Source organism: Salinispora goodfellowii, assembly GCF_059570675.1.
Map to the genome: position 1 here is coordinate 453,041 of NZ_JCANTD010000002.1, position 52,592 is coordinate 505,632.

The window sequence follows — 52,592 nt, forward strand, 5'->3', positions numbered from 1 at the left end:
CCGGAGTGGGGAAACGAGCTTGATGGATTCCGGATGTGTGAGCCGGACGAGTTGCCGGACGGCTTCGCCACCGGGTGGCGCTACACGGCTCCGCTGGTCGACATGCCGGTCTACCTTGGCTACCTGCGAGAGCGGCTCCGGAAAGCTGGCGGCGAGATCGCGATCCGCCGGGTCGACTCACTCGATGAGACCGTTGATGTCGCCCCAGTGGTCGTCAACTGCACCGGGATAGGCGCCCACGACCTCGTACCCGACCCCGACCTGGCCCCGATCCGCGGGCAGCTCGTCGTGGTCGAGAACCCGGGCATCACCGAGTTTTTCTCCGAAGACACCGGGCTCTCACCGGACCTGCTGCACTTCTATCCGCAGGGCGAGACACTGGTCCTCGGCGGCACCGCCCAACCCGACGCGTGGAACCCACGGCCCGATCCGGAGATCGCCGCGGCGATCGTCGCACGCTGTGCCGAGATCGAACCGCGCCTTTGTAGGGCCCGGGTCATCGAGCACCGAGTCGGCTTAAGGCCTACCCGACCATTCGTCCGCGTCGAAGAGCGCCGAATCGACGGCACCAAGGTGATCCACAACTACGGACATGGCGGAGCCGGCGTCACCCTCTCCTGGGGGTGTGCCCTGGAAGTTGCCTCCTCTCTGGTCAGGGTTTCTGGCTGATCTCATCGATGAACGACGCCGAACCCGGGAATTCACCCGGGACTGCCCCTGTAGTCGGCGCTGACCCACCAGATGGCCACCCGACGCACCGACCGGCCAAAGAGAATGCCGATGCCGGAGCGCACCGGGTGCGCATCCGTGTGCTCGGCCCACCGACCATCCTCGGGGTCCCCGCCGGCCAACACCTCCGCCCCCAGGCCCTGGAGTTCCTCGTCTACCTCATCGTCCAAGGAGGCACGGCCCACCAAAACGAGGTCCTCGACGACCTCCTACCCGAGCCACCGCACCGCCTGGCCATACAGCGGCTGCACACCTACACCTACAACCTGCGCCAGGTCTTTCGCTCAGTCGGCGGGAGCGCCGCATACCTGCAGCTAAAGCGACACCGCTACACCCTCAACCGCGACGCCTTCGACGTAGACCTGTGGACCATGCGCGACGCCGTCACCGCCGCGAAAAGGGTCTCCGAACCCGTAGCCAACACCGCCGCCCTTCACCACGCGGTCACCACCTACTGCGGACCCCTCGCCGCCGACACTGGATACCCGTGGCTCACACGACACCAGGAAGCTGTCGCGCGTGAGTTCGTGGCCGCAGCCGTCACCCTCACCGAAGCGCTCGCTGACCAAGCTGCCGAAGCCAGAGCCGTCCTCGAACTTGCAGTCCACCACCATCCGGACGATGAATACCTCGCCTCAGCCGCCGCGGCGATCCGCGATCGGTGAGGTGACCGGCCATCGCAGCATGTTGCTCCCGCAACCAGAAGCGCCTGCACTACCAAACCGGCTCCTGTCAGATCTCGCGAACACCTTGCTTCGGGGTTCTTGAAGGAACTATCCGAATAGCTGAGGTGGATAGCAGGGCAAACACTCCTAAATCGGATATTGCGTCGCGCCGGAGGCATCCTGCCCCATAGCTGTGCCGCCGGTCGGGGTCGGTGGGCGACGCCGACGGCCGACGGCCGGCCCGGCTATCGCATACCCGACACTCATCCATGTTGAAGCCCTAGAGCACGGAGGATCTCTGCTGGGAGGCTTCCACAAGCGCGTGGATTTGGGGACCGAGACCACGCTGAGTCAAACGGGGGGCGATCCATGGATGACCCGCTTGCTTTTCCGGTGCTGGCCGGCGCCGTCCTGACCCAAGGCTTCGGCTTTTTGTATGGTCAGCTCCAAGCACTGCTAGAGCGCAGACGCGCCCAGCGAGAAGGCCGTCAGACGCCGGTGGTGGAACAGGCTGAGAGCCCAGCTGTGTTGGCTGGCTGTCTGGCCCCGTTACAGGTGGATGATCGACTACTGGCCGAAAAGGTGGAGGAGTTGACTCTGCTTCAGAGCCTCCTCACTCAGTACGCCGGACGGGCCGATCTCGACGGACGCGATCCGCAGCTGCGTACGATGCTGGGTCGTCTCCGAGCAACGCTGGAGCGGATCTACGGCCAGCGTCTGACGTTTCAGGGCGAGGACCGTCCGGCCACCGGCGTACGGATTGATCAGCTGGCCGTCGACGTAGAGGGCGAGATGGTTGGTCTTGATGTCGGGTCGGCGGGCGAGCGGGCTCGAGCCCGGGTTTCGCAGACCGTCAAGACGGTGCACGAGAACGGCACAGTAGTCGGCGGTCGGTTCGGCACCCTCGGCTGAGCTATGCCGTCTCTGCTGCCTGCCAGAGCAGTAAGGGCCACAGTGGACTCGGTTTGAACACGACGATACTGGGAGATCGCTATGCAGCCCGACGAGGAACCACAGGCGCCCCCGACGGGCCGTTCGTCCTCTTGGCGATCCGTACTCCTCGGCGGTCGGCTCCAGCCGCAGCGAGCGAAGGACGAGGGGCTTCGCCCGGATGATGGTGGTGGGCCCGAAGCCGTCCAGACAGCGGACGTGGGAGGCGGCGACACCGAGCCGTTAGGGGGGCGAGCAAACGAGGCGTTGTACGGGGAGGTCTTCGTCCCTGCTTTGCCGGCCGACTCTGAAGCTGGACCGTCTGTCGCGGCCGGCAATCCTGCCGAGTCAGGGTGGGACGATAGCGCTGAAAGCGTTACAACAACCGACAGCGGTGCACCGAACCCTGTTTCGTGGTGGTCTGTGGAGCCGCCCACCACCCTCGCTGACTCTATGTCCACCACGACGTCGCTGCATTCGGTGCCTATGGATCAGTCACCTATCGGGTACGCCGAGGAGCCGGCTGCCGATACCGCACGTCGAGCAAATCAAGAGGGCCTCGGCGAGGTGGTGAGCCAGGAGGAACACAGGATCGCTGAAGATCACGAAAACTTTGCGGGCGTCGAGATCCCAGCCGACCGCGAAAATCTGACGGCCACCGAGGGTATCGATATTCCGCCTGCAGACTGGCCAGATCGGCCGGATATCGAATGGTTACGGCGGCTTGTAAGAGACGTTGACGTTGCCGTAGACGTCGAGAATAACAGTGGGACAGTCATTGGACTTCAGCTGACGGCAAAGTTTGAGCGGATGCTCGAGCGCCAGCAGTTGAACGAAGACCTGCTAGAGATGATCCGTTCGGTGTTTCAACCGCCGAAGGTTCGGGACGGATCTACCTCGAAGGAGTATGAGGACCTTCTGGGTGCTCTCATCGATCCGGGTTCCATCGTTATAATAGGTGGCCGACCCGGAGGTGGTCGTACGATCACCGGACTTGCTCTGCTGGCACACCTGAGGGCGGCGACCGGTGCGACCGTTAGCACTTTGGGTTACGGCGGCGCAAGAGAGTTCTCTGTGCGGCGAGTACCGCACGACAAGCGGTGCGGTTACCTGTTGGAGCTACCCACGGACGACGCGGAATTTGCGGTGTCTTCCGATTTCGGTCGGACGCTGCACGCAGTGCGCGACCTTCTCCGGCGCACGTCGTCCCATCTCGTTGTGATCACGACGGACGAGCAATGGGACCGGGTGGGACATGGTGCGCCGGTCCGTTCCGTGGAAGTGACTCCAGCAGCCGCCCGGGAAATTGCCGCAGCCTGGTTGCGTATCTGGGCGCCCGATGTGCCGGTCGACCGCTGGATCGAGCACCCTGACATCGCTGATCTGCTGGAGCGGGAAACGCCACGCGGTGCAATGGATCTCGTCGGCCTGATTGCCAGGGCCGCGCACACCGCCAAGGACAGACTGCCGGCACTTGAGGCAACGGTCGATGGCGAAAATCCTGCGCATCCGCTCGCCAACGACGAGAAGGAGTTCCATCGTCGGGTGTCGAGCGTTGTGGCCGCCCGGAAGAGTTGGCGCCGACAGTTGCTGGACTGGCACCGGAAGCCGGGACGGACGAGCTTTGAGCGCAATTTCTTGTTGACTGCAGCGACGCTGCGGGAAGCTCCGGTGGGTGAGGTATATGCTGCGGCCGTTGCCCTCGCGCAACAGTTCCACGACGAGGTTCCGCCGGCGGGCCAGCAGGGGCCCGGCATCATCCAGCTTGCCGATGCAGTTGAGGCTGACCTGTCCGGTGACGACGACCGCCTCGAATTTCCCAGGCCGGGATGGGACGACGCGGTCCTGCACTACTTCTGGATCGACCGGCCCCTGAGCCGCCAGCAGTTCCTCACTTGGATCGCCCATGCGCCTCTAACGGCGACGAGAGAAATTCAGAAACTTTCCCCTGGCGGGTCAACCGTGGACCGGGCTTCTCGGGCGGAGCGGATGGCCTCGTTCGCGCTGCGCTGGGCTGCCCGGCAGAGGCGCCCCGACTATCTGGAGAAGATTGTCACCACCTGGCACGGCCAAAATGATCTCTGGCCCGCCGCTGTCGACGCACTTACCCGGGCCTGCTTCGATCCACTGATCGGACGGGAGACACACAACCTCCTGCTCAACTGGTCCAAAGGTCAAGCCCCCGCTCTGCTGGAGGCTGTAACCGCCGTGTGCGCGGGTGACTTCGGGCGGGCGTATCCGGGCAAGGCCCTGGTGCGCCTCGGTCACGCTGCGGGGTCTCGTTACGAGAAGGTGACCGAGGTGGTCCGTACGGCGGTGCAGACGCTTTGGCGGGAGCAGTCGGTGAGCAACGCCCTGATGACCGAGATCCTGAAGTGGTGTAGCGCCAGCGACGAGGTACGTCGGGCTGGCGGCCGACGTGCGTTCACTGCCCTAGCCGAGCTTCGGAGCGAGGACGAAGTTGCGTTCCCGGCGCTGCTGGCGCCAGGCGTCGGTGCCGAAGACCCACTGATGACCGAGCCTGACGTCCACTCACGCCTATGGATCGCGGACGTGGCCCGCGGATGGCGATCGATCCTGGAGTCGTCGGCAGCCCGGACGGAGGCGGTAGCGGCCGGCCGGCTCTGGTTTGACGCCTGTCTGGTCCGCCCAGAAGCAAGGAGCACGATCTTCCACGTCTTCCGTCTGGCAGTCGCTGAGCCGGGCGAAGACGGCGCCGGGCTTCAACACCAGCTCCTCGACCTGCTATATGAATGGCAGCCAGTCGACGATCAGACTACCGACCGCGTTGCCCTTCGGCGCGCCCTTACCGACCTACTGCTGCACGATCGCTCCCGTGCGCTGCTACCGTATGTTCCCCAGTCCGCCCAGGAGGGGCGAGAATGACGTGGTTCAAGCTGAGGAAAGCTGGCCCCCAGCCCGAGCCGCCAGCCGTTTGGACCTATCAGTTCCACGACTACCTGCCCAGTCGCGACGACCAATTAGCGTTCCTTGCGCAGTTTCGTCTCGACTGGTCGGTCGAGGATCCGGCCCGGGCTTCTGGAGTATCTGATCTCCTAGCCGCCCGGCATGTACGTCGCATCGTCCAGCAGGCCGCCGCCCATGCCAGCGTGCTAAGAATGTCGGCAGCAGAGCAGGACATTAACTTCGCCCTTGCCGCCAGTCTGCCCTGCTCGACAGACGGTGTATGCGTGCTTCGTGCCCAGGCAAGGTTGCAGGTAGACGAGGAGACCCTAGAAGCGGCACACCGCCTTAAGCGGGAACGCCAAGGCCAAGTCCACGATGCGCTGCAGCAAGAGCGGCTACGCGCTCGTATGGGTTTCATGCGTGCGGAGGCGCTCCGCGATCCCGCCGCGGCCCGGCTCTATTGGCTTCTTGAGCATCCAAACCACCCAGATCCGTTGGGGCAGGCGAAGGCGCTGGAAGAGCTCGTACAGCAAGTGGGTCTGTGGAGCAACGAGGATCGGTGGGTCACGATTGCTCAACTGCTTCACCGATTCATCGAGCGGCTACCTGAGAGTCGGCGCGATCGACTAGTCGACCAGTTGGGCAAGGTGTTCGTCGAGTACGGCCACAGCGACCTTGCCGGGAAGCTGCCCCAACCTCCGGCTGCACCGTCCCCGGCCTTAACCGTCACAGACGACCACCCCACTCCATGACTGAGTAGAACAGCACGTTCAGATTGCGTGGGCGAACTTCCAGAGCGACCGACAACCGCCTGCTTCCGCCGGGCCCACCTTACGGCGTCGCTACGTCACGGGTTCGGCGGAGCAGCTAAGCGAGCAGTCAAGCCAGCGAGGCGCGAGCCTTCGATCCCGGACTCGGACACCGCGTCCGGCGCAAGGCCGGGTAGTGGATCAGCGCCGGTGATTACCACTCCTAACGCGCAGATCAGCGGCCCACGAGAATGTGGTCGGTGGCGTACAGCTCGCGGGAGCCGTCGGCGTGGTCCTTTATACTATTCGAAGTGGTAGCGGCACGGCGCGATCTGCACTGTGTCGTCTGTGATCCGGTACGCGAGGCGGTGTTCCTGGTCGATGTCGACCAGAATCCGGCCCAGTTTCCGCGGAGTTGCTCCGGTTTGCCGATGCCTTGGTGGCCGTTGCGTCGGATGTCCTGGATCAGGGCGTTCACTCGTTTGAGCATCTGGCGATCTCGTTGCCAGGTCAGATAGTCTTCCCAGCCTCGGCCGGCGAACTGGACTTTCACGCTGCCGGTGCCTCGCCTGAGCTGGGGTCGGGGTCGGTCAGGTCGTGCGTCCCCGCCGTCGTTACGTAGCTCTTCGACGGCTTCATTTTGGCGGCGCGCGTTGGCGGGGCTGGCCATCAGGTAGGCCGTCTCCTTCAGCGACTCGTACTCGCGCAGTGAGATGATGACCGCGGCCTCCCGGCCGTGGCGAGTGACCACCACTTCCTCGGCGTCGTCCACGACACGGTCGAGCATGTACAAGCCTGCCCGTGCTGCTCGTCAGATGCTCCGATGTCTGACTTTGAACTGTTGATTAGGCTCAGGAGCGGCGTGGGCGTAGTGGGAGCGGATCGCCGGTGATCGTGGCGAAGTGGTTCGCATGGTGGTACCTCCGGCCCACCATCTTCCACCGCAGGTGGAAGGGTGGAATTCCTCGGCATAGGCCGATCTACCGTGATCATTGTGCACGCAGCTGTGCTCACAATGATCCGTTACGCTGACTCCCATGGCGCTCGGCTGTGAGCACGGGAGGAAAGATGGCGGTCCGCGATTCAGGTGTGGGGCTAGTTCCTGACGCCCTGCCGTACCCAAGGCGAAGCACCTCGGCGGTCCGACGCTCATCAACGATGAGTGGGGCCGCAGCGAGGTCAGACTTCCGTCTGTCTCTCCGGAACGCCTCTGCACGCCGCTTCTTCTGCGGTGCCTGCATGGGACAGCCTGCTCAGCCGTAGCGCTCCCGATAGCCCTGGCCGCTCACGATGAGCGCGGTGAGATCACCGTGCTCCGGACGCGCCGCCCTGGACGGGTGCACCGTGGACCTGCACGACTGAAGGCGCTGGTCGACCGCTTCCGGGTGGACACCACCGGGCACGACCTGCGGGTGAGGCCGTTGCTCACCCTCCGCCCGGCGGGGCCCGCGCTGGCCCGGCTGACGGCCCGCGTACCGGAGGACCTGCCCACCGCGCAATCGGTGTGACCGCCGGTTCCACCACCGGCAGGGGGCGTGCGGAACGCACGGTTGACCGATGCGGACGACACGGTTAGGCCATGACATCGCGGGGATTGGAACTGCCGCCGCTCACCGGCAGCCTGGGAACCATGGGTGACGTCGTGATTGAGGTTGACGGGCTGCGCCGCAGCTACGGTGATTTCGAGGCCGTCCGGGGCGTGTCGCTCCGGATCCCCCGGGGCGAGTTGTTCGCCCTCCTCGGCACCAATGGCGCAGGCAAGACCACCACCATCGAGGTGCTGGAGGGGCTGCAACCGGCCTCCTCTGGCCGGGTCCGGGTGCTCGGGCTGGACCCGATCAAGGACCGGGCCGCGCTACGCCCCCGGACCGGAGTGATGCTCCAGCACGGCGGGTTCACCGGCTCGCTCACCGTACGGGAGACGGTGGAGATCTGGCGGTCGCTCACCGTCCGGCCGCACACGACCCACGAGGTGCTGGAACTGGTTGAGCTGACCGACCGGTTGAACGTGGCGGTCGAGCAACTCTCCGGGGGCGAGGGCCGGCGGCTGGAACTGGCGCTGGCCGTACTCGGCCGGCCGGAACTGCTCTTCCTTGACGAGCCCACCACCGGCATGGACCCGGCTTCCCGACGCCGCACCTGGGACGTCGTCCGGGAACTCCAGCGGAACGGGACCACCGTCCTGCTCACCACGCACTACCTGGAGGAGGCGGAGGTGCTCGCCGACCGGGTGGCGATCATGCGGGCCGGGCACCTCGTGGCCACCGGGGCACCGGAGGACGTGGTCCGCACCCTGCCCGCCCGGATCAGCTTCCGGCTGGAGTCGCCAGCGGACCGGCTTCCCGACCTGCCGAACGCCACCCGCGCCGTCGAGGGCGACCGGGTGACGTACGCGTCCCGTCAGCTCCAGAGCGACCTGACCCAGCTGCTCGACTGGGCCAACGCCAGCGGCGTGCGGCTGGCCGCGCTCTCGGCGCGACCGGCCACCCTCGAGGACGTCTTCCTGGACATCGCCGCCCACCAGGACCTGACCGACCAGCGACCGGAGCCGGAGGCCGCCCGATGAGCGAGACGATGACCACGCAGAACCGCCCCGCCGCGTCCGGCGACCGGGCGACCCGGCCGTTCTGGCAGATGGTCGCGCTGCTGAAGATGGAGCTGACGGCGCTACGTCGCAACTGGACGGCCACCGCGCTGTCCGTGGTGACCCCGCTGGTGATCGCTGTCCTGCTCACCAGCGGCTACGGCGGTGAGGCGGTGTCCGGTGTACGCCGGGTGGTCAGCGTCACCAGTCTGCTCGTGGTCTTCGTGGTGCACCACCACCTGACCACCGTGTACGCCTCCCGCCGCCAGGAACTGGTGCTCAAGCGGCTGCGCGCCGGCCTCCCCTCGGACCGCACCATCCTGCTCGGCACCGCCAGCAGCACGGTGCTCACCTTCCTTCTCCAGGCCGTCATCCTGGTCCTGTACGCGCTCTGGGTGCTCGGCCTGCCGGTGCCGAAGAACCCACTGGTCATGCTGGTGTCGTTAGTGGTCGGTGCCGCCGTCATGGCGGCGTTCTCCGCGGTGCTCTCCGCGGTGACCCGCAGTTCCGAGGCGGCCATGCTGACCACGCTGCCGTCCATGGTGATCTTCCTGGCCACGCCGGGTGCGCTGCTGCCGCTCGATGCGCTGCCGGAATCACTGGAGCGGGTGCTGTGGTTCCTGCCCACCGGGCCGTTCACCGAGCTGCTCCGGATCGGCTGGCTCGGCCGAACCGACGAGGGCCGGACGCTGAGCCTCGCCGAGACCTTCACCGCGTCGTTGCCGTCCCTTGGGGTGCTGCTGGCCTGGCTGGTGGTGTCGCTACTGATGGCTCGCCGGCACTTCCGGTGGGAACCCCGGCACGGATGATCGGGGCCGGTACACCGAATAGCATCGGAACCGTGCAGACGGAACAGGCGCCGGTCGAGCGGGAGCTCGGCCTGCGCCGGCCGCGGATCGTCACGTTGAGCACGGTCGGCAGCGGAATGCTGGCGATGCTGCTGCTGTCTGCCGTGGGGTTGTGGCGGGAGCCGGAGCCCTGGTGGACGGTGTCCGGCACGGTCGGCATCGTCGCGTTCTTCGCCGCGCAGGGTGGCGCGCTGTACGGGGCGATCACCCCCTGGCTGGCCGAGTCGACGCGGCGCCGCCTGCTCACCGCGTTTGTCGTGACCGCCGTGCTCTCCGTGCCGCTGGTCGGTCCGGTGGGCCAGCCGGAGTGGGCCACCTGGGCCTTCCTCGGCGCGTCGATGATCGGCTCGGTCTCCCTGCTGCGGCGCTGGAAGGCCGCCGCCCCGGCGGTGCTGCTCACCGTGGCCGCGGCTGCCGGGGTGGCCGCCTGGAGCGGTGCCCCGGTCCGCGGACAGGTCACCATCGTGGTGGCCGTCGGGATCTCCGTCGCCGCGTGGAACGCCCTCCAGCTCTGGCTGTGGGGGCTGCTGGTCGAGGCGCAGCGGGGACGGGTCGCCCAGGGCCGGCTCGCCGCCACCGAGGAGCGGCTGCGGTTCGCCCGGGACGTGCACGACCTGCTCGGGCACAGCTTCTCCGTCATCGCGCTCAAGGCCGAGCTGGCCTCCCGGCTGGCACTCACCGACGGCGGGCGGGCCAGCCGAGAGGCGGCCGAGGTGCAGCGACTCGCCGCATCGGCGCTGGTCGAGCTGCGCGAGGTGGTACACGGCTACCGTGCGGTGGACCTCGGCGACCAGGTCGCCGCCGTGGAGCAGGTGCTGCGTTCCTCCGGTATCCGCTGCGCCGTGGCGCTGCCCCCCGACGAGGTGCCGCCGGAGATCGCCCGGCAGCTCGTCGCGGTGCTGCGCGAGGCCAGTACCAACGTGGTGCGGCACAGCCGGGCCGCCTGGTGCGCCATCGAGATCAGCCAGGACGAGGATGAGGTACGGATGACCATGAGCAACGACGGCGCCTCGGGGAAGGCCCCGGACCGGCACAGCTTCGGGCTGCGGGGGCTGTCCGAGCGGCTGGCCGAGGCCGGCGGGACGCTGCGCCACCGCCTCGACGGCGACGTGTTCCGCCTCGACGTGCAGGTACGGGCACCCCTGTGATCAGGGTGCTGCTCGCCGACGACGAGGACATGATCCGCGCGGCGCTGGCTGCCCTGCTCGGGTTGGAGACCGACCTGGAGGTGGTGACCGAGGCGTCCGACGGACGCGCCGCGGTGCACGCCGCCCTCGCCCACCGGCCGGACGTGGCCGTGGTGGACCTCCAGATGCCGGCCCTGGACGGGCTCGAGGTGACCACCGAACTCGCCCGCGTTCTGCCCGACTGCAAGGTGGTGATCCTGACCGGGCATGGCCGGCCACCGCACCTGCAACGGGCGTTGGCCGCCGGGGCCAAGGGCTTCCTGCCCAAGGGTGCACCGGGCGGAACGCTCGCCGACGTCATCCGCCGCGTGCACGCTGGCGGCCGGTACGTCGACCCGGCGCTGGCCGCGGACGCCCTCACCGCGCCGGAGTGCCCGCTCACCGCACGGGAACTGGACGTGCTCCGGCTGGCTGAGCACGATACCCCGGTGGCCGAGGTGGCCCGGCGTACGCATCTCTCCACCGGCACGGTCCGCAACCACCTGTCGGCCGCGGTGACCAAGCTCGGGGTGGCGAACCGGGCGGAGGCCTTCCGCACCGCCCGGAACAACGGCTGGCTCTGACGTCGCCGCCGCCGGTCGTAGCTACCTGGCGTTACTCGTTGGCAGGGTCCTCGCCGACGATAGGCATGTAGCAGCCGCTTGCCACGACCAATGCGATGCCGTCTCGGTTCGTGTTGGTAGCAAGGCTCATCGTGACCGCTGTTTCGGGATCACGCATTGAGACGTTGCCGCCGGTGCCGTCGTCAAACGTGCGGTCTCTGGTGACCTCGTAGCCTTGCTGCCGCCATATGTCTCGTATGCGGTGCAGTGTGGTGATTTGATCTGCTGGGGCGACTGGCATTCTGGCGAAGCCACTTAATTTCCAGCGGCCGTCGTCGGCGATTTCGCCGCCTTGTCCTACGCAGGGTGAGGTGTTGGTTCGCCAGTTGTCCAAGGGGGCGCCCACGGTGGTAGCGACGGCCTGAGCACGAGACTCGGTGAGAGCTTTCACCTCGGCAACAGCCTTGGTCTGCAACGGGTCGTCCTTTCGTGGTGAGGCATCGAGGCCGCTGCCGGTGCCGGTGCAGGAAGTGCCAGATTGACGGGGCAGATCGGTAAGTAGCGGGGAAACAGAGGGAGTCTCGTGCCCTTCAAGGTGGTCCGGGTCGTGCTGGGAGCAGCATAGAGGCGAGCCGTAACCAGGATGGCCCTACCCCGGCTCCAGCAGGTCCGTACACTCCGCCGTGGGAAGCGAAACCAGAACGCCGCCGACCTGCTTCCCGAGCTTGAGAACGCGCCCGCGCGTCAACCGGCCTGACACTACGGTCAAAACGATGATGCGCATCGGCGGAGGGCTCGGTCCTCTACCTCATTCGTGGTGGTAGCGGCACTGCGCGATCTGCACTGTGTCGTCCGTGATTCGGTATACGAGGCGGTGCTCCTGGTCGATGCGTCTCGACCAGAATTCCGCCCAGTTTCCGCGGAGCTGCTCCGGTTTGCCGATGCCGTGGTGGCCATTGCGTCGGATGTCCTCGATCAAGGCGTTTACTCGTCTGAGCATCTGGCGATCTCGTTGCCAGGTCAGATAGTCTTCCCAGCCTTGGCCGGCGAACTGGACCTTCACGCTGCCGGTGCCTCGCCTGAACTGGCGTCGGGGTCGATCAGGTCGTGCGTCTCCCCACCTCCGTTACGTAGCTCTTCGACGGCCGCATTCAGACGGCGCGCGTTGGCGGGGCTGGCCATCAGGTAGGCCGTCTCCTTCAACGACTCGTACTCGCGCAGCGAGATGATGACCGCGGCCTCCCGGCCGGAGCGGGTGACCACCACCTCCTCGGCGTCGTCCACGACATGGTCGAGCATCTTGGCCAGGTTCTGCCGGACTTCTGAGTAGGGAACGGTGCGCATGCTGCTGCCTCCCAACGCTACGTACAATAAATTGTACAAGCTTGCCCGGGAGTTGCTCGTCGGATGGCCCCGACGTCTGGCCTTGAACTGTCGATCAGGCTCAGGGGCCGGCGCGGGCGTAGCGGGAGCGGATCACCGGCGATCGTGGCGGTGTGGTTCGCATGGGTGGCACCTCCGGCCCACCCAAGCAATAAGCCCTGGTGGGAGAGGCAATCTCTCGCCAGGGCCTTTGTCATTTCTGGTCTAATCAGCCCGGCGTGTGCCAGATGACGCGTTGGTCTTGCCTTCAACTTCCTCGGTCTGGCTCGGTGCCGACCAATCCGATCGATCTCCTAGGTGAGGTCAGCTCTGGGGAGGTACGTCACTGGTGTCAGGTTGACGCCCGTGTGGGGTGTGGTCGGGGGCACGGTGGTGGTGGAATCTCGGCGGGCGTGGGGGCGTTACACCCTGCGTACGGCCGTGGAGGTGCCCCGCTCGGGCGGGTGCCGCCGGGTGCGGGTCGCCGGGAATGCTGGTGGCCGGCCGGTCGTTACATCTGGACCCGGCACCGTGCAGGCCCCCTGTGAAGCCCGCGGTCGCCGAGGATCTTCTTCCCTGTTCTTTGAGCGCCGGACGGTGCTTGCACCCTGCCGCCTGACCCCCCTTTCGGGCGTGTGTGTGGGTGTCGACCCCCGAATGGAGCAACCCTGATGAACACGATTCTGCGTCGTAGTGTCCTTGGTGTCGCTGGTCTGGCCGTGTCCACCGGTGTCATCGCCGGCCCCCTGGCCACCCTGACCGACACCACCCCCGCCCCGGCCTCGGCCGCCGCCGCGGCGGTGCAGGCGGACAAGCCGGATATGGGCACGCTGATCCCGCACGGCACCCAGGGTGAGCAGTCGCGTATCACCCTCGGCGACGAGCAGACCGCCAACGTGAAGGCCATCATCGAGGCCACCAAGGCCGCCGGCATGGACGAGCGGGCCGCCGTGGTCGCCATCGGCACCAGCCTGCAGGAGTCGAAGCTGGAAAACCTCGGTCACCTGGGTGACCGTAACGACCACGACTCGCAGGGCCTGTTCCAGCAGCGCCCCTCCAGTGGTTGGGGAACGGTGGAGCAGATCACCGACCCCGCCTACTCCACCACCGCCTTCCTGGACGGATTGAAGCAGGTCAAGGGCTGGCAGGACCTGCCGTTGACCGAGGCCGCGCAGAAGGTGCAGGTGTCGGCGTACCCGTTCCACTACGCCCAGTGGGAAACCCAGGCCGCCGACCTCGTCGCCGAGCACTGGACCAGCTGACCCCACGCGTGGAGGCGAGGGAGCACGTCGGTTCTACGAAAGGTCGGTGGCGGCCGTTGGCTTGAGCCCATCGGCTGAGCGTTAGTGACGCTCAGCCGGTGGGCTCTTCCTGTCTTACGGGCAGGTCCTCCAAGCCAAGTTGTAGGTGGTGGAGATGGCGCCGTCGGTCGAGTCCATCGTCATGAAACTCGTGGTGGTGCTGGTGTCCGAGGTGCCGGCGAGCGCAGGTATGCCCCGGCCAGTGCGGGCTGGCTGGCGGGGCCCGTGGTCGTTCGGTCGACCATGACCATGACGCTGTACCCGTTGGCGGCAAGTCCCACCAGGTTCCGGCCGCGATCAGGCTGTTCGGTTGCAGACGCATGGCTCGGCCTACGCGGTCAACTGCTCGCGGAAGAAGGCGACGGCCGCGCTGGCGAGGCGGGTGCGGACCCGCTCCGCGCCCGGCATGTCCCGCACGAACACGTAGTGGCCGGCCGACGGGTCGGCGCAGTGCGCGGTGGCACCAGGAATCAGGGAAGCGTAGTGCAGCGCGTTGTCCTCGGCCGGGGTCTGGTCGTCCTCGCCGGTCCACCAGATCGACACGGGTGTCGTGATGCCCCGCAGGCTGATGGCGGTGAGTAGTTGGCCCTGCGCCGGGCAGATGAGAAGACCCGCGGTCACTCGGCGGTCGGAGTAGTCGTCGCCGGACTCGGTGACCCATGCGGCGATGTCATCGGCACCGATCCGGTCGGACAGTTCGTCGATCAGTGTCGGATACTCCGGCGGTGACGGCACCGTCACCCGTCTGGTGGCGACAGCGCCGAACACGTCGGCGTCGATTCGTGCGCCAAGCAGCGCGGCGGCGGTGTAGCCGCCGAGCGAGAAGCCGGCGACGCCAACGGGACCACCGTCGGCGAGGTGGTCCAGCACCACCGAAAGATCCTGGGGGCGGTCCCACCAACGCGCGAAGGCTTCGGCATGGTAGCCGCCACAATGGCTATTGCCGTGATGGTCGACGCCGATCACCCGCAGGCCAGCAGCGGCCAGCGGCTCGGCCAGCCAGGACAGATCGAGGGCGCAACCGCCGGTGCCGTGCGAGAGCAGCACGGTGCCACTGGTCGTCGCGGTGCCCGGCGGCCACACGTAGGTCACGATCGGACGCGGACCGCCCGTACCCCAGGCTTCACGGCGGGGATCTGTCAGCACGCGGACGTCCGGTGAGGTCATGCCGCAACCATGACAGGGGTCCGCCAACGCCTGGCTCCGTCGTTGTCAATGTCCACCATGGCGATGGGCTTCCACCGAGCGCTATGGGCGGCCACGCACCATGGAAGGCCAACCGACGCGAGGGCACCGGGCAAAACTGCGGCGCCGCCGCTGGGGCAGCGCCGCAGCGACCTCATCGGAATCAGTCGAAAGTCTTGGCGACCCTTGTGTAAGGATCGGCAGACACGCTCATCGATCCTCGGAAGGGGTCGTCCACTCGCTCGACAACGAAAATCAGCAGGGAAATCATGGCCGCGGTGGCGGAGACCACTACCAGGGAGGCGTGCCGGGTCCGGGTCGGGATGAGGCAGGACAGGAAGATGATGAACACACCGCCGACCAGGAGCGTGAACCAGAGCGTCGGGGGGAGCGCAGCGGTGCTGAAGGTGCTTCGGATCTGGCGGGATTTGCTCCAACCCTCGAACTCCGACTGGGCGAGGCCACTCAACTCCTGCTCCTTGTCAGAATTCGGCGTGAAATTCAGAAGGGCGCGCCAGATCCGCTCCTCGAGTTCGCGGTCTCCGTCCACCTCGTCGCCGCGTTGGTAGGTCGGCCACGCCTCGTTGACCATGTAGTCGACATACTCGTTCAACAGGCCCTGCAACTCGCCTCGGGTGGGCTCCGGGTACTCGGACACCACGTTGTGTAGCGCCTTCAGGTCCGCCGCCTCCGTTGCGACCGCCGCACCAGCCTGCGAGTACGTCCCGTACACGGTCAGGGCGGTCAGGACGAGCAGGAGCGCGTAGAGGGTGCCGGTGACCGAGGTCGTGTGGGTGATGAGATCCAGCCACTTGGGCTCTGTCCCGGACAGTTGTTTAGCTCGTCCGCGCAGTAGCCAAATTCCCAGAATTCCAATTATAAGAAATACTATCAAGAATATGAGAAAAATGAGCCAGCCCGGCGCAAGATGGTTCCAGCTCCACATGTGGTCACTCCCTGTCGCGGAGACAAAATCCTGGAAGGGCTGCTAATACCCTCGGCCACTACAACGCATGGTGACCGGCTTCCGATAAACCACCCCGGCGGATGGGTGGGGAAGGCGATCGACCACCGCCCGCCGTACGGCGAGCGTAGGAGTGACTTTTCCCGAAGGCAAGGAACTGGCCGTTTCCCGCTTGGCCGCGCGAGTCGGGAAGGAGGTAACCCGGTTGATCGGCAGTCCGACCCGCGCCGGATCGACCAGGCACACCCGCCGAGCCGGTTCGCGCAGCGGTACGGCTTCCGCCCGAAGCCGGCGTACGTTCGGCTCCGGGCGCTGAGCGAAGGCCCCGACGCCAGGGCCGTACCGGGAGATGACGGTACAGGTGGAGGAACTGGCGGCGACCCCGGTCGAGGCAGGCATCCCGGGTCATCGAGGGTGGAAGCGAGATCACCTATCTGGCGCTGTCGCCGGTAGACGATGCCGTCGCGGCCCTCGGTGACGGCGACGCGTTGTCTGGGCTGACCCCGCTGAACTGCTTGAACAGCGGCTAGCTACCGCTCTGGGAACCCATCCTTCGCCTCCGCCAGGAAGCTTGTCCAGGCGTCGTGGCCGAAGACGAGGGCCGGACCGCTCGGGTCCTTGCTGTCCCGGCACGCCACCGCCCCGCCGAGCGCAGCAACTTCGACACACTGGCCATTGGCGCTGGAACGGCTGCTCTTTTTCCAGCTTGCGTCGTTGAGGTTCCGGCGGATCACCCCGCACCACCTTTCTCTTTGATCTTGTGGATCTGGGCCTCTATCGCCTTGATCGAGCTGGCTGGGTCGCGTGCGGTGGCTTGCAGGTGCTCGAAGGTGGTGGTGAAGCGACGAACATCGGCTTCGCGTTCGAGGAACAGGTCGCCGGCCATGCTGTCGATGTACACCAGGGCAGGGTCGGCTGGGTCAGGAAAGCCCATGATTACGAACGATCCAGGCATTCCAGCGTGAGCACCGCTGGCGAACGGGATGACCTGGAGGGTGACGTGCGGCTGGGTTGCCGCTTCTGCCAAGACTGCCAGTTGTTCGGCGGTGACCTTGGTGCTGCCTACCTGACGGTGTAGCACCGCCTCGTCAAGAATCGTCCAGAGTCGGATCGGGTCCTTCTTGTGTAGCGACTCCTGGCGCCGGGTCCGTGCCTCTACCCGGGCGCGGATATCGCCTTCGGTTGCCAGCGGCAGACCGGCCTTGATGACCGCGCGGGCGTAGTCCTCGGTCTGGAGCAGGCCCGGGACGAACAGTGACTCGTAGTTGTGGACCGAGCGAGCTTCAGCTTCGAAGCTGATGTAGGTGGTGTACAGCTCGGGCAACTCCGACTCGTACGTCTGGAGCCAGCCCAGCTGGGTGGCCTGCCGGGACAGGGCGATGAGCTCACTGCGCTGGTCCTCGTCGGTGATGCCGTACGTGTCGAGCATCGCCATCAGGGTGCGCCGCTGCGGGCGGACCCTGGCCGTCTCGATGCGGTAGAGGGTGGCGGGGTTGATGCTGGTCTGTTCGCTGACCTCTTCGCGAGTGAGGTCGGCTTCGGTGCGGAGTCGGCGTAGTTCTGCCGCGAGCCGCCGGAGACGCACGGTGGGTGGCTGCCGTCGAGCTGACAACTCCATGTCCCTTCACTCCTGTCGTAGTAAGAGTGTGCCGGTGATGCGCATGCAATGTCCACCCGTGCCCAGTAGGTGACCTAAATGCGCAAGCAAGCCTTGCATTCCTGCTGTGACGTAGGCAATATATGCATCAGCATCTCAGGCTGAAGCGGTCAACGGAAGCCCGCGAATCGGCGATGGGTTCGCGTTCCCAGGGGCCCTCCGCCAGATCGGCCTCGGACGCCTCTCGGCGGGACGCAGCCCGTCACCCGAAGCGGGCCGCGTCCCGCCGAGAGGCCGAGTCAGGGAGGCAACGCAGTGGTTCCATCCCTTGTCCTGGCAGCGGTCGCAATGCTCGGGTTCGCCGCCGGACTGTTCCTTTTCAAGGTCAAGTCACGCTGGTGCCGACGGTGCGGTTCAGCACTGAACTGCCCCGACTGCGGCAGCCGCAGGTCACGCCCGTACCCGGGTCGAACCAGATGGACGAGCGGGCTGTGAGCGGCACGCCGATCATGCCCGAGGTCACGGTCGCACCCGGCGATGTCGTGCACCTACGCGAGCAGGACTACGAGCACGGCTGTGGCCACCTTCGGCTGCGGGTCATCCAGGTCCGCCTCGACCTCAGCCTCTGGTACGACGGCCAGTGGGTATGGCTCGAAGGCATCGAGATCGATCCTGCTGGCCGAGCCGGACGATTCCGGCAGGAACTCGTCCGCGTCGCCGCCCTCCACGGACCACCCGCCGCCATCCGCCCTGAATCCAGCAACACCCGCCGACTCGATCCCGATCCCACGCCCGAGCGCATCCGGAGGTAACAACGTGAGCCTGCCCGACATCACCGCTGCCCTGCGAGACCTGCACGTCTCCGTCCATCAACAGCAGGAGAGGGCGAGGGCCGTCATCGAAGACGCGGAGAAAGTCCGAGCCGAGTTTCGCGCGCTTACGGCGGGTGCCGCCAACCCCCTGGTCAACCGGGCCCTGGGAAACTACGCCCGGGGGATAGTCAAGCTCCGCGCCGGATCATGGCTCCTCGCCCAGGCCGGCGGCAGTCTCGCCGACTACGCTCGGGTGATCGGTGTGCGCCTTCCGCAGCAGCCGGTGGAGGGGGAGCGAAAGGTCGAGCCGTCTCCGGGCGAGCGAAGCGACACCTCCGAGCGTCGACGCAACCAGCGGTCGGCAAGCAGGGGCCAGCCGGCGAACCGCCCCGTTGACCGATCAACCGGCCGACGATGATGATGCTGCTGGTGGCTGGCGGTGGGTCAGCCGCCAGCCTTCGCCACCCCCACGAGGTGCTTTCCGACGAGGTCTCCGGCCTGCTTGAGGTTGTCTACGCCCTCCTCAAGCTGAACAGGTGCCTGTCGGCAGGCGCGTACCGCGCTGTTGAGAAGGTTGTTTTCTCCGCCTCGGCTGACCTTCTGGAAGTGGGCCTGGGCCTTGTTCACGGCATCGATCGCAACGCCGACGCTACGGCCCACCTGCTCCAACACCTGCAGCGTCGTGATCAGTTCCGCTACGACCGAGTTGATCGGGCCACCGCCGCCCCGTCCGGCGGTGATCCGATCCAGCCCCGCGTTCATCGCCCGACCGACGAGCCCGCCAGCCTTCATGCCGGCGTACGCTGCGCCGACCGCAATCAGTGGAGAGGGGTGGTAGCCAGCAGCGTCAACGGCTGCCGTGGCCGCTATCGCCATCCCGCCGCCCGTAGCCTTGCCGATCTTCTCGCTGGCCTTGCTAATGCCATCTCGTGCTGATTCGACTGCGGTGTCACGGAGAGCGCTGGCTGCGGCTGTGAGTACAACCTTTGCCTTACCCCGTGCGCCTGCGCGGTCATCCTGTGTCAGTCGGCGTTGCGATCTCGACCGCCAATTCACCGGCTAGACCACCGGATCGAGAAACGCGCAGCCCGAAGCAACAAGTGCCGGGATGGTGACGCCTGCATCGTGGGCGGCTGTCTGTGCGGTCAACCGTTCCAGGTCAATGCCAGCCTGGAGTTCCTGCTGGTTTTCCTCGTCCAGGCCGGCGCAGGCTTCCCACAACGATGCCTCAGTTGAGGAAAATGCCCACAGTCCATAGGTGATGCCAGTGACCTGTAGTAGGGATACGCCGTTGTGGCCGATGTGGCGGCGGTCTGGTTCTTCGGGGGTGTTGCCCATGCCTTCGGCGAGGGGATAGAGCTTGATGCGACGGAAGGGCTTCTCCAACTCCCCGTTCGGATCGAACTCGATCAGTAGGCCCCGGTCGAGGAGTTGGTCGATGACCGGTCCTGGGCTGGCGGGGCCGGCGCCAGCGGCGAGGAGGTCGCGTTGCAGGGTTTCGCGGGTGACTTCCAGGCGGGCGTGGCGCTCGGGGTCGAGGAAGGCGCGTCCCCATACCTGGAATTCGTCATCGGTGAGCTCCTCGGAGTCGTTGCCGAGCCGGACCTCCCAGTACTCCGGGTTGGGGTCGGGTGGGGTGACGTACCGGTAGGAGGGGCCGAGGTTGAGGCCGACGGGGACGATGACGGTGGGCATCGGGGGACCTTCCGGGGGGATCGGTGTCAGAGGACGGCGTTGTACTTCTCGGTCTGGGCGACGGCGGCCTGGATCAGGCCGGCGCCCTCGCCGAACTTCTGCTTGGCGGCGGTCAGCTTGCCGATGGCACCCATGACGGCGGGCTGCTGGGTGCCGGCCGCGAGGGCCTGGAGTACGGCGATGGCCTTGTCGACCTGGGCGTTCACGCCAGCGAGCTGGGCTAGGGCCTTGTCGGCCTCAGTCTTGCCGTGGGCCAGGCCCGCCTTGATGTCTCCGATGGTGGCCATTGTGTCTTCCTCCCTGGATTGTGGGGTCTGACGCCCTGCGGCCGGCCGCAGGTGCGACTGGTGTCAGCCATGGGTCGCGGCGATGAAGATGAACCACAAGATCGGCATGCCGACGAAGCAGATCGCGCCGCCGACCTTCCTGGACCGGGTGCCACCACCCCCGATGCGGGGCTGCCCGACGAGGCTGATGGTGAGATAGCCGGCGAAGAAGGCGAGCGCGGGTAGCCCACACAGGGACCAGGGCACCAGGTGCAGGGGGATGCGACCGAGGTCCTTGTCGGGGCTGAGGGCAAACATCAGCAGCGATGCGAAGGTGCCGACTATCGCCGCGACTGAGTAGACGAGGGCATTGCGGGCCAGCGGGGTGAACCCCGGCAGTAACGGTGGCTGGGCTGCTCGCCGGTGGGCGTTCTCGGCGGCGGCGTCGGCGGCGTTGGCGGCGGTTGTCGCCCGCCGCAGCGCCTCGGCCGGGTCCGGAATGGGGCCGGGCACGATCCGGCCAAACTGCGGGGCGGGTAGGCGCAGGGTGGCGGCGAGGTGGTGCAGGTGCTGCCGTTGCGCCGCCACCCGCTGGGTGAGCTGGTCCACCGCGGCCTGCCCGTCGCGGCTGGCGGCGGCCTGCTGCTCGCCGCGGGATCGTTCCTCCTTCAGCAGGGCGGACAAGCGGCGGGCGTGATCGGTGTAGGCGGCCCAGCCGCCGTCGCGGGGCAATGGCGTGTCCGGTTGCTCAGTCATGCGTATTCATCGATCTGATCGAGGGTGCCGGGGCGCACGTAGGGGACGATGAGGGCGCGGCGGTTGTCGTGCCGGTCGATCAGCAGCGCGCGGTTGGGGCGGGACTGCCACTCCGAGGCGTAGTCGCCGAGCAGGGAGCCGACCTCGTTGCTGGGCAGGTTGAGGGCGACGAGGCAGGCGACCTCGTTGCCGCCGGTGGGCCCGAGGTCGCTGCTGAACCGGCTCACCGAGCGCCACCAGCCGAGCAGGTGGACACCGTGGGTGGGTCCGTTGGCCAGCACGTCCCGCAGCTCGTCGTGCCCCGAGCGGTAGGTGGTCGGGTCAGTGGTGGTCAGCAGGCTGCTGGCGACATCCGCACCGAAGATCACCAGATGGGTCGTCGGCCCACCATCGGGGACGGTCGGCTGGGCGAGCTCCGCCAGCCGCGCCCGAAGCTGGGCCGCGTTGATCGTCTCGTACGGGTGCCCGGCGGCGGCGATCGCCTCGACGGTGGCGTCGGAGGCCTCGTCGGCGGCGGCGACCAGCGGCGCGATGAGGAACCGGGCCGTGCCGGGCGCGTACTGGCGGGCCAAACTGGCCGTGGCCGCGTAGAGCACGTCGGCCCCGACCGGGGAGGTACCCAGGACCGCCAGGTGACTGCCCGGGGTCGCGTCGAGGGTGAAGCCCGCGGTGGGCAGGCCGACGGCCACGGTCCGGCCGACCAGGGCTCGCCGCCGCCGTACGTCGGGGGTGAGGGCGACGAAGGTGGGATCCTGGTCGGGATGCTGCTCGGCGTAGCCGGCGAAGACCGTCGGCGGGGCAACACCCGGACGGCGGGCACTCCACAGCAGGTGCCGTTGGGCGGCCACCGACCCGGCGTCGGCGTTCGGGAAGCGGACGACCCGGTTCGCCCCCGGAATCCCGGCCGCCGCGTTGATCACCGCCCCGCCGATGGGCAGATTGTCCGCACCGTCGTTGAGCTGGTCGAGGACACCGCCGCCACCGGCGAGGGCGACCCGCAGCGGGAACTGCCCGAAAATGGAGTCGGTCTTGGTGAAGAGCGCCTCCACCCCGGAGATCGTCTGCGACGCCAGGATCAGGTGGACGCCGTACGAGCGGCCCTTGCGCGCCAGCTCCTCAAGAAGCGCCACCGCCTGCTGGGCCACCGCGTCGTTGCCCTCGAAGAGCACATGGAACTCGTCGATCACCGCCAGCAGCCGGGGCATCGCCACATCCGGCCGACCGGTCCGCAGATCGGCCAGCTTCGTCACGCCGGCCCGCTTCAGCTCGGTCGCCCGGCGGGTCATCTCCCGCGACAGGGTCCGCAGCACCGCCAACCCGTACTCCCGGTCGGACTCGATGCCGACCGTGTGCGCGTGCGGAATCCAGGATGGGTCCACCATCGTCGGCGTGAACTCCGCGAACGACACGCCCTCCTTGAAGTCCAGCAGGTAGAGCGACAACTCGTCCGGCGAGTAGCGCGAGGCCAGGCCGTAGAGCACGTCGAGGAGGAACACCGTCTTGCCCGACCCGGTGCGACCCCCCACCAGCCAGTGCGGCGTCGCGTCGTCCAACGCCAGCACACATTCGGTACGCCCCTCCCGGCCAACCACCGTCCGCAGGCCGTCGATCGACGACTGCTGCCAGATCTGCTCCGGCATCAGCATCGTAAAGTCCGTCGCCGTCTGCACCCGAGCCGACTTCGCCAACCGGCGGCAGACCGCCTCCACCAGCGTGTCCGGCGGGCCGGTGTCCAGCCGTACCGGCACCGCCAAACCTGTGTCGTCCGAGCTGAACCGGTGCTGCCCCGGCGGGTCGGAGACCGCGAACACCCCACCGCTCGACGCGGTCAGCGCAGTGGTGCCCTCCAGGCGCGGCGCCGTGGTCAGCCCGCCCGGATGCTGCGGCGGCGGGTAGCCGGCGAGCAGCAGGAACACCCCGGCCGCCGGGCCCGCGTGCGCGATCGCCGACAGCCGGGACCACTCCCGGCGCCCGGCGCCCTCCGGCATCGCCGCCACGCACACCAGCAGCACCGAAGGATCCGACTCACCGCCCTGGGCGCGCTCGATCCGCTCCTCCGCCTCGGCCAGCACCTGCTGAAACCCCGGCAGGTCGATCGCTGGGCGCGGCCACGCCTCCGCCTCGACCATCTCGCGGAACGGACCGAAAACGGTCCCGAGGGTAGCCCCGTCCACCGCCGCGACCTGAAGCACGCCGTCCGGCAACGCCGCCAACACCCGCAGCAGTACGCCGCGCAGCCAGCGCGCCACCGCCGGATCGCGGGCGTCACTGTCGACCGAGAGGTGACCGGCGCCCACGAACGGCGCCACCACGCTGAACCCGCTCCCCGCCACCGGCGTCGTGTCGCCTAGGCGAACCGGCATCGGACGCCCCAGCGCCCCGTCCACGCCGGTGGGAAGATCCGCCGCCGAACCATCCAGTCGGCAACCCAGCCAACCGGGCGTCAGCCCCTCGGCGAGCCGCTGCATCCGGGCGGTGAGACGTTGCGCTTCCTCGCGGGCCTGCGCCGAGACGCCAGCTTCCGCAGCGCGGTCGCGCAACCTCGCCCGAGCAGCCTCAATGTGGGAGACGGCATCCCGGTGCGCCGCCACCGCCCGACCGAACGCTGACGCCACCGACTCCAACGCACGCCCCCAGCTCACCGACCACGGCTACTCGCGCAGACCCTACCCAAAGTGGCCACTCCGAGTCAGCCCCCACGTCGCTCTCGGCGACGGCTTCTGAGGTGTGACCCCGCCAGGCGTGATGAGCGACCGGAGGACGCGGAGTTGGTGGCGCTGCGGGCCCGGGTGGCGTTGCGATCCCTCCAGGGGCGATGAGCGACCACCTGGTCGCGAAGCTGTGCGTGCTGACGCTGCGGTGGGGTTGCGTTCCCTCCAGGGGTGATGAGCGACATGAGGACGTGTTCGCGTTGGACGTTGTCCTGACCGAGTTGCGATCCCTCCAGGGGTGATGAGCGACCTGCTCGGTAAGCCGATCAACTTCCGCCCGGGTGAGTTGCGATCCCTCCAGGGGTGATGAGCGACTGCAAAAACGAGAAGACCGTCACCCTCGCCGCCTACGCGTTGCGATCCCTCCAGGGGTGATGAGCGACGTGGTGGGCCGAACGGGGGCGAGTTGCTTTGTCGGTGTTGCGATCCCTCCAGGGGTGATGAGCGACCAACGCGGCGCCGACCGCGAACGGGGACGACGCATCGGTTGCGATCCCTCCAGGGGTGATGAGCGACTCCTGTGCCGCACCAACGCCGAGGCGATGGGCCAGGGTTGCGATCCCTCCAGGGGTGATGAGCGACCACCCTTTCCGCAGACCTCCTACTCGACGTAGCCGTTGCGATCCCTCCAGGGGTGATGAGCGACCCGAACCTAAAATCGCAGGTCACGGCCATCTTTCCGGGCTCGGTTCTGTCGGATTTTGCAGCAGTCCGGCGGTTGTGCATCTGTGCAGGTCAGAGTACCGAATCTGGGTAGCCTAGTTCAGCACCGAGGGTCTCGACCTCGACGAGGTGTGGCGAGCCGATCCGGTAGATCCGGACGCTGTCGTAGGCCAGGTCCAGTTGCTGGCGGAGGCTGGTGATGAGGCTGCGGTGCTGCGCGGTGGAGAGTTCACCCTCGAAGACGCTGCGTTGAACCCAGTGCAGGTATTGCCGACAGGTGCGGAGCGCGGCGGGGTTACGTTCGACGGCCGTGTCGTATACCAGGACGACGAACATCGCGCTACCACCAGGGCCGGAAGGGCTTGTAGGTCGTGCCTTCGAGGCATAGTCGTACGAGCTTGTGGCGCGGGGGCGTGGGTGGCGATGACCTGACGCGCTTTCACCTCGGTCTCCTCGGCGATGCGGCGCGCCGGGGCATCCCAGTCGATCTTGACAGTTCGTCGGATCAGTGGATAGTGCACGACGCCGCCACGAATGGTCACCCCGCGTCGGGCGAGCAAAAGGCAGTAGTGCAGGACTTGAGCATCGTGTTGCGGCGAGGGCTCGCGAGAGGATTTCGTTTCGTGGACGATGGCCCCTCGGGTGACCCAGTCGACCCTCGCCGCTCCAAGATCGACATCGGCGTGTCGGCGGTATGTCGTGTCGTCAACACTCTCGCCGAAGGCCACGGCCTCGTTGCGGGACTCCGGCCGGTAGCCGTGGCTGTACAGCCACAGCTGCCGAGGGCAGTGCAGCAGGTACTTGACGTGAACCCCACCGATCTCGTCGGTTTCGTCGGTTTCCGGGTCATTTGTCACAGGACGGTGTCCTCGGGTCGTCGCAAGGCGATCCTCCGGCTGGTCCGGCCCAGATCGAGACCCGTTTCCGAGCTGTACGGGGCGTCGACGACAGGGATCCGGTGGTTGCGGCCGACGGTGCCAATGGAGCCCAACGCCCGCCACTGCTGGTAGCGGAGCGGGATGAGCAGCCCAGCACCGAGCAGGGCATGGCCGTCGCGTCCGCTCGTCAGCCGCGCGTACTCCGGTTCGTCGTCCGCTAGGAGAACTTCGACGGTGTCGAAGGATTCGCGCAGCCCATCGAGGAATTCTTCTCGGTCGGTGAAGGGTGTGGTGAAGGTCAGAAAGGTGCGGGCGAACGTGTCGCGGCTGCGACGCGCCTGTTCGTCCCACTGCCGTCCCCAGTCGGTTTGGTATGCCAGTTTCAGCCAGTGGTCGATGGCCTGCTCGGACATCACCGGGCCGGGTGCGGCGGCCAACGCCGACCACGCCGCATCCAGCGCCTCCGGCTGATACGGGTACGGGCTTTCACCGCGGTGCACCCGATACGACACGGGCCCATCAGGGTGGCGGCCGAGCCGGTTGACCCGTCCGGCGCGTTGCGCGACCGCCTCGATCGGGGCGAGTTCGGTGGCGCCCCGGTCAAAGTCAAGCCGCAGGGATACCTCCACCGCTTGGGTGGCCACCACCAGTCCGCCGCGCCGTGCCGGATGACCGGGTCGCCGTTCGCCGTGCCGGGCGAGGAGCCGTCGTTCGATAACGGCACGGTCACGGGCGCGGAATCGGGAGTGCAGCAGCAGCGCCGCGGTGTCCCGGTCCGCCTCAGCGGCAACCGCCCTGGCGGTTGGGGCTAGTTCGGTGTAGAGCGCTTGGGCGGTGGCGACGGTGTTGGCGACGAGTAGCACGCTGTAGCCGTTGGTGAGCCAAGACCGGACGATCTCCAGGCTGGCCGGGGCGGTCAGCGGTTGCTCGTCAAGCACGAGCCGGTGCCGGTCGGGTGCCGTTCCGTTCGGTGCGCGGTGCAGGGTCACCGGGCGCCGCAGCGTTTCACGGATGAGGGTGACCATGGGCGGTGCGAGGGTTGCGGAAACGACCGCTACCCGGGTGCCCAACTTCTCCCACAGTTGCATGCACGCGCAGAGCCGGCCGAAGGTCTGCGGATCGTAGGCGTGCAGCTCGTCCAGGACGATCAGGCTGTTGGCCTGCTCCAGCAGGACGCTCGCGTAGCGGGGGCCGGCGATCGCCCCGATGAGGAGCTGGTGAGCCGTCGCTACCCGGAACCGCTGGGCGAACAACCGCATCGCCCCGGCGCGGGAGCTTGCCTCGCCGGCGTCGGCGGCTGTGGGCGCGCAGCCGTCCCTGGCCGCGTCGGCCAGGACCGACAGGGCGGCCGCACCGTGCAGCACACCGATGTCGGCTGCGGTTTCTCCCGCAGCCGGCAGCAGGTCCTGGCGGAACCGGTTGGCGGCCGCGTCGATCGACGCGCGGTAGGGCAGGACCCACACCACCCGGGGCTGGCCGGGCATGGCCGGCAGTTGCCGTGCCGCCCACCCGAGACCAGACTCGGTCTTGCCCGAACCGGTAGGTGCGATCAGGATCAGGTGTCCGTCGGTCTCGGCGGCTTTCCGCTGGTGCGGGTAGGGCTGGTAGGCGAGCCCGGCAAGGTAGTCCGACGGCAGCGGCAGGTGGGTTTGTAGGGGGACGTGGGCGGAGGCCGAGTGGTCGGCCAGCGTCACCGCCCCTTGCAGGAGAACGCCGACCAGGCCGTGATCGGCGCTGACCGGCTCCTCCCATGCATTACACAGATCGGCGAACTGCTTCCGGGCCCGTTGCCATAGCCATCGGTCCCCGTCAACCGGCACTGGTACGCCGAGCTGATCGGCGTACCAGTTTAGGACCGCGCGGTGTCGTTGGAGCGGCACCTGGCCGGTCGGCTGGCCCGGCGGGGGGTCCGGGTCGTGGCCGAACTTCCGCTTCCAGGCGGCGGACTCCGGGTAGAGGTCGAGCAGAGCTCCGCTGCCATTCGCCGAGCGTAACCAGCGGTGGTGTAAACCGATCCCGGCGGCGACCAGAGCCCGTTCGTTCGACGACAGCCCATCGCTGAACAGATCGAGGTAGGCCAGCGATAGCACCTCGTGGCGCTCGCCCCAGCGGTGCCTGGGCTGCTTGACCTGCCGCTGGAACCCCTCGGCGACCTTGCCCGCGTCGTGGAGTAGCGCCGCGAGCCCAACCAGGTTCCAGAAGGAGGGCCAGTCGGCTAGAACGCCGATGGGTCCGATCCGGTCGGCAACGGTCTGAGACGCGGCCCAGGTGGCGTAGCTGTGTTCGGTGAGTCGTTCCGCGTGGCCCAACCGGCCTGTTCGGCCGGTGCGGTCGACGGACTTGGCCCACACCTCGTCGAGGACTTGCGGCGCGGTGTTCATCGTTCGTGAGCTGCCGGCACGGGTCGCAGCCACACCGCCTGGTCCCCGTCGCGAAGCGCATGGCGCACGGGCAGCCGGGCAGCCGGTGCGGCGGACCACAGATAGTCGCCGTAGTGGGTGGTCAGCCGGTCAGCGTGGATCAGCTCGGCGAGCCGGATGGTAACCGCGGTAGGCGCAGCGTGTCCGCCGTGTGGGGCCAGCGCGTGTCCCACGACGGCCTCGTCGGTCGGCTGCAGTAGCACGGACGTGACTGATCGGACGAACACCAGGTCCTGGGAACGGCCCATTCGCAGCGCCCAGACCGGGCGACGCAGGGCGGCGGCGATCCGTTGCCCGTCGGGCTCGGGGATCCAGAGCGTTACGTTCAGGTGGGCGAGGAACGGCCGGTCCTTGAGGGCCGTGCCGCCCGTGATCGCACGGACCCGGCCGCCGGCAGCCGGGTTCTTACCATCCGTAGCGATGGGGTGGTACGTTTCCGCGTCCACGCCAAAGCCAGCTGCGTACGCGCTGTAGCCGAGCGTCACCGGCTCTCGGGGGGCTCCCGTCGCGGCGGCCAACAGGCCGCGTAGCGAAGACGGCGGCGGCACCGGCAGGCACCGGGTCAGCCCAGGGAACATCGGGTCGCGGAACGACGCCACCGGTGCGAAGAGCTCCACCCGGACCGCCTCCAGCCCGACAGATTTACCCGGTGTTGCCTCCATCGCACCGGCCGTCAACCTGTCGACTGTCATCGCGCCGGGTCGTCGAACCAGGAGTCGTGGGTGCCGGCTCGTAACTCGGCCGCCAACGCCCGCAGCATCGTTCGAGGATGCTCAATGAGCACCTCGCCAGTGTCGATCTCCGCAGCGAGGTCGGACTCGAACTGTTTGCGGATGATCTCGTTGAAACCGGGTCGCCAGCCCACCCGCACCGGCGGCTGCCACCGTTCGTTCCACGCCTCCAACTCGGCCCGCAACACGTCGCCGCTGACCCGCAGCCCGGAGCCGTCGTCGGCGCCGCTGATCGCGAAGTCCAGCGGGTTGACGCCACCATCCATTGTCAGCAGCATCAGCAGCGTCGGCGTTCGGTCGCCGTAGTGCAGCCCCTTCTTCGCCCCACCCGTGACTTCGGCGAGCGCCTCCAACAGCAGCGCGGCTCGTTCACGCCGGACCGCCAGGGGCAGTCGTACCGCGGGCTGGCCCCGGAACGTTACCGGCTCCGCGCCGACGGCGACCGCATCGGCCACCTGCATGGCCGCCTCCTGGGTCAGATAGTTCGCCCTGCCCACACCCTTCGCGGCAGGCAGGGTGAACGTGCCGATGCGCGGCACGTCGAGCAGGAACGGCGCCGCGAGATCTGCGGTGTAGAACTCGTGGGCATGTAACACCGGCTCGTCGATGCCGCGGGCCATCACCCCGTAGTCCTCCGTCGGCCGGGCCGGTTCCACCGCCAGCAGAGTGCCGACCATGAAAGGGCTGTCCCGCAGGGTGGTGTTCGTGTCCTTGGACTTGGCGGTCGCCTTCAGGTAGCCGAACAGGTCGTCGTCGGCGTACCGGATGGGGTCGGCTGCGGTGGTGGCCTTCTGCGCTGTGCCCTGCTTCCGACCCACCCGCTCAGTGGGGGAGGGGAGCGAGCCAAGCTCGGTCATCGTGTCGCGCAGCCAGCGCCGGAACGCCTGCGCCGAGACGTACGGGTAGGGCTGCCGGCGGATCAGTGTCTTCTTGACCCGTGCGGTCGTCGCCTCACCGCGGCCGTTGTTGGGGGCCCCGGCGGTCACCGCCAGTACGATTTTGCCTGCCAGAAAGGCCATCAGGCGTACACCTCCTCCTCGTGGGGGTCGAACTGAATCTCGTCGTCAATGTCGTCTATGTCGTCAACGTCGTCCTCGTCCTCGGAGTCGGCGGGCTTGCGTCCGATCGGCGCCTCGGCCGCCACTAGGTCAGCTACGACTTCGAAGAAGAGTTGCGCCCGCCACCGCCAACTGTCGGGTCCGGCCGACAACAGGGTGGGGGTGATACCGCTGATGTCTGGTGCTGGGCAACCGTCGCGTAGTAGCCGGGCACTGGCCGCCATCAGCAATTCGTGCAGGGCGTAGCCGCTTTTTGTGGCCCTCGCATACTCGTTGAAGCGGCCGCGCGGGTTGTGCTCGGCGAGAATCCAGGCTGCGACCAGCTGGCGGGCCGGTGCGAGGCGTGCGACATCCATCCCGTACATCTCCTCCTGATAGGCGCGGGCCAACCGCCGCCATGCGTCAACGGTGATGGGGTCGGCAGGTGGGTTGGCGACAGCCTGGTGCAGCGCGTGCAGAAATCGGTCGACCGTGGCCTGCTCGTCCACGAAGAGCGTCCGGGCGATCGCCGTGTGTCCACCCGGATCCGTGTCCCGCCGGGTCAGCGAACGGCGCAGCCGAAACCACCCGAGTCGGGTTGCTGGGTCGGCCTCGATCCGGGCGAGTAGCCGACCGGCAGCCTGCCGCGTCCCGCTCACCCTCAGCCATGGTTCCTGGTTGTCGTTCTTGAACGACCACAGCACCGCGTCAACCGGCGGGTCAACGGCATGTGCCCGCATCGCCGCCAGCGTGACCGCCTCCGCGCTCGCGCCAGCGGGCACACCGGCGAAACCCAGCTGGTGAATGCGTTCGGCCCGGATGACATTGCGGGCGACGAAGCGTCGCTCCACTGCAGTGTTCGCACACATGACGACGGTTGCCGAGCCGGCGGTAACCCACGCCCCGTACGGCAGGGCCCACATCGACACCCGACAGCCACGGCAGGTCGGCCAGCCCGCCACGCGCGGCGGCAGCGTGTTCGCCGCGTGGGCTCTGCCGAACAGCGGCAGGCGGGTCTTGTCCCACAGCGTCACCGTTGGCGCGGAGCAGAACGCGCAGGGTAGGGCATCCGCAGCGGGCACATCGGGGGTGAACAGGTTTGCCACCAGCGGCCGAAGGGCGGCCGGATCCCTGGTCCGCGCGTGGTGGGTCGCCTTCGCGTTTGGGTAGAGCGCGAGCAGCACCTTCCACCAGTCCGGAGTTGGGGCGGGATCCGGGCGGCTCGACACCGCGACGATATCTTCGATCAGTCGTCGGGCAACGCTGTCCAACTCGTCCGCGGTGACGTCGCCGGGTTCGGACCGACCGGCGAGTAGCGCGACCGCCCGAGCACCGCAGCGTTGGAACGGATGTGTGGTCAGGGCCAGCGCGGGTCGGTCTCCAGCGGCGTCGGTCACCGGACCCATCCGAACCCCTGGATGGTGGACAACCCGAGACCCCATTCGCGGAGTGCAGCGATCAGGCGGGGGTCGGCGTCCAGGCGCACCTTTGCTGTCGCCCCGATCCGGAAGCCGCCCGAGACGTCGAAGCGTCGCCGGGGCCCGGCCGCCACCACCTGCACCTCGGCGTCGCCCGGCAGGCCGAGCAGGTCGGCCTTGTGGCGGATGTTCGCCAGCAGCGCGCCGACGAAGCCCTCGTCATCGGGGAGCAGGTACCGGTTCCCGCCGGCCTTCACCAGCACCGGCGAGCGGGTCTCCAAGACCGCGGAGGATTCGGCGTCAACGGTCGGCTCCAGCTGCATGCCCTTGATCGTCAGGGTGACCGGCCCCCACCGCAGCTCACGTCGGCCGGTGATGCCGGCCAGTAGCGACGCCGCCAGCGCCGGTATCGGCGACCCGAACCAGATTCTTCCGTTGCCCGACATCATGTACGCGCGGGGCTTGGCCCGGGCGCCGAAGAACACCGGGGGCGAGATCCCCACCGGCCGGGGGGAGTTGGCCGGTGCCCAGCTCCCGTCGTGCAGCTGTGTCGCCAGGGCCGGTGACTGGTCGGCGAGCACGCTGTACACCACGGCGTGCGCCACGCCGTGCACGTACCTCCAGGGAAGCACCGCGTCCGGCCCGGCGACATCCACGTAGAACCGCATCTGTCTGATCTCCATTCATGTTCTGGCCCCGGAGGCAAAACGAGCGGTGGCAGCAACCGATACGGGGGTTGAGCCATGGCATCGTTGGGTCGTCGATCCGAGTTGGACGAGATGGTTACGGATCTGATCGGGCCCGAGCCGGAATCGGACCCGATCAGGAACGGTGTTGGGGCCGTCGGCCCTTTTTCCCGGCCCGGCGGCCCTGTGCTGGAATCTTCTGGTCGCTGGTCTCCGTTTTCTTGTCAGCACCACTGTCGAGGTACGGAAGCCGCTGCTCGTTGTCTCGTACGTGCGGCAACGCCCACCTGCGGTCCTCCGCCCTCTCGTTCGCGACGAACCACTGGTAGCTCTCGGCCTGGGGCTGCCTCGTCGTACGCGGGTAGTGCACGGGACCGTTGACGGCCCTCGCGGCGGCCAGGTACGACTCGGTGGCTTCCCGGAGCACCTCGTTCTCCCTCGCCGTGGCGGTGAAACGCTCCGCCAACTCGGTGAGCCGGTCCGGGATGACGGGATCAGGGCGGGTCAGGTGCAGCCAGCCGGTGCGGACCCCGGCGCCGTCCCACACCCGGGTACGGTCGGTCGCGAGGCGGGCGGTGACAACGCCGAAGCCGTACGGTTTGCCGGCGCCGAGCCGTAGCGGAGCTTCCACACCCTGGGTGAGCAGCCAGATCAGGGCACCGAGTTCCGCCTCGGGTACCCCGTCGAGGAAGAGCTCGACGTGGAACGTCACCCCGGGCCGGACCCAACCGCGATGGCGGACGAGCTGGCTGGCGTGGGACCGGTTGCCGGCCAACGCCAGGTACCCCCGGCTGGGGTCCTCCTGATCGGCTGGCGGCTGCCAGTGGTCGGGTTCCTCCGCGCGCCAGCGGTACATCTTGCGCCCCCGCAGCCCACCGTCGGCGGCGTAGCCGGCGGACTTCTCCGCCCCCGTTGGCATCGGCTCGCCCGTCTGGGGGTCGGGGGAGCCGTAGAAGCGGAACTGCGTCGGCTTGGGGCTACTCAGCGGCGCGAGGGTGATCCCCTCCGGAGGAAATGCCTCGGGACGCCAGTCGGGAGACGCGCAGGTGATCGACCGTATCCGTAGCCGGCCCCGGTAGCCCGAAGCGCCGACGTTGGTCTCGGCCTCGTCGTCGCGCCGACCGGGTGGCACCCAGCCGAACAGCCGGTCCGCCGGGGAGAGCCGATCAGGCTCCGGCGCGGGACGCAGGCTCTCGTGCAGTAGTTCGTCGGGGGATGCCTCGTACGGCAGCCGTCCGACCAGGACCGGGTGGACCTCACTGATCGTGCGCCGGGTTGCGTCGTACCGGACGTAGACGAGCGTGCCGGGCGGCAGCGTACGTAGTTCCGGGGTGCTGGGCACGTGCCAGGATCGTTCGATGCCGTCCGCGGTGGCGGGGTCGTGGCGGTAGGTGGCCTTGGGGTCGTTGTAGCCCTGCGCCAGGTCGTAGGCGCGCAGCACCGACTGCCAGTACCGCACATGCTCCTCGGTGACCGGGATGTCGAGGCCCGGGGTCTCCACGAACAGCCGCTCGTACCGCTTGACCTCAATGGAATTTCCGCCGGCTGACAACCACCCGCGCACGATCCGGGACGGCCGGTCGGCGTCGTACGAGCCGGACCCCCTGCCCGGGGATGCTGCGGTCCGCAGGTGAGAGTGAATCTCCGCCTCGGTTCGTGCCAGGTGGGTCACCCGCGCGACCCCGCCATTGCTCCCCGATTCGGGCAGGACGACCCGGGCGTACACCTCGGTCCCATGGTGGCGGCTCAACGGCCCGGCGGACAGGTCGCCAAGACGACGTACCGGCTTTACCGGCTTTCCCTGACCGGGCTTGCCGCGATAGGCGGGGACCAGGGCCGCGTACTGTGCCGGATGGGTAACGTGCCGCCGCCTCCAGTCGGCGTCACCCTGGCACAGCCGGAAGTAGTCGGTGTCGCCGTCCCGGTGGACCCGGGCCGGGGTGAGGTGAAGCGCGGCGGCGGTCGTCGCCCGGTAGGCGAGCCGTTCGTGGTGTTCGAAGAAGACGCCGAACCGGCTGGCGGTGACGGTTTCGTAGGCGCTGCGCAGCGCCCCTTTCAGCGACGCGCCGTGGATCAGCGGCTGTCCGTCCGCGTCGACTCGCACGTCGAAGGTCTTGGGTCCGTCCTTCGGTGGGTCGACCACCGGCACGGGCAGCAGCAGCGGGGTGACCGTGGTCAGCGTCAGGGCCAGGGTTCCGCTCCACTGACTGTCGGCGTGCCGGGCGTGGCTGGGCGGGGCGTCGTCGTCCAGGCCGGTGCCGGCGAGACGGGTACCGTCCTGGTCGCTGCGGGGCAGGGTCGGCACGAAGGTGTACGGGTTGATGAACCCGCCGTCTTGCACCGCCGCGGCCCGTTCGGCGGCGTACGTGACCTTCGCCAGCGCCGCGACACCCGCCAGCCGGACGGTCCGCTTCCCGCTCTCGGCCAGGTTGATCGTCACCTCGACGTCCACGCTGCTGCCCTCGGCCATGGTCTCCACGTGGTCGGCGAGCGCGTCGTCCCACTCGGAGCGGTCGCTCCGCTTCGGCTTGGCGTCCTTCGTCCGGCCGGTAGTGTTGATCACCCCTTCGAGGATGTCGCCGCGTTTGGTCAACGTCGTGCGGACGGTCTTCTTCAGCTTGCTCCGCGGATCGCTCATGCCGCCGTCGCCTTCCCGTCGGTCTCCGTCGCAGTGGCCACCGCACGCACCGTGGCCGGGTCGGCCGCTCGCAGTCTGACCGTGCGGGTGTCCGCGATGTCGCGGTTGCCGTGTGCGTCCTCGCCGAGATACTCGACGGTCTCGACGAGGAGCACCTGGCCGGCGGTCGCCACCACCGGCAGGTGCGCGGTGGCGTACCGCTCGCTGTGCAGGACGGACCAACCGGCGGTACGGTCTGCGCGGACTGTGCCGGCGAGTAGCCGGTCCTGGGTTTCCCCGCGCCGTGGTGGTGGGTCGGCGGTGACACTTTCGCCGGGTGGCAGGCTTGCCGGCTCCTCGCCGACGGCGACCGCCGGGCCGCGTCCGTCCGGCGTGCGCAGCCACCGCAGCTCCCGCAGCTCGTCGAAGCACACCAACTCGTACGCCTCGGTGAGCACGTCGCCGGGGGAGCAGACGGTCTCGACGGTGCCGTCGGACCCGAGCCGCAGCCAGGTGGCAGCCTTCGCGGAGAGGGCGTAGCCGATCGCCGCCCAGCCCGGTGGGCTACTGGTGGTGAACCAGGCGACCGCGTCGGCCGCGGTGAGCGGTTCGGTGGCCCGAACGGCGTGTAGCGCCGCGTCCTGGTTGCTGGTCACGCTCCTGCCTCCTGGAATGTGTCCGCCCAGCCGGTCATCGCCGCGGTGACCTGTGGGGGTGGGTCGGTGAGAACGGTGTCGAGGGTCTGTCCGGCCAGTGCCTGCCACGGTGTGCTCAGCCCGGCGCCGTCGAACGTCACGCCGGTGACCTCGATCTGGCCCCGGCCACGGCTGCCACCGAAGCCGAGGGCGAGCCATCCATCCCGTAGGTCCCGCAGGACGAGCAGCAGCAGCGGTAGCGCCAGCGCCGCCGACCCCGCGCTGCCAGCAGCGCCGTACCGGTCCAGCTGGGCAACATCAATATCGATTGAGATCGGTTCCCATTCCGTCGTGTGGCTCGGTTCCAGGACGCTGAACAGCCGGTGGTCGCTGGCACCGCCGGTCCATCGGTCGATGGCGACGTGGTCGCTGACCGAGAGCGGGAGGTGCTGCCGGATTTTCGCCAGCTCCTGGTGCAGCCCGGATCGGGCCTGCTCCCGTTGGCTGTTGCGCTCCTTCCGCTCCGCGCGTTCCCCCCGGGTGGCCGGATTCGTGGGGTCAGGGCTGATGCTGATGATGTCGTTCCACTGTCGGGCGTCAACCTGCCCGACGCTGTGGCAGTCGGCGACGGCCAGGGTGCCGCGACGCCCCCGTCCGTCGCCGCGGTGCCCGGCAGGGCGCCCCCGACCATCCCGGTCGCCGACGGGTGCGGACCCGAACAGCACGTCAACGCCGGGTGGTGGCTGGCGCAGGGCATCGTTGAGGTCCGCCGGGGCGTCCTGCCGCCGCAGCGTACGGACGATCCGTTCGGCGTGTGCGCGTAGCACGCCGCGGATCGACGAGCCGGGCAGCAGTAGCCGGACCGTCCCGTCGGCGGCCGTGTCGGTCAGCGGCAGCGTGTCGACCACGGTGCCGGGAAGCGAGTCGCGTACCAGCAGCGGACCGGTCGGACGCCAGGCGATGCTGATCCGCAGCCGCCCATCTCGCGGCTGGTCCCGCCCATCTCGTGGCTGGTCGCCCCGGGTCGAGCTCTCCTCGGCCAGCGGCGGTGACAGGGTCGGGGCCGTGCCGGTCAGCCAGGCAACCAGGCCGGCCGGGTCGGAAAGGTCGGCGCTGCGGATGGTGACCTCGCCCAGCCCCATCCGGCCGAAGCCCCGACCCCGGCCGGCGCCGATCGGAACCCGGGCCTGGGCCAGCCCCGTCACCAGGGCATCGACGGCGTCGCGGACCAGCGCCGACCACCCACCCGGATAGTCCGGAGCCGCGGTGGTCGGGGTGTCGGCGACCAAACGGAACGCGAAGCGGGTACCGGACGGCAGTACCTGACGGGTGTAGAGGAAGTTCGCGGCGGCGGTGGCCGAAACCCGGTCGATACCGACGCCGTCGCGCACTGTCGGCGCGACCTCGTCAGCAACCAGGTGCGCGTCGTCCAGGCGGATCCACGACGGCGACCCGTCCCGGCTGTTCGGGGTGATGCTTCCGAACAGCGCGGCGGTCACGGCGGCCGGATCCCCGCCACGGGGAAGGTCGACGCCAGCGAGGTAGGCGCGCAGGGCCCCAGCGATTGAGGTGCCGGGCAGGAACGGTTGCCCCCTACCGTCGCGGGCGATGGTCAGGCTCGCCCCGGCGGTGGTGTTCCAGCCGCCGATGTGGATGGGGCCGAGGCAGGTGAGGGTGCCGAGCACCTCGATTCGGGTCCCGATGGACTGGCCCATCAGCGGTTCTCCTTCCCGGTGGCGCGGGTGAGCCGCTGTAGCGCGTCGCCGACCGACACCATCAGCGCCTCGGTGTGCAACCGCTGCCGTACGGACTCTTCGCGCCCGGGGCCGAGGACCAGAAGGGGCTGCTCACCGTCCAAGCTGAGGCGCTCCCAGACCCGGTTCGGGTTCTCGATCAGCAGCGCGGTCAGTGCGTCGAGGACCTCCGGGGTCCACATCTCCCGGCGGGCGCGGACCGCCTTGGTCTGGGTCAGCCAGTTTCGGACCATCTCCCGCCCACCGGGCAGGGTCAACCGCTCCAACTGCCCCCGAAGTGACCCGAGCTGGGCCCGGTTCCTGGCCAGTCGGCTGATCCCGGGGACCAGGGTGTCGGGGTTCAGTTCGGCGCTGGCCCGCTGGACGGCCCGCCGCCAGGCGTTGAGCTCCAGCGGGTGGGCCAGCTCCGGGCAACCGTCGACCTGATCCACGTCGCCCGTAACCGCCGCTTTCGGGGATGCGGGTGCCGGCTGGTCCTGCTCCCCGGCTCCGGCGAAGGCGACCGCTGGTCGTTCGGGTTCCAGCTCCGGCGGGTTGAATCGGACCCGGCCGTACCCTTCGACGGTGCGTTCACCGATGCCTTCGCGTTCCAACTCGGCAAGCCGGGCTGGGTCCACCCGGCCGATCACGGCCAGAGTGATGACACTGCCGGCCCGCAGCGCGACCTGACTCGGCCGTGGGCGCCCCCAGGCCACCCCGAAGCCGTCCCGGCGAGTCGCCCCACTGACCGTCTCCGCCGCCTCTACCGTGCAGGACGCCGGAGCCAGGGCAGCCGACATGGCGCGAGCCAGGGCCCGCGGCGACGGGTCGGGGGTCAGCCGTTCATCGCGGAGTAGTACGTCGGAGACGCACCACACCCGCAACGTGTCCACCCCCGGATCCGGATCCAGTGGCGTCGGCAGCGAGTCGACCACGTCAACGACCTCGACCAGACCGAAGTCGTCCTTCCGGGACCGGCCGAACCGAAGCGGCTCACCCCGGTCCAACCGGAGCCGGAACCCGGCCGGCAGCACAACGTCGCTGCACAACAGCGTTCCCGGGGCGATCCCGAGGTAGGTGTAGACGCCGCCGCTGGCGACTGTGGGGCGGCGAGCCTCGTCGTCAACCACCGCGTGCGTGGAGACCGTCATCGCGGGCGTCACCTGCCGCCAACCGCGGCGGTCCGGTGCGATCCAGCCGGACATCGGCTTGGCGCGTTCACCTCGTTCCGGCTCGGCCCGCAGCATGTTGTAGACGGCCGTGCCGAGCCCTTTGTCGCTTCGTTGCCACACCGCCGGCACCGGCCGGGCGGGCACTACCGCAGCTCCGTCCCGCGTGCCGGTCCCAGTGCGATCACTGAGGACGGCGGGGACCGCGTCGCCGACGCTGATATCACCGAGGCCGATCTGCCTGCGCGGCGCGGCCTGCTCATCCGACCCTGGCTCGGCCCGGCCCATCATCGTGCCGAGCAGGGCCGTGCCGGGGATCGCGTCGCGGCTGAGGACGGCGTTGCCCAGCACTTCCTGCGCGGCCACCACCGGCGTGATCACCCGAAGGACAACCCGGACGGCGCGCCGCGGCGTACGGTGCAGCCGGTCGTACGGATAGAAGTCGACCGCCTTGGCCGGCGCGGGCGGCGGCGGGGGTGTGGCCGGCGCACCGGTGGCGAGCAGCTCGACCAACCGTGCGTCGATGACCGTCGGATGGATGTTCCCGCTGCCCTGGTCGACCCGAGCGCCGGGGAGCAGGACCGCGACCCGGCCGCTGCCCCGGTTCCGTTTGCCGCCCACCGCCTCGACCAGCCGCGCCCCGGCTCGCAGCAGCAGCTCCGCCGGCACGGGAAGCTCCACGCCACCGGAGTCCGGGTCGTCCGAGGCCGCACCGCCGGTCGAACCGGGCATGACGACAGTGGCCTTCGCGGAAAGTCGTAGGCCCCGGACCGCCCGCTCCTCGACCCGCAGCCGGCGGTCGACCGCGGTACCTGTCTCGTCGTCGATCTCCACACCGGGCCGCAGCACGACCGCTGCCTGGGCCAGCGCGGGGCGGCCCCGCACCCCCTGCCGCAGCCAGCCGGGGGCACGTACCGGGGTCAGCCGCAGCGCGGCCGGCGCCGGTGCCCGCCCGGCCCGTGCGGTTTCATCCCCGGGCTGGCCGGCCTGGGAACCGAACAGCCAGGTGACCCACGCCTGCCACGCCTGCGGCTGACCGGTGGGCTGGTCGAGGGTGCGGGCGACGGTCTCGCAGGCGTCGCGCCACACCCCGACGAGAGTCTTGGCCGGTACGAACGGCAACCCATCGCTGTCGCGGCGAACCTCAGCGTCGATGGTGCCGAGCCGACCCTGGCCGGTGCCGATGTGCCAGTCGCTGAGGAAGTCCAGGGTGATCTCGAACGTCGCGGGCAGGGTCATCGGGCACCACCAACAGGGATTGGTGCTGTCTCCGCCGCGGACCGGGCGGGCGGCTCCAGGCGTAGTCCGCGCAGGTGCAGCACGTCGAACAGGCGGAGGAACCGGTCGGACTGGACATCCAGCAGTTCGCGGGCGCGGTCCCGGTGGTGGATCCGGCTGACGAGAAGCTCCAGTTGCCGCCGGTACTCGGCGAGGCTGCGGTCGGCGGCCTCCCGCAGGGCATGCGCCTGCACCCCCGACAGCCATCCGTCGGAGTCGAGCCCCCGGTCGAGTTCGTCCAGCAACTCGACGCTGCGATGACGCAGCTCCGCGGGCAGCTGCTCGGCAGGGTCAAGCAGGTACGGCCCGGCGTGTCGGGCCACCGCCGTGCCGTCGTCCAGGTGGACATACTCCCGCAGTTCGGCAAGTTCGCGCAGCGTGGACGTGTGCGCCACATGGAGGTCGAAGGCGGCCAGAGGGCGCCCCGTGGACGTGAGCCGTTTGGCCGAGACGGTCAGCGCCTCGGCCAACCCGTACGCGGTGGCGAACGGATGGTGTGACTTCACCACCGCGATGCCGGCGGAGGCGGTGAGACCGGCATGACCGGTGGCGGCCTCGGTGATCGCCGACAGCTGCGGTTGGGCGGCGGTGCGCCGGGCGAACGCGGCAGCATATTCCTGCACAAACGGCACAGCCAACGCGGCGTCGCAGGCCACCGTGACATCGTCTCCGCCGACGACGATCGGCAGCAGCCGCCCAGTCATGTCCCCGTCGGCCCGACCGGCGACCAGCTGGGCGACCGCATCCCGTACGGCCTGCCAGGTGGCTGTCTCCAGCTCCACCGACACAGCCCGCTGATACTGGGCGCTGCCCGCCAGCGACGTTTGCGCCACGCCCTCGACCCGGGCCACGTGTTCGTTGAACCGGTGGAAGATCCGGCCGACACCGTTCCCGTCGGCGTGCACCACGGCCACCCACCCGCTGTGCCGCAGCACGTCCAGGTGTACCGGGACGACGGCGGCCAACTGCTCGCCGAGCTTCTCGCGGAGGCGCCGCTGCGCCTGATCGCGGGCCCGGGATCGGGCCAGCATGCCGGCCGAGGCCGGTACCGGCTCCTCACCCTCGCCGTACACCTCCAGTCTGGCGGCCGGCTGGCCGCTGTCGCGGCACAGGCGGTGCCACGGGAACACCCGATCTCGTACCAGCGGGTCCGGCCGGGCGGCCCGGATCGCCGCATGCCGCCGGTAGGTTTCCGCGCGGGCCGGCTCGTGCGCGCCGTCGTCGGTCGGGTCGAACGCGGGGCCGACCACTCCGGTCACCCGCATCCCCGGCGCCTCCCGCAACGCCCGGCCGGTTACCTCTCGAATTATCGCCCGGCCCACCTCGGCCGAGTCGACCAGCAGCAGCGCCTTGCCCGAAACCGCCATCACGGAACTGTCGGGCGAGAGCCCGAGCCGGTCGGTCGCCTCACGCACCCACGCGGTGCCGACGTCGTGCACCAGTTGGGAGGCGCCGACGACGTGCCGTAGCCGGTTGCTGCCGAAGATGTACCGCTGGTTGCCGCCCGTCTCGATCAACACCCAGCGCCGGCCGGCGCCGGGCCTATCAACCCCGGGTCCTGTCTCCATCGTGGGTCTCACCGTCTGTTGTAGGGGGAGCGTAAGAATGCTTGCCGACCATCAGTCCTCCGGCGCTGAACGCGTGGCGAGGCCGGTCAGCCTTGCGCGCCAGTCGCACAACATATCTGCATGTGTCACGCTCGGGTGGCCGGCAGCGATCGCGGCATCGAGGAGTGTCAGCGCGGCGGCGACCTCCTCGGCAGGCACCGCCACTTCACTGGTTGCGGCCGCACAGAGCGCGCGCGCCACTACCTTCGCGGTACGCCGGATCGCCGGCGGTGGAGCCGTCGGCCGTAGCAGCTCTCGCGTGCTGGGGTCGGCCAGCACCGCGCGGGCGTGCCGGACCGCCACGGCCACGGCGCGCGCCCGCGCCTCGTGTTCCCGGTCGGGGGTCACCGCAGCCAGGTCGGTGGCGATCTCGGCGGCCAGCTCGTGGCTGGCTCGGGCCGCCGCCGACTTGGCCGCGTACCCGGCGGGCTCCCGGCGGGCCACCTCAGCACGTACCGCCGCGACCCGTTCCTGGATCAAGAGTGCCCGGCGCAGGTCGGCCCGCCGCCCGCCGTCGGCCAACCAGGCCGCATAGTGGTGCAGGTGGAACAGCTGCGCATCGCCCAGGGAGTCAACCTGCGCCGCCAGGTCGGTCCCGGGGCCCATGCCGCGCGCCGTCAGGATCGCCGTCCACCATCGACGCACCGTCGCCGCGGTCAGGCCCGCGGTCAGGCCCGCGGTCAGGCCCGCGGTCAGGCCCGCGGTCAGGCCCGCGTCCGCGTCCGCTGACCGTTCGGTCGGAGCTGCCGGCGCTGTGTCGCCGGGGGGGCGATCCGTGGCGGTGTCGCGGAGGGCGACGATGCCGATCTCCAACAGGTAGCCGACGGCGCCGGGGTCCAACCATCCGTGCCGCCACGCCTCCACGACCCGCTGCTGCGAGGCAACCAGCCGCGCGGCCGCCGCATCCCGTCCGGTCGCCGCATTCCGCCCGGTCGCCGCCGCCCGCCCGGGTATGTCCGGGGTGTCCGCCGAATGCGCACGCGGCGGATCCCACACCTCGAGGTACGCGCCGTACGCCGTCAGCTGCAGTGACACCGGATCGTCCGCAGCGAGGACGGTGGTGCAGCGGCCAACAGCCGCGGCGACGAGTTCGCGGGTCTGCGCCCGCAGCTGCGGCCAGTCCACCAGAAGCTCGTCGCGGTACCGCAGGTAGTTGGCGGTCACGTGCGCAAGTAGCAGGTGGGCGCGACGCCGTAGCAGCGGCGCGGCGGCCAGCGTGTCGGCGGTCGGTAGCACCGGCAGCTTCGGCGCCGAGGTTCGGTCGCCGGACGACGTACCACCAAGCGAGGCCGCCACGAACGGTGCCACCACGGCGCCAACTCGTACCATCGCCTGGACCCGCCGTGACCCGTCGGCGTTCTCGGTCAGCCACACCACACCCCGCCCCGGCTGTCCGATACCGAGAAGCCGCCGGCACCACGCCGAGGCGAGGTCGTCGAGCGCGTCCACGGTGACCAGGCCGGGACCGGCAGCCGGATGGTCAGCTAACCCGAGCCCCGGCAGGGTCGCGTCAACCAGGTCGAAGGAGATGGGCTGCCACCGGGCGGTGGCCCCGTCCCGGCCTGGCTCGCTACCCGTCGAATTCGTTGCCGGGTGGACCTCGGACGGGGCGTCAACCCCGATCACTCCAGCCCGGTCGACCTGGGCACCCCACCGAGCCGACAGTGATCGTTGCACCTGGCGGGCCTGCACCGCCGCGACCACCAGGGCGGGCTGTGCGCGGTAGACCTCCAGCACCAGCCCCGCCCACGCCGCCAACCGGACCTCGGCGTCGCAGCCGGTGTCGGCGAGGTGCTGCCCCACCTGCGCGACCGCGGCTGTCGCATCCCGTAGTAACCGGTTCGCGCCGGCCAACACCGCTGCGGCCTTGGTATCGGGGCCGTAGCGGTTCAGTGTCGCGTTGGTGAGGGCCCCCGGCAGCGTGCTCTGCTGCGCGGACCACACCGATCGGCCCGACCAGGCCCACCCCGGTTCGTCACCGGCGCGGAGCCGGTCGGAAGCCAGCGTCTCCATTTCCGATCTTGCTGTGCGGTCCGGGCTCGGGGCGCCGCGACCGATCTCCGCCAGGGACAGAGCCGTGTAGTCGCACACCCAGGAGTGATGAAACGGCGGGACACCGTCGCCCACCCCGAACAGCGGCGCCACCTTGCGGGCTACCCGGACCTCCACCACCTCCGAGCGGGGAACGACCTCGGCATCTGGAATCCGGGCAGGGAAGACATGCATGAGCGAGGACGGTACCGAACCAACACTAGTAACTCAACGATAAAAATATCTGAATCAGCCGGGGTGTTTGACCTGGCCACACCCTTGGGCCGTCATTGGCAACCAGCGGTCGGGCAAGTGACCGACATCTGACACCCGCCAACCACCTCGCGTCCCCGCAGAACGTGACATGCGAACAGAGAATGGCGCTCATGCGTTTGCTGGTACACGTCGCCGGAGAGGCGGATCTTCTTATCGACTCCCAGGACCCCTGCAGTTCGGTTTCGGACCGAGCCGACCAGGCCCGGTGCCGCCGCGCCGAGATCGAGGCCCTCCTCGACGGCCCGGAGGGCGCCGGTGCCGTCCGCCGGATACTCACCAACGAGACGCCGCAGGCCGGGTCCGCGAGGATCCCCGGGACCAGTCCCGTGCTTGGCGCGCTGGATACTCTCGCCACCAGACCGGACCTGACCGTGGTAATCCTCGGCACCAGCCAACCCCAACCCGGCCCCCTGGACACCCTGCCGATCGCCCAGACTCTCGCCAAGGTCCTCACCGGACTTCGCAGCGCCGACGAGTCGTACCCCGTTCAGCAGGCCACAGTGCTATCCGTCGCCGGACTTGCCGAGGCATTCGTCATTGACGCCCTCACCGAATATCTCGGCGAGGCGCCGCAATATGAGCAGGCGCTGGTCACCTGGGGATCTGGAGCCACGACGTTGGCCCTCGGCGCGCTCACCGCACTGTCCCGCGCCGGACTACCGTGGCAACTCGTCCTCACCAGCGACCAGAGCGCCTACCCGGTCGTCGACCCGTTGGAGCAACTCGACCTCGACCCCGTCGCCGGGGTCTTCATCCGGTGGCGCATGTTCGCCACCCTGGACGAACTCGATCGTACGGGGCAGCTGGCAGTCCAGCTCAGCGACGCCCAGCGTGACCTGGTGCGCCAAGCCGCGAAGCGGCGCCGAGACGGCTTCGAGGCAGCCGACTGCGCGTCCGTGCGCGCCGTGCTCGCTGACGCTGTCGTCCGCCGCGACGGCACCGCCAGTCTCGCCGTCCGCCGCTACATCACCAGCCGGTACGAGGAACTGCTCTGCAACGACCAAAAAGACCACCCCGATGCAGAAGATCTACTCCGCAAGTACGAGGAGCCCGGAGGTATGCCTCCACTTGGGGGAAAACTCACCTGTATTAGGGAAGCTGTTGGCTGCGATCCCGTAGTCGACGATTCCGTCGGGCTCTCATCCTACAAATGGCTGTTCTCGGGTGAGGTTGCCGCGTTGCAGCGTATCGGCATCGGCAGTCACAACCTGTTCCCACCCAGCCCCAAAGATGCCCGATTGATCGGGGACTACCTTTCCCAATACGTTGAGGAGAGTAGTTGGCGGTCAGCGGCGCTGCCTGAGCCGCCGGTTACCCCGGCTGACACCACGTTGGTCGTCTGGCCGGCCGGAAACGCGTCGCGTCCAGGGATCCGGAGCGTCGGAGAGCAGGTGGCCGACGGTCTACCGACGGCGATCACGGACTTCCTTGGGGTGGAGCAGACCCAGATCCGCGCGGTCGTCTTCGGGGTTGACGATGGGGAGGGCAGCCGGGAACGCGCCGACCAGGAAGCTGCGCTGATCCGCGACCGCTCAGACGAGAATGCCAATACCGGCAATGGTGAGGCGTGGGTCGAGCTGATCGAATCCACCCCTGATCCAGCTGCGATCGAACATGCCATCGAGCGTCGGATCAGCCGGGGAACGGGAGCCCTGTTGCTCGTTCCTACCGGTAAAAAGCCAATCTTGCTGGCGCTACTTGGCGCTATGCGTCGCGTCGGTGCCCGGCACGGGCTGCCCTTGTTCGTCCGCCAAAACGCCACCCCCAAGTCCGGGAACGTTTACGACGCAGTGCATCTGTGGCCAGCCCTAACCGGGGGTGACCGTCCACTGCTCAACGCTGCCAAAGGGGCTCTACGCGCCTTGGAGTTGGACGTTGCTTGGCGACTGCTAGCGGCCTCCGCCATCGATCCAGCGGTCACCAACCAGGCTCGACAGTTGGCCGACACCTTTGCCAGCCGCCGGCCCCCAGCGAGCGTGCTCGGGAAATCCGGAGTCGACCAGGAGACCTGGACGACAAAGCTGATCACCCAGCGTCTGGAGGTGGTGGAAGCCGCATTAGCGCATGCTGCGGCTCCGGCCGACCGCATCCGCCTCCTCGTGCTCGCGGCGGACGCCATGGAAGCTTCGATCGCGGCTGTCCAGACCCAAAAGCGACGGCGACCAATTGCAGGGCAGGACGACGTGACCCTGAAGAGGCGGAACGGCAACTTCGGGAAGTTCAAAAGACAGCTGCGTGATGAGGTGGAGCGAGCCGGGGAGCCCGTGGTGGGGTCGGCGCAGATCCTGCTGCTCCTCAACCACGCCCGCAACCGCGCTCCGATCACCCACGGGACCAAGAAGAACCCCGACGCTGTCGTGAGGGAGGCCGCTGGCCATCAGGCCATAAAGGGCCTGCTGTCCGCCACCGACCTGGCACCGCGCGACGTATCCACGCTGTTGCGCTGTTCGGTGGCTGCGGCTGCCGAACGCGGTTTCGGAGATCCCGGCCGTGCGGACAGCCTGTTACGCCTACAAGAGAAGATCATCGGCGATATTGACCAGGCCCTCGCCCCGCGGGACGCCCTGCCGAAACGGATACCATCTGCGCGAACCGCTCCGACCGCTGAAGGTCGGCCCGGGTCCACACCCAGTCCATCATTGTCCTGACCTGCCATGAGCGCCAACACGGCAGCTGTCAATATTTATCTTCTTGCTTCATGTGAAGGTTGGCGCGCCGCCCGACGATGGCTCGCTAGTGGTCGTTGGTCCGCTGTGCAGTCTGTTGGTGTGCGGGTCCGCCGAGGGGGGGGCTCAGATCCATCTTCGGTGATCGATAAGGTGGTTGAGCTTCCATACTATCCCGGTAGCCCAGATCCGGTACTCTGACCTGCACAGATGCACAACCGGCGGACTGCTGCAAAACTCGGCCGAATTCAGCCCCGGAAAGCGGCTGTGACCTGGGACTTAAGGTTCGGGTCGCTCATCACCCCTGGAGGGATCGCAACAAACGGCGTTGAACCCGGCCCGGAACGGGGCAGAGTCGCTCATCACCCCTGGAGGGATCGCAACGCCGGCGGCCCGGAGGGGCGGGCGGCCGGATCGTGTCGCTCATCACCCCTGGAGGGATCGCAACCTCACGCCGACTCCCTTGGCAATGCCCATGGTCGGGTCGCTCATCACCCCTGGAGGGATCGCAACGCGGGCCTGTCCAGCGTTGGCGACGACGGCTCGGCTGTCGCTCATCACCCCTGGAGGGATCGCAACGCTGCGGTCAGCGCCTGGTAGGCGCCGATCAACGCCTGGTCGCTCATCACCCCTGGAGGGATCGCAACCACCCACCGAGCAGCGCCTTCGCAATAAGGCCCGTCCCGTCGCTCATCACCCCTGGAGGGATCGCAACTCTCGCCCTTACCGGGCGTCCACAGTCCGTCGGCCGTCGCTCATCACCCCTGGAGGGATCGCAACTCGAACACGTCAACGCCGGCGTCGGCCAGCAGCTTCGAGTCGCTCATCACCCCTGGAGGGATCGCAACGTGCTGATACGGGATGAGCCGGTGGCGCGGATGCTGACACGTCGCTCATCACCCCTGGAGGGATCGCAACTCGAACACGTCAACGCCGGCGTCGGCCAGCAGCTTCGAGTCGCTCATCACCCCTGGAGGGATCGCAACGTGCTGATACGGGATGAGCCGGTGGCGCGGATGCTGACACGTCGCTCATCACCCCTGGAGGGATCGCAACACCTTGGCCGGCTTGACTTCGACCCAGGCCGTCCCGTGCGCGTCGCTCATCACCCCTGGAGGGATCGCAACCAGCCCGCACCCGACGGGCGTGGTCAGCCAGTCGGCCACGTCGCTCATCACCCCTGGAGGGATCGCAACTTGAGATGGAGTTTGAGCGGATCACCGGGCGCTCGTTGTCGCTCATCACCCCTGGAGGGATCGCAACGGGACGGCGATCTCGGCGGCGTCGGCCGTGAGCGGCCAGGTCGCTCATCACCCCTGGAGGGATCGCAACGCTTCGAGGACCAGGGTCGAGCCGGCAAGGGTCACTGGTCGCTCATCACCCCTGGAGGGATCGCAACATGAGGCGGTGGACGCGCTTGGTGGTGTTGTCCTTGGTCGCTCATCATCCCTGGAGGGTCGCAACTCAGCAGTCCCATCGAGTCACCTTGTGCTTGCTACTCACGTAGCGGCATGTCCCATAGTCGTGCCGTGGCGGATCACCTGACTGTGGGGCAAGCGGCCGAGCTGGCCGGCGTAACCGTCCGCAAGCTGCATCACTACGACGAGATCGGCCTCCTGCGGCCGTCCACGCGGACCGTGGCGGGGCACCGGGCCTACTCGGCGGACGATGTGGAGCGACTGCGGGAGGTGCTGGCGTACCGGCGGCTTGGTTTCGGGCTGCGGGAGGTCGCGGACCTGGTCAACGATCCGACCACCGACGCGGTCGCGCACCTGCGTCGGCTGCGCGGGCTGCTGCTGGACCAGCGCGACCGCGCCGCCGCCATGGTGACGGCCATTGACCGGGAGTTGGAGGCACGGGCAATGGGAATCAGGACGACGCCAGCGGAACAGCTGAAAGTGTTCGGTGCGCAGTTGTACGACACGATCGGGTCCGCCTACCCGGCGACGCGGCGCACCGAACCACGGATCGCCGCCCGGATCTGGGATGCGCTGGGAGACGCCCGTACGGTGCTGAACGTCGGGGCGGGCACCGGCTCCTACGAACCGCATGACCGGGAGGTCACGGCGGTGGAACCCTCGGCGGTCATGCGCGCGCAGCGTCCCGTGGGGGCGGCGCCGTGCGTGGCCGCCGCCGCGGAGAGCCTGCCGTTCGAGGACCAGTCCTTCGATGCCGCGATCGCGGTCAGCACCGTCCATCACTGGCGGGACCCGGTCGCCGGGTTGCGGGAGATGCGGCGGGTCGCGCGTCGCGTGGTGGTGTTCACGTACGACGCTGAGGACACCGACTGGGGGAAGCGGTTCTGGCTCACCCGCGACTACCTACCCGAGTTCGCGGATCTGCTCGTCAACTGGCCGTCCCTCGCCGACCTGACCCACGCCATCGGCGGACGCGCGGAGCCGGTGCTCGTCCCGTGGGACTGCGCGGACGGCTTCTTTGAGGCGCACTGGCGCCGGCCCGAGGCGTACCTGGACGAACACGTACGTCGGGCGGTGTCGGTCTGGACCAGAGTGGGAGCGCAGGCGGAACAACGGGCGGTCCGGTCGCTCCGCGAAGACCTGTCGTCCGGCCGGTGGGCTGAACGGAACCGGGACCTCGTCGCCCTCGACACGGCCGACCTCGGCCTCCGGCTGCTCGTGGCTTGAGGCAGCGGCGTCGACGGTGGCGCCACCCCGGCGCGGACCTGAGTCGACTTCGCCGCCGCCGCGACTCCGAGCCCGCGACTCCGAGCCCGCGACTCCGAGCCCGCGACTCCGAGCCCGCGACTCCGAGCCCGCGACTCCGAGCCCGCGACTCCGATCCCGCGACTTTGAGCCGCGACCGGCCATCGGGGGCCCGGTGGTAGCCGGTCAGCGGGGTGTGACGGACTCGCGCCCGTGCAGCGAAGCCTGGTCGGCCGCGGCCCGGCCCGACGCCCAGCCGGCCCGGTTGTTGATGGTCGTTGTCTGCTGGGTCAACTCGGGGAACTGCTGGTTGAAGACGTCACGTACCGCGTCGTCGCGGGCGGCGAGGACCGGAAGGAACTGGGCGGCGTCCGCCGACTCGGCCAGCTCCTGGTCCACCCCGCCGGTCGCGGCCTCGAGTCGTTCGCCGATCCGCGACGCGTACGCGGTCAGGAACGACTGTCGGAACGAGCGGGTCGTGTTGCGCCCGTACCGGTCGGTGCTGGGCTTGGCCTGGGTCATCGCTCGCGTAGCCTGCACCAGCAGCGAGGTGAACAGCAGCTCGGTGGACTCCAGATCGGCCGGGAAACCGACGACGCTGGTGAAACCGAAACGTTTACTCCACACCGCGCGGCAGCTGTTGGCCTCGGCGACGACCTGCAACAGCAGGGTCTTCGGCGCCTCGTACGGATTGTCGATGCCCACCCTGCGGGTGGCCGGCTGCTCGCGTTCCCCGGTCGTGGCGATGAGCAGGGCGTGATCGATGCGGTGCCGGGCCATCAGCTCCTGGGCCTTGGCGGTGAACGCCTCCGCCTCCTCCGGGAAGTCGGTGGACTCCGCCTTGGCCAGCAGGGCCCGAACCCGGTCGAGGATCCGTTGATCCAGGTCGGCCGGCGAGGTCGTCCTGGTGGGTCGGGCGGTGCCCGGCATCGGCCCGACCTGCTCGATCGGCGGTAGCGTCGCGAGCAGAAAGCAGACGTCGATCATGACGGCGACAACCGCACCACGGTCGAGGCCCTGCCGCTCGCCCCACCCGGTCGGATAGTGGTCGTCGTGCTCCCACCACACCTTCGCGTCGAGGGAAGCCAGCTGCGACTGCCACCGTGGATCGACGGTCGCCGCGGCGTAGCCGCGCATCTGCGCCGCGATGAGATCGACCATGAGCCGCCCGTGCCGCGCGGCGTGTTCGCGGCGGGCCACCCGTACCAGCTCGGCCGGCTGCCAGCCGCGCCGCCAGGCCTGCTCGACCTGGCGGAGCAGGTAGGTCAGGAGTGCCCGGTTGACGACCTGGAGCCCGGTGGCGCCGCCGGGGCCGGTGATCAACAGGCTCAGGCAGTGGTCGAGCTCGGCGGCATCATCGTGCTGCCGGGCGAACATCGCCTGGTTGATGATCTGGTCCGCGAGTTGCCGCTGCGTCGGCACGCTTGACCCGTCGTACTGGCCCAGCGGGTCGTCCTGACCAGCCGCCGCTGCCCGTCGCCGCTGAGACGCCGCCGCGGCCTTCCGCTTGGCCTTGTGGCGCTCACGACTGTTCTTGCCCATCGGTATCCTTCGGTTCCGCGCGAGGTCGAGCACCGAACGTTAGCAACCGGAGTTAGGCCGTATACCCGTACCACCCGGGCGGCCCCTGAGCGGAGCCGGCGATCGGGTAGCCTGGTGCCCCAGCGGGCCGTTAGCTCAATGGTAGAGCTGAGGACTTTTAATCCTTAGGTTCAGGGTTCGAGTCCCTGGCGGCCCACCACAAGTCCTCGCTGGCGAACCATGCTTGCTGTGACCCGGGCGAAGCATGCAGGTCCGAACCGATGCCCTCGGTCCGCTCCGATTCCGCAGTAGCCGCCTCTGCGGAGGGGTGCCCTCGCTGCCGGCCAATGCCGGTAGGCTCCCGCATCGGAGCGTACCGATCTCGGCCACGCGGAGTGGCGGCCGTTCATGTCCTTTGTGCACTGCCGCTGAAGAGTCGGCACCCGGGCCTTCACCGCCGCCCCTGGCACCGTGACGGTCGTTCTGTCCGCTGCTGGTCGCTGGGGCGTCCATGCCCATTCGGCCGGCCATAGCATCAGGACCGAAACCCGCCGGACTCGTCCGGTAGCGTTTTCGAGAGAGGAGCAGACGATGGCCGGGCCCACTCGTGTACGTGTCGACTTCGATGACATCCTTCGCCAAGTCGAGGCCAACGGCTACGACGAGGTGCATATCGAGTTCGTCGCGGATGCACCCCACGACCTGGATCAGTTGATGGTTGTCGCGGTGGCGGGCGATGGAGTCGACGCCGCCAACGGCGCGGTGCCCGACATGATCGGCGGCGACCCGATGGTGAGCGTAGCGGGTGTTTCTGTGCTGCTGCGGAGGCTGATGAGCGAAGAGACCCTGGAGGCATGGGTGGACGCGTTCGCCGGTGCGCTCGCCGTACGCGAGTTGCCCGGGCTGGTGCGCGCCACGCCGCTGGACCGCCTGCCGGACTGGGTGGCGGAGTTGGCTTCGCCGCGCATGACGGTGTTCGTTTCACGCGAGGGCGCATTGGACGCCGGTGATACGGGGTGGTTCGCGGCGGCCGCGCGATGGGCGGCGTTCGACGGAGCGGCGACGCTGTGGTCCACCGGCGGCATGCACCAGTCGGTGCCGGTCAACGGGCTTGCCGACAGGTTAGCCCGGGCGCTGCGGGTCAACGGCGCGGTCGCGGTGACGTTCGCTGGGCCGCCGGGCGGGCGGGTGAGCCGTGTGCAGCTCAACGCGAATGGTCATGTGATGTTCCAGGAACACGTCCCGGTCGGCCTACCTGCGGAAAGGGCCGCGCGGGCCCGTGCCGCGTTGTTGGCAAACGGCTCGGACACGCGGCTCGGATTCGTGGCAATGGTGCCGTTGTGGACTTACGAGTGGGATGCCCGCGCTCGTGCGCTTCCGGCCCTGCCGACAATTCCGACTTCATCGGCACACGTGCTTCGTGGCAACTCCGATGTCTGGCACCGGTTCGTACCGGACGCGCACGGCATGCAACTTCTCTCAACGGGACACCAGTGCAGTGGGGTCGACCTATCGACATGGAAGATCTCCGACATCGGTGGTGGTCGGCTGCTGGTCGAGGCGCGTGACCTGGCAGAGTGGCTATGTCCGGGCGGGCCGGGAGAGGCGGTACTCACTGCGGCCCGCACCAGCTTCCGCCCGATCATCATCCCCGCCAACCCAGCCCATTAAGACGCGAAACATAGGTGAAACTCATTGTCCTCTCCTTTTGGTGCTGGCATACTTTCGGCGCACTGAAGTGCTGGTGCCTCACGGGGGAGATCCAAGGTGTTCGTTCGTCGTGGCAGAGTGTTCCGCCCCGGGTTTGATGGAGACATCGAAACCTGGGAGAAAATCTAGCTATGCCGGCACCGAAGAAGTACAACGATGAGCTGCGTGAGCGTGCGACCCGGTTGGCGGTCGAGGCCCGCCGGGACCCGGTGTCCGCGGTCGGGGCAATCCGGCGGATCGCCGGTCAGCTGGGGGTTCATCCGGAGGCGTTGCGGACCTGGGTGAAGAAGGCCGAGACCGACGCCGGCGACCGGCCGGGCACCACCAGCGGCGACGCCGAACGCATCGCCGCCCTCGAACGGGAGAACCGGGAACTACGGCGGGCGAACCAGATCCTGAAGTCCGCGGCGTCTTTCTTCGCGGCGGAGCTGGACCGTCCGTCGCGATGAAGGTCGCCTTTGTCGACTCCCACCAGGCCGAATACGGTGTCCAGCCGGTCCTGCAGGCTCTTGAAGATACGCCGGCACAGATCGCACCGTCGACCTACTACGCCGCCAAGACCCGCCCTCTGAGCGCCCGCTCGCGCCGCGACGCTGAGCTGACCGCGATGATCAAGCAGATCCACGCCGAGAACTACGGCGCCCGCAAGATCTGGCACGAGCTGCTGCGCCGCGGCGTGCGGGTGGCCCGGTGCACTGTCGAACGACTGATGCGCGAGGTTGGGCTGCGGGGCCTGTCGCGCGACAAGTCGCCGCGGACCACCAGGCCGGCCGCCGAGACCGAGCGGCCTCGTGACCTGGTAAAACGCGACTTCACCGCGGCAGGCCCGAACCAGCTGTGGACTGCGGACCTGACCTACGTGCGCACCAGCGTGGGCTGGGTGTACGCCGCGTTCGTCCTGGACGTGCACTCCCGCATGATCGTCGGCTGGCAGGTCGCCACCTCGCTCTACACCGACCTCGCCCTGGACGCGCTGAAGATGGCGATCTGGCGCCGCGAGAATCAAGGCGCTGACCTGGGCGGACTCGTTCATCACTCGGACCGGGGCGTCCAATATCGAGCG

44 protein-coding genes, 1 tRNA gene, 3 pseudogenes and 2 CRISPR repeat arrays (1 of these 50 cut by a window edge) are annotated in these 52,592 nt (G+C 68.5%); of the genes and pseudogenes, 19 read left to right on the forward strand and 29 right to left on the reverse strand.

The window, feature by feature from the left end:
• The 5 genes from T398_RS04500 to T398_RS04520 form a co-directional block, all read left to right on the forward strand.
• Nucleotides 1-669: the 3' portion of an FAD-dependent oxidoreductase gene (locus T398_RS04500; RefSeq protein WP_496444831.1), read on the forward strand. 297 nt of this gene lie to the left of the window's left edge; the window shows 669 of its 966 coding nt (coding positions 298-966); its start codon lies off the left edge, out of view; its stop codon occupies nt 667-669.
• Between the two features lie 128 nt (nt 670-797).
• Nucleotides 798-1,394, forward strand: a complete 597-nt coding sequence (locus T398_RS04505; protein ID WP_496444833.1) for an AfsR/SARP family transcriptional regulator — start codon at nt 798-800, stop codon at nt 1,392-1,394.
• Nucleotides 1,395-1,763: 369 nt separating this feature from the next.
• Nucleotides 1,764-2,306, forward strand: a complete 543-nt coding sequence (locus T398_RS04510; protein WP_027650303.1) for a hypothetical protein — start codon at nt 1,764-1,766, stop codon at nt 2,304-2,306.
• Nucleotides 2,307-2,777: 471 nt separating this feature from the next.
• Entirely contained in the window at nt 2,778-5,210 is a 2,433-nt protein-coding gene (locus T398_RS04515) for a hypothetical protein (RefSeq protein ID WP_486480827.1), read from the forward strand.
• Nucleotides 5,207-5,983 carry an adenine nucleotide alpha hydrolase family protein gene (locus T398_RS04520; protein ID WP_486480826.1) on the forward strand — a complete coding sequence of 259 codons (777 nt, stop codon included), beginning with the start codon at nt 5,207-5,209 and terminating at the stop codon, nt 5,981-5,983. Before T398_RS04515 ends, T398_RS04520 begins: the two co-directional genes overlap by 4 nt.
• Before the next feature lie 232 nt (nt 5,984-6,215).
• On the opposite strand, the gene T398_RS04525 is transcribed toward T398_RS04520, so the two are convergent.
• On the reverse strand, nt 6,216-6,470 hold the full coding sequence (locus T398_RS04525) for a type II toxin-antitoxin system YoeB family toxin (protein WP_496444836.1): 255 nt from the start codon (nt 6,468-6,470) through the stop codon (nt 6,216-6,218).
• 59 nt (nt 6,471-6,529) lie between these two features.
• A pseudogene (locus tag T398_RS04530) lies at nt 6,530-6,767 on the reverse strand (type II toxin-antitoxin system Phd/YefM family antitoxin).
• A gap of 550 nt (nt 6,768-7,317) precedes the next feature.
• Here T398_RS04530 and T398_RS04535 point away from each other — a divergent pair.
• The 5 genes from T398_RS04535 to T398_RS04555 all read left to right on the forward strand — a co-directional run bounded on the left by T398_RS04535 (nt 7,318) and on the right by T398_RS04555 (nt 11,162).
• Entirely contained in the window at nt 7,318-7,488 is a 171-nt protein-coding gene (locus tag T398_RS04535; RefSeq protein ID WP_496444838.1) for a hypothetical protein, read from the forward strand.
• 71 nt (nt 7,489-7,559) lie between these two features.
• Complete coding sequence (locus T398_RS04540) at nt 7,560-8,546, forward strand: ABC transporter ATP-binding protein (RefSeq protein ID WP_496444840.1); 987 nt, start codon at nt 7,560-7,562, stop codon at nt 8,544-8,546.
• Nucleotides 8,543-9,373, forward strand: a complete 831-nt coding sequence (locus T398_RS04545; RefSeq protein ID WP_496444842.1) for an ABC transporter permease — start codon at nt 8,543-8,545, stop codon at nt 9,371-9,373. Before T398_RS04540 ends, T398_RS04545 begins: the two co-directional genes overlap by 4 nt.
• A 32-nt stretch (nt 9,374-9,405) precedes the next feature.
• Nucleotides 9,406-10,560, forward strand: coding sequence for a sensor histidine kinase (locus T398_RS04550; RefSeq protein ID WP_496444844.1), 1,155 nt, complete (start codon nt 9,406-9,408; stop codon nt 10,558-10,560).
• Nucleotides 10,557-11,162 carry a response regulator transcription factor gene (locus tag T398_RS04555; protein WP_496444846.1) on the forward strand — a complete coding sequence of 202 codons (606 nt, stop codon included), beginning with the start codon at nt 10,557-10,559 and terminating at the stop codon, nt 11,160-11,162. Before T398_RS04550 ends, T398_RS04555 begins: the two co-directional genes overlap by 4 nt.
• A gap of 31 nt (nt 11,163-11,193) precedes the next feature.
• Here the strand turns inward: T398_RS04555 and T398_RS04560 are convergent, their stop codons facing one another.
• From T398_RS04560 to T398_RS04570, 3 genes are all read right to left on the reverse strand, one after another.
• A complete protein-coding gene (locus tag T398_RS04560; RefSeq protein WP_496444848.1) occupies nt 11,194-11,616 on the reverse strand; it encodes a hypothetical protein in 423 nt (140 codons plus the stop codon).
• Between the two features lie 333 nt (nt 11,617-11,949).
• Nucleotides 11,950-12,204, reverse strand: coding sequence for a Txe/YoeB family addiction module toxin (locus T398_RS04565; protein ID WP_496444850.1), 255 nt, complete (start codon nt 12,202-12,204; stop codon nt 11,950-11,952).
• Nucleotides 12,201-12,485, reverse strand: coding sequence for a type II toxin-antitoxin system Phd/YefM family antitoxin (locus T398_RS04570; protein ID WP_496444852.1), 285 nt, complete (start codon nt 12,483-12,485; stop codon nt 12,201-12,203). Before T398_RS04570 ends, T398_RS04565 begins: the two co-directional genes overlap by 4 nt.
• A 689-nt stretch (nt 12,486-13,174) precedes the next feature.
• Here T398_RS04570 and T398_RS04575 point away from each other — a divergent pair.
• Nucleotides 13,175-13,765: a hypothetical protein gene (locus tag T398_RS04575; RefSeq protein ID WP_496444854.1), complete on the forward strand. Its 591-nt coding sequence runs from the start codon at nt 13,175-13,177 to the stop codon at nt 13,763-13,765.
• A gap of 114 nt (nt 13,766-13,879) precedes the next feature.
• Here the strand turns inward: T398_RS04575 and T398_RS04580 are convergent.
• The 5 genes and pseudogenes from T398_RS04580 to T398_RS04600 form a co-directional block, all read right to left on the reverse strand.
• A pseudogene (locus T398_RS04580) lies at nt 13,880-13,990 on the reverse strand (DUF4360 domain-containing protein); the annotation flags it as partial.
• Nucleotides 13,991-14,134: 144 nt separating this feature from the next.
• Nucleotides 14,135-14,896, reverse strand: coding sequence for an alpha/beta hydrolase family protein (locus T398_RS04585; RefSeq protein WP_496444949.1), 762 nt, complete (start codon nt 14,894-14,896; stop codon nt 14,135-14,137).
• 256 nt (nt 14,897-15,152) lie between these two features.
• Entirely contained in the window at nt 15,153-15,935 is a 783-nt protein-coding gene (locus T398_RS04590; RefSeq protein ID WP_496444856.1) for a bestrophin-like domain, read from the reverse strand.
• A gap of 548 nt (nt 15,936-16,483) precedes the next feature.
• Complete coding sequence (locus T398_RS04595; RefSeq protein ID WP_496444858.1) at nt 16,484-16,687, reverse strand: DUF397 domain-containing protein; 204 nt, start codon at nt 16,685-16,687, stop codon at nt 16,484-16,486.
• Nucleotides 16,684-17,571 carry a helix-turn-helix domain-containing protein gene (locus tag T398_RS04600; protein ID WP_496444860.1) on the reverse strand — a complete coding sequence of 296 codons (888 nt, stop codon included), beginning with the start codon at nt 17,569-17,571 and terminating at the stop codon, nt 16,684-16,686. The genes T398_RS04595 and T398_RS04600 overlap by 4 nt, the downstream gene beginning before the upstream one ends.
• 386 nt (nt 17,572-17,957) lie before the next feature.
• Between T398_RS04600 and T398_RS04605 the strand changes: the two genes are divergently transcribed.
• Together T398_RS04605 and T398_RS04610 are read left to right on the forward strand one after the other, a co-directional pair.
• Nucleotides 17,958-18,362, forward strand: coding sequence for a hypothetical protein (locus T398_RS04605; protein ID WP_496444862.1), 405 nt, complete (start codon nt 17,958-17,960; stop codon nt 18,360-18,362).
• Nucleotides 18,363-18,366: 4 nt separating this feature from the next.
• Nucleotides 18,367-18,780: a hypothetical protein gene (locus T398_RS04610; protein WP_496444864.1), complete on the forward strand. Its 414-nt coding sequence runs from the start codon at nt 18,367-18,369 to the stop codon at nt 18,778-18,780.
• A 26-nt stretch (nt 18,781-18,806) separates the two neighbouring features.
• Here the strand turns inward: T398_RS04610 and T398_RS04615 are convergent, their stop codons facing one another.
• From T398_RS04615 to T398_RS04700, 18 genes and pseudogenes are all read right to left on the reverse strand, one after another.
• Nucleotides 18,807-19,238: a hypothetical protein gene (locus tag T398_RS04615; protein ID WP_496444866.1), complete on the reverse strand. Its 432-nt coding sequence runs from the start codon at nt 19,236-19,238 to the stop codon at nt 18,807-18,809.
• A gap of 183 nt (nt 19,239-19,421) precedes the next feature.
• Complete coding sequence (locus tag T398_RS04620; RefSeq protein ID WP_496444868.1) at nt 19,422-20,057, reverse strand: hypothetical protein; 636 nt, start codon at nt 20,055-20,057, stop codon at nt 19,422-19,424.
• Between the two features lie 26 nt (nt 20,058-20,083).
• Nucleotides 20,084-20,344: a hypothetical protein gene (locus tag T398_RS04625; RefSeq protein WP_018218703.1), complete on the reverse strand. Its 261-nt coding sequence runs from the start codon at nt 20,342-20,344 to the stop codon at nt 20,084-20,086.
• 63 nt (nt 20,345-20,407) lie between these two features.
• Nucleotides 20,408-21,079, reverse strand: coding sequence for a hypothetical protein (locus T398_RS04630; protein ID WP_496444870.1), 672 nt, complete (start codon nt 21,077-21,079; stop codon nt 20,408-20,410).
• Nucleotides 21,076-23,547, reverse strand: coding sequence for an FtsK/SpoIIIE domain-containing protein (locus tag T398_RS04635; protein ID WP_496444951.1), 2,472 nt, complete (start codon nt 23,545-23,547; stop codon nt 21,076-21,078). Before T398_RS04635 ends, T398_RS04630 begins: the two co-directional genes overlap by 4 nt.
• 256 nt (nt 23,548-23,803) lie before the next feature.
• Nucleotides 23,804-24,436: a CRISPR direct-repeat array (repeat unit 30 nt; unit sequence GTTGCGATCCCTCCAGGGGTGATGAGCGAC).
• Nucleotides 24,437-24,525: 89 nt separating this feature from the next.
• A complete protein-coding gene (gene cas2 / locus T398_RS04640) occupies nt 24,526-24,789 on the reverse strand; it encodes a CRISPR-associated endonuclease Cas2 (RefSeq protein WP_496444872.1) in 264 nt (87 codons plus the stop codon).
• Nucleotides 24,790-24,857: 68 nt separating this feature from the next.
• Nucleotides 24,858-25,310: pseudogene (locus T398_RS04645) on the reverse strand (CRISPR-associated protein Cas4); the annotation flags it as partial.
• Entirely contained in the window at nt 25,307-27,712 is a 2,406-nt protein-coding gene (gene cas3, locus T398_RS04650) for a CRISPR-associated helicase Cas3' (RefSeq protein ID WP_496444874.1), read from the reverse strand. The gene cas3 and the pseudogene T398_RS04645, both read right to left, overlap by 4 nt.
• Entirely contained in the window at nt 27,709-28,443 is a 735-nt protein-coding gene (cas5, locus tag T398_RS04655) for a CRISPR-associated protein Cas5 (RefSeq protein ID WP_496444876.1), read from the reverse strand. The genes cas3 and cas5 overlap by 4 nt, the downstream gene beginning before the upstream one ends.
• Entirely contained in the window at nt 28,440-29,501 is a 1,062-nt protein-coding gene (gene cas7i / locus T398_RS04660) for a type I-B CRISPR-associated protein Cas7/Cst2/DevR (RefSeq protein ID WP_496444878.1), read from the reverse strand. Before cas7i ends, cas5 begins: the two co-directional genes overlap by 4 nt.
• Nucleotides 29,501-30,916 (reverse strand): hypothetical protein, encoded by a 1,416-nt coding sequence (locus T398_RS04665; protein ID WP_496444880.1) that lies wholly within the window; start codon nt 30,914-30,916, stop codon nt 29,501-29,503. The genes cas7i and T398_RS04665 overlap by 1 nt, the downstream gene beginning before the upstream one ends.
• Complete coding sequence (gene cas6 / locus T398_RS04670; RefSeq protein ID WP_496444882.1) at nt 30,913-31,605, reverse strand: CRISPR-associated endoribonuclease Cas6; 693 nt, start codon at nt 31,603-31,605, stop codon at nt 30,913-30,915. The genes T398_RS04665 and cas6 overlap by 4 nt, the downstream gene beginning before the upstream one ends.
• Before the next feature lie 154 nt (nt 31,606-31,759).
• The gene (locus T398_RS04675; RefSeq protein ID WP_496444884.1) at nt 31,760-34,261 is read right to left on the reverse strand and encodes a TIGR03986 family type III CRISPR-associated RAMP protein; all 2,502 of its coding nucleotides are present in this window, start codon (nt 34,259-34,261) and stop codon (nt 31,760-31,762) included.
• Nucleotides 34,258-34,896 (reverse strand): type III-D CRISPR-associated protein Csx19, encoded by a 639-nt coding sequence (gene csx19 / locus T398_RS04680; RefSeq protein WP_496444886.1) that lies wholly within the window; start codon nt 34,894-34,896, stop codon nt 34,258-34,260. The genes T398_RS04675 and csx19 overlap by 4 nt, the downstream gene beginning before the upstream one ends.
• Entirely contained in the window at nt 34,893-36,590 is a 1,698-nt protein-coding gene (locus tag T398_RS04685) for an RAMP superfamily CRISPR-associated protein (protein WP_496444888.1), read from the reverse strand. The genes csx19 and T398_RS04685 overlap by 4 nt, the downstream gene beginning before the upstream one ends.
• On the reverse strand, nt 36,590-39,016 hold the full coding sequence (locus T398_RS04690) for an RAMP superfamily CRISPR-associated protein (RefSeq protein WP_496444890.1): 2,427 nt from the start codon (nt 39,014-39,016) through the stop codon (nt 36,590-36,592). The genes T398_RS04685 and T398_RS04690 overlap by 1 nt, the downstream gene beginning before the upstream one ends.
• Nucleotides 39,013-40,623 (reverse strand): Cas10/Cmr2 second palm domain-containing protein, encoded by a 1,611-nt coding sequence (locus T398_RS04695; RefSeq protein ID WP_496444892.1) that lies wholly within the window; start codon nt 40,621-40,623, stop codon nt 39,013-39,015. The genes T398_RS04690 and T398_RS04695 overlap by 4 nt, the downstream gene beginning before the upstream one ends.
• Nucleotides 40,624-40,674: 51 nt before the next feature.
• Nucleotides 40,675-42,888, reverse strand: a complete 2,214-nt coding sequence (locus T398_RS04700; RefSeq protein WP_496444894.1) for a hypothetical protein — start codon at nt 42,886-42,888, stop codon at nt 40,675-40,677.
• A 581-nt stretch (nt 42,889-43,469) separates the two neighbouring features.
• Here T398_RS04700 and T398_RS04705 point away from each other — a divergent pair.
• Both T398_RS04705 and T398_RS04710 read left to right on the forward strand, forming a co-directional pair.
• Nucleotides 43,470-45,617 (forward strand): hypothetical protein, encoded by a 2,148-nt coding sequence (locus tag T398_RS04705; protein ID WP_496444896.1) that lies wholly within the window; start codon nt 43,470-43,472, stop codon nt 45,615-45,617.
• 308 nt (nt 45,618-45,925) lie between these two features.
• Nucleotides 45,926-47,034: a CRISPR direct-repeat array (repeat unit 30 nt; unit sequence GTCGCTCATCACCCCTGGAGGGATCGCAAC).
• Between the two features lie 130 nt (nt 47,035-47,164).
• Nucleotides 47,165-48,280 (forward strand): MerR family transcriptional regulator, encoded by a 1,116-nt coding sequence (locus tag T398_RS04710; RefSeq protein ID WP_496444953.1) that lies wholly within the window; start codon nt 47,165-47,167, stop codon nt 48,278-48,280.
• Between the two features lie 204 nt (nt 48,281-48,484).
• Here the strand turns inward: T398_RS04710 and T398_RS04715 are convergent, their stop codons facing one another.
• Nucleotides 48,485-49,720: a DUF2786 domain-containing protein gene (locus T398_RS04715; protein ID WP_496444955.1), complete on the reverse strand. Its 1,236-nt coding sequence runs from the start codon at nt 49,718-49,720 to the stop codon at nt 48,485-48,487.
• A 244-nt stretch (nt 49,721-49,964) separates the two neighbouring features.
• Between T398_RS04715 and T398_RS04720 the strand changes: the two genes are divergently transcribed.
• The 4 genes from T398_RS04720 to T398_RS04735 all read left to right on the forward strand — a co-directional run.
• Nucleotides 49,965-50,039: transfer RNA gene (locus T398_RS04720), tRNA-Lys, on the forward strand.
• 371 nt (nt 50,040-50,410) lie between these two features.
• The gene (locus T398_RS04725) at nt 50,411-51,490 is read left to right on the forward strand and encodes a hypothetical protein (protein ID WP_496444898.1); all 1,080 of its coding nucleotides are present in this window, start codon (nt 50,411-50,413) and stop codon (nt 51,488-51,490) included.
• A 170-nt stretch (nt 51,491-51,660) separates the two neighbouring features.
• Nucleotides 51,661-51,978: a transposase gene (locus T398_RS04730; RefSeq protein ID WP_496444900.1), complete on the forward strand. Its 318-nt coding sequence runs from the start codon at nt 51,661-51,663 to the stop codon at nt 51,976-51,978.
• The coding region (locus T398_RS04735; protein ID WP_496444902.1) for an IS3 family transposase at nt 51,975-52,592 on the forward strand (618 nt) is incomplete at its 3' end. The genes T398_RS04730 and T398_RS04735, both read left to right, overlap by 4 nt.

Coding starts and splice junctions, on each gene's coding strand:
- T398_RS04600 (WP_496444860.1), bottom strand. CDS start 17,571: ATGGAGTTGTCAGCTCGACGGCAGCCACCCACCGTGCGTCTCCGGCGG.
- T398_RS04520 (WP_486480826.1), top strand. CDS start 5,207: ATGACGTGGTTCAAGCTGAGGAAAGCTGGCCCCCAGCCCGAGCCGCCA.
- T398_RS04575 (WP_496444854.1), top strand. CDS start 13,175: ATGAACACGATTCTGCGTCGTAGTGTCCTTGGTGTCGCTGGTCTGGCC.
- T398_RS04630 (WP_496444870.1), bottom strand. CDS start 21,079: ATGACTGAGCAACCGGACACGCCATTGCCCCGCGACGGCGGCTGGGCC.
- T398_RS04620 (WP_496444868.1), bottom strand. CDS start 20,057: ATGCCCACCGTCATCGTCCCCGTCGGCCTCAACCTCGGCCCCTCCTAC.
- T398_RS04725 (WP_496444898.1), top strand. CDS start 50,411: ATGGCCGGGCCCACTCGTGTACGTGTCGACTTCGATGACATCCTTCGC.
- T398_RS04510 (WP_027650303.1), top strand. CDS start 1,764: ATGGATGACCCGCTTGCTTTTCCGGTGCTGGCCGGCGCCGTCCTGACC.
- cas5 (WP_496444876.1), bottom strand. CDS start 28,443: ATGACAGTCGACAGGTTGACGGCCGGTGCGATGGAGGCAACACCGGGT.
- cas7i (WP_496444878.1), bottom strand. CDS start 29,501: ATGGCCTTTCTGGCAGGCAAAATCGTACTGGCGGTGACCGCCGGGGCC.
- T398_RS04540 (WP_496444840.1), top strand. CDS start 7,560: ATGACATCGCGGGGATTGGAACTGCCGCCGCTCACCGGCAGCCTGGGA.
- T398_RS04730 (WP_496444900.1), top strand. CDS start 51,661: ATGCCGGCACCGAAGAAGTACAACGATGAGCTGCGTGAGCGTGCGACC.
- T398_RS04570 (WP_496444852.1), bottom strand. CDS start 12,485: ATGCGCACCGTTCCCTACTCAGAAGTCCGGCAGAACCTGGCCAAGATG.
- T398_RS04695 (WP_496444892.1), bottom strand. CDS start 40,623: ATGGAGACAGGACCCGGGGTTGATAGGCCCGGCGCCGGCCGGCGCTGG.
- T398_RS04635 (WP_496444951.1), bottom strand. CDS start 23,547: ATGCAGCGGCTCGCCGAGGGGCTGACGCCCGGTTGGCTGGGTTGCCGA.
- cas2 (WP_496444872.1), bottom strand. CDS start 24,789: ATGTTCGTCGTCCTGGTATACGACACGGCCGTCGAACGTAACCCCGCC.
- T398_RS04590 (WP_496444856.1), bottom strand. CDS start 15,935: ATGTGGAGCTGGAACCATCTTGCGCCGGGCTGGCTCATTTTTCTCATA.
- cas3 (WP_496444874.1), bottom strand. CDS start 27,712: ATGAACACCGCGCCGCAAGTCCTCGACGAGGTGTGGGCCAAGTCCGTC.
- T398_RS04700 (WP_496444894.1), bottom strand. CDS start 42,888: ATGCATGTCTTCCCTGCCCGGATTCCAGATGCCGAGGTCGTTCCCCGC.
- T398_RS04625 (WP_018218703.1), bottom strand. CDS start 20,344: ATGGCCACCATCGGAGACATCAAGGCGGGCCTGGCCCACGGCAAGACT.
- T398_RS04675 (WP_496444884.1), bottom strand. CDS start 34,261: ATGAGCGATCCGCGGAGCAAGCTGAAGAAGACCGTCCGCACGACGTTG.
- T398_RS04685 (WP_496444888.1), bottom strand. CDS start 36,590: ATGGGCCAGTCCATCGGGACCCGAATCGAGGTGCTCGGCACCCTCACC.
- T398_RS04515 (WP_486480827.1), top strand. CDS start 2,778: ATGTCCACCACGACGTCGCTGCATTCGGTGCCTATGGATCAGTCACCT.
- cas6 (WP_496444882.1), bottom strand. CDS start 31,605: ATGCGGTTCTACGTGGATGTCGCCGGGCCGGACGCGGTGCTTCCCTGG.
- T398_RS04615 (WP_496444866.1), bottom strand. CDS start 19,238: ATGGCGATAGCGGCCACGGCAGCCGTTGACGCTGCTGGCTACCACCCC.
- T398_RS04525 (WP_496444836.1), bottom strand. CDS start 6,470: ATGCTCAAACGAGTGAACGCCCTGATCCAGGACATCCGACGCAACGGC.
- T398_RS04690 (WP_496444890.1), bottom strand. CDS start 39,016: ATGACCCTGCCCGCGACGTTCGAGATCACCCTGGACTTCCTCAGCGAC.
- T398_RS04545 (WP_496444842.1), top strand. CDS start 8,543: ATGAGCGAGACGATGACCACGCAGAACCGCCCCGCCGCGTCCGGCGAC.